General features: G+C 66.2%; 50 protein-coding genes and 1 tRNA gene (1 of these 51 cut by a window edge). 16 read left to right on the forward strand and 35 right to left on the reverse strand.

The window, feature by feature from the left end:
* Positions 1-634, reverse strand: a 634-nt coding sequence (locus tag Q0996_RS04795) for a histone H1-like repetitive region-containing protein (protein ID WP_299616581.1), incomplete at its 3' end; no start/stop codon positions are given.
* Positions 635-1,148: 514 nt separating this feature from the next.
* On the opposite strand from Q0996_RS04795, the gene Q0996_RS04800 reads away from it, so the two are divergent.
* The 3 genes from Q0996_RS04800 (at position 1,149) to Q0996_RS04810 (ending at position 2,159) form a co-directional block, all read left to right on the forward strand.
* Positions 1,149-1,223: transfer RNA gene (locus tag Q0996_RS04800), tRNA-Val, on the forward strand.
* Between the two features lie 229 nt (positions 1,224-1,452).
* Positions 1,453-1,683, forward strand: a complete 231-nt coding sequence (locus Q0996_RS04805; RefSeq protein WP_299616583.1) for a type II toxin-antitoxin system HicA family toxin — start codon at positions 1,453-1,455, stop codon at positions 1,681-1,683.
* A gap of 41 nt (positions 1,684-1,724) precedes the next feature.
* Entirely contained in the window at positions 1,725-2,159 is a 435-nt protein-coding gene (locus Q0996_RS04810; RefSeq protein ID WP_299616585.1) for a type II toxin-antitoxin system HicB family antitoxin, read from the forward strand.
* Between the two features lie 27 nt (positions 2,160-2,186).
* On the opposite strand, the gene Q0996_RS04815 is transcribed toward Q0996_RS04810, so the two are convergent.
* Both Q0996_RS04815 and Q0996_RS04820 read right to left on the reverse strand, forming a co-directional pair.
* Positions 2,187-3,722, reverse strand: a complete 1,536-nt coding sequence (locus Q0996_RS04815; RefSeq protein ID WP_299616587.1) for an alkaline phosphatase family protein — start codon at positions 3,720-3,722, stop codon at positions 2,187-2,189.
* A gap of 222 nt (positions 3,723-3,944) precedes the next feature.
* Positions 3,945-4,346, reverse strand: a complete 402-nt coding sequence (locus Q0996_RS04820) for a RidA family protein (RefSeq protein WP_299616589.1) — start codon at positions 4,344-4,346, stop codon at positions 3,945-3,947.
* A 212-nt stretch (positions 4,347-4,558) separates the two neighbouring features.
* Between Q0996_RS04820 and Q0996_RS04825 the strand changes: the two genes are divergently transcribed.
* Positions 4,559-5,266 carry a hypothetical protein gene (locus tag Q0996_RS04825; protein WP_299616591.1) on the forward strand — a complete coding sequence of 236 codons (708 nt, stop codon included), beginning with the start codon at positions 4,559-4,561 and terminating at the stop codon, positions 5,264-5,266.
* 36 nt (positions 5,267-5,302) lie between these two features.
* On the opposite strand, the gene Q0996_RS04830 is transcribed toward Q0996_RS04825, so the two are convergent.
* Complete coding sequence (locus Q0996_RS04830) at positions 5,303-6,082, reverse strand: hypothetical protein (RefSeq protein WP_299616593.1); 780 nt, start codon at positions 6,080-6,082, stop codon at positions 5,303-5,305.
* Positions 6,083-6,086: 4 nt separating this feature from the next.
* Positions 6,087-6,611 carry an RNA polymerase sigma factor gene (locus Q0996_RS04835; RefSeq protein WP_299616595.1) on the reverse strand — a complete coding sequence of 175 codons (525 nt, stop codon included), beginning with the start codon at positions 6,609-6,611 and terminating at the stop codon, positions 6,087-6,089.
* Positions 6,612-6,888: 277 nt separating this feature from the next.
* Here Q0996_RS04835 and Q0996_RS04840 point away from each other — a divergent pair, with 277 nt between their 5' ends.
* Complete coding sequence (locus Q0996_RS04840) at positions 6,889-8,493, forward strand: S8 family serine peptidase (RefSeq protein ID WP_299616597.1); 1,605 nt, start codon at positions 6,889-6,891, stop codon at positions 8,491-8,493.
* Positions 8,494-8,563: 70 nt separating this feature from the next.
* Here Q0996_RS04840 and Q0996_RS04845 read toward each other — a convergent pair whose 3' ends face one another.
* The 5 genes from Q0996_RS04845 to Q0996_RS04865 form a co-directional block, all read right to left on the reverse strand.
* Positions 8,564-9,583 carry a hypothetical protein gene (locus tag Q0996_RS04845; protein ID WP_299616599.1) on the reverse strand — a complete coding sequence of 340 codons (1,020 nt, stop codon included), beginning with the start codon at positions 9,581-9,583 and terminating at the stop codon, positions 8,564-8,566.
* A gap of 359 nt (positions 9,584-9,942) precedes the next feature.
* Positions 9,943-10,086 (reverse strand): hypothetical protein, encoded by a 144-nt coding sequence (locus Q0996_RS04850; RefSeq protein ID WP_299616601.1) that lies wholly within the window; start codon positions 10,084-10,086, stop codon positions 9,943-9,945.
* Positions 10,087-10,137: 51 nt separating this feature from the next.
* Positions 10,138-10,293: a hypothetical protein gene (locus Q0996_RS04855; RefSeq protein WP_299616603.1), complete on the reverse strand. Its 156-nt coding sequence runs from the start codon at positions 10,291-10,293 to the stop codon at positions 10,138-10,140.
* A gap of 123 nt (positions 10,294-10,416) precedes the next feature.
* On the reverse strand, positions 10,417-11,637 hold the full coding sequence (locus Q0996_RS04860; RefSeq protein WP_299616604.1) for a YeeE/YedE family protein: 1,221 nt from the start codon (positions 11,635-11,637) through the stop codon (positions 10,417-10,419).
* A 138-nt stretch (positions 11,638-11,775) separates the two neighbouring features.
* Positions 11,776-12,738, reverse strand: a complete 963-nt coding sequence (locus Q0996_RS04865) for a sulfurtransferase (protein ID WP_299616605.1) — start codon at positions 12,736-12,738, stop codon at positions 11,776-11,778.
* Positions 12,739-13,105: 367 nt separating this feature from the next.
* Here Q0996_RS04865 and Q0996_RS04870 point away from each other — a divergent pair, with 367 nt between their 5' ends.
* Together Q0996_RS04870 and Q0996_RS04875 are read left to right on the forward strand one after the other, a co-directional pair.
* Positions 13,106-14,059, forward strand: coding sequence for a glycosyltransferase family 9 protein (locus tag Q0996_RS04870; RefSeq protein WP_299616606.1), 954 nt, complete (start codon positions 13,106-13,108; stop codon positions 14,057-14,059).
* A complete protein-coding gene (locus Q0996_RS04875) occupies positions 14,059-15,111 on the forward strand; it encodes a hypothetical protein (protein ID WP_299616608.1) in 1,053 nt (350 codons plus the stop codon). The genes Q0996_RS04870 and Q0996_RS04875 overlap by 1 nt, the downstream gene beginning before the upstream one ends.
* Before the next feature lie 13 nt (positions 15,112-15,124).
* Here Q0996_RS04875 and Q0996_RS04880 read toward each other — a convergent pair whose 3' ends face one another.
* Positions 15,125-15,844 (reverse strand): SOS response-associated peptidase, encoded by a 720-nt coding sequence (locus Q0996_RS04880; RefSeq protein ID WP_299616610.1) that lies wholly within the window; start codon positions 15,842-15,844, stop codon positions 15,125-15,127.
* Between the two features lie 232 nt (positions 15,845-16,076).
* Here Q0996_RS04880 and Q0996_RS04885 point away from each other — a divergent pair, with 232 nt between their 5' ends.
* Both Q0996_RS04885 and Q0996_RS04890 read left to right on the forward strand, forming a co-directional pair.
* On the forward strand, positions 16,077-18,137 hold the full coding sequence (locus Q0996_RS04885; protein ID WP_299616612.1) for a ribonucleoside-diphosphate reductase subunit alpha: 2,061 nt from the start codon (positions 16,077-16,079) through the stop codon (positions 18,135-18,137).
* 212 nt (positions 18,138-18,349) lie between these two features.
* Positions 18,350-19,309 carry a ribonucleotide-diphosphate reductase subunit beta gene (locus Q0996_RS04890; RefSeq protein ID WP_299616614.1) on the forward strand — a complete coding sequence of 320 codons (960 nt, stop codon included), beginning with the start codon at positions 18,350-18,352 and terminating at the stop codon, positions 19,307-19,309.
* Between the two features lie 350 nt (positions 19,310-19,659).
* On the opposite strand, the gene Q0996_RS04895 is transcribed toward Q0996_RS04890, so the two are convergent.
* The 6 genes from Q0996_RS04895 to Q0996_RS04920 form a co-directional block, all read right to left on the reverse strand.
* The gene (locus tag Q0996_RS04895) at positions 19,660-20,784 is read right to left on the reverse strand and encodes a hypothetical protein (protein WP_299616615.1); all 1,125 of its coding nucleotides are present in this window, start codon (positions 20,782-20,784) and stop codon (positions 19,660-19,662) included.
* Positions 20,785-21,564: 780 nt separating this feature from the next.
* Positions 21,565-22,029 carry a PleD family two-component system response regulator gene (locus Q0996_RS04900; RefSeq protein ID WP_299616616.1) on the reverse strand — a complete coding sequence of 155 codons (465 nt, stop codon included), beginning with the start codon at positions 22,027-22,029 and terminating at the stop codon, positions 21,565-21,567.
* A 60-nt stretch (positions 22,030-22,089) separates the two neighbouring features.
* Positions 22,090-23,133, reverse strand: a complete 1,044-nt coding sequence (locus Q0996_RS04905) for a HAMP domain-containing sensor histidine kinase (protein ID WP_299616617.1) — start codon at positions 23,131-23,133, stop codon at positions 22,090-22,092.
* A gap of 404 nt (positions 23,134-23,537) precedes the next feature.
* Positions 23,538-25,883 carry an ATP-dependent Clp protease ATP-binding subunit ClpA gene (clpA, locus tag Q0996_RS04910; protein WP_299616618.1) on the reverse strand — a complete coding sequence of 782 codons (2,346 nt, stop codon included), beginning with the start codon at positions 25,881-25,883 and terminating at the stop codon, positions 23,538-23,540.
* A gap of 7 nt (positions 25,884-25,890) precedes the next feature.
* Positions 25,891-26,214 (reverse strand): ATP-dependent Clp protease adapter ClpS, encoded by a 324-nt coding sequence (gene clpS / locus Q0996_RS04915; protein ID WP_299616619.1) that lies wholly within the window; start codon positions 26,212-26,214, stop codon positions 25,891-25,893.
* A gap of 379 nt (positions 26,215-26,593) precedes the next feature.
* Positions 26,594-27,352, reverse strand: a complete 759-nt coding sequence (locus Q0996_RS04920) for a phasin family protein (protein WP_299616620.1) — start codon at positions 27,350-27,352, stop codon at positions 26,594-26,596.
* A 363-nt stretch (positions 27,353-27,715) separates the two neighbouring features.
* Here Q0996_RS04920 and Q0996_RS04925 point away from each other — a divergent pair, with 363 nt between their 5' ends.
* Entirely contained in the window at positions 27,716-28,483 is a 768-nt protein-coding gene (locus Q0996_RS04925; RefSeq protein ID WP_299616621.1) for a hypothetical protein, read from the forward strand.
* 15 nt (positions 28,484-28,498) lie between these two features.
* Here the strand turns inward: Q0996_RS04925 and Q0996_RS04930 are convergent, their stop codons facing one another.
* On the reverse strand, positions 28,499-29,242 hold the full coding sequence (locus tag Q0996_RS04930; protein ID WP_299616623.1) for a hypothetical protein: 744 nt from the start codon (positions 29,240-29,242) through the stop codon (positions 28,499-28,501).
* Positions 29,243-29,541: 299 nt separating this feature from the next.
* Here Q0996_RS04930 and Q0996_RS04935 point away from each other — a divergent pair, with 299 nt between their 5' ends.
* A complete protein-coding gene (locus tag Q0996_RS04935) occupies positions 29,542-30,915 on the forward strand; it encodes a D-alanyl-D-alanine carboxypeptidase family protein (protein ID WP_299616624.1) in 1,374 nt (457 codons plus the stop codon).
* Positions 30,916-31,226: 311 nt separating this feature from the next.
* Here the strand turns inward: Q0996_RS04935 and pgmG are convergent, their stop codons facing one another.
* From pgmG to Q0996_RS04975, 8 genes are all read right to left on the reverse strand, one after another.
* On the reverse strand, positions 31,227-32,636 hold the full coding sequence (pgmG, locus tag Q0996_RS04940) for a phosphoglucomutase/phosphomannomutase PgmG (RefSeq protein ID WP_299616625.1): 1,410 nt from the start codon (positions 32,634-32,636) through the stop codon (positions 31,227-31,229).
* Positions 32,637-32,640: 4 nt separating this feature from the next.
* On the reverse strand, positions 32,641-33,972 hold the full coding sequence (locus Q0996_RS04945; protein ID WP_299616626.1) for a UDP-glucose/GDP-mannose dehydrogenase family protein: 1,332 nt from the start codon (positions 33,970-33,972) through the stop codon (positions 32,641-32,643).
* 57 nt (positions 33,973-34,029) lie between these two features.
* A complete protein-coding gene (gene galU, locus Q0996_RS04950; RefSeq protein ID WP_299616627.1) occupies positions 34,030-34,911 on the reverse strand; it encodes a UTP--glucose-1-phosphate uridylyltransferase GalU in 882 nt (293 codons plus the stop codon).
* 135 nt (positions 34,912-35,046) lie between these two features.
* Positions 35,047-35,757 (reverse strand): molecular chaperone DnaJ, encoded by a 711-nt coding sequence (locus Q0996_RS04955; protein ID WP_299616628.1) that lies wholly within the window; start codon positions 35,755-35,757, stop codon positions 35,047-35,049.
* A gap of 12 nt (positions 35,758-35,769) precedes the next feature.
* Entirely contained in the window at positions 35,770-36,471 is a 702-nt protein-coding gene (locus Q0996_RS04960) for a VWA domain-containing protein (protein ID WP_299616629.1), read from the reverse strand.
* Between the two features lie 184 nt (positions 36,472-36,655).
* Complete coding sequence (locus tag Q0996_RS04965; RefSeq protein WP_299616630.1) at positions 36,656-38,734, reverse strand: molybdopterin-dependent oxidoreductase; 2,079 nt, start codon at positions 38,732-38,734, stop codon at positions 36,656-36,658.
* A 123-nt stretch (positions 38,735-38,857) separates the two neighbouring features.
* On the reverse strand, positions 38,858-40,555 hold the full coding sequence (locus tag Q0996_RS04970; RefSeq protein ID WP_299616631.1) for a hypothetical protein: 1,698 nt from the start codon (positions 40,553-40,555) through the stop codon (positions 38,858-38,860).
* Positions 40,556-40,615: 60 nt separating this feature from the next.
* Positions 40,616-41,914, reverse strand: coding sequence for a glycosyltransferase (locus Q0996_RS04975; protein ID WP_299616632.1), 1,299 nt, complete (start codon positions 41,912-41,914; stop codon positions 40,616-40,618).
* Between the two features lie 89 nt (positions 41,915-42,003).
* Here Q0996_RS04975 and Q0996_RS04980 point away from each other — a divergent pair, with 89 nt between their 5' ends.
* Positions 42,004-43,362, forward strand: coding sequence for a lipopolysaccharide biosynthesis protein (locus Q0996_RS04980; protein WP_299616633.1), 1,359 nt, complete (start codon positions 42,004-42,006; stop codon positions 43,360-43,362).
* Positions 43,363-43,445: 83 nt separating this feature from the next.
* Here the strand turns inward: Q0996_RS04980 and Q0996_RS04985 are convergent, their stop codons facing one another.
* The 4 genes from Q0996_RS04985 to Q0996_RS05000 form a co-directional block, all read right to left on the reverse strand.
* On the reverse strand, positions 43,446-44,456 hold the full coding sequence (locus Q0996_RS04985) for a lysylphosphatidylglycerol synthase transmembrane domain-containing protein (RefSeq protein WP_299616634.1): 1,011 nt from the start codon (positions 44,454-44,456) through the stop codon (positions 43,446-43,448).
* A complete protein-coding gene (locus Q0996_RS04990; protein ID WP_299616636.1) occupies positions 44,453-45,499 on the reverse strand; it encodes a hypothetical protein in 1,047 nt (348 codons plus the stop codon). The genes Q0996_RS04985 and Q0996_RS04990 overlap by 4 nt, the downstream gene beginning before the upstream one ends.
* 113 nt (positions 45,500-45,612) lie before the next feature.
* Entirely contained in the window at positions 45,613-46,215 is a 603-nt protein-coding gene (locus tag Q0996_RS04995; protein ID WP_299616637.1) for a hypothetical protein, read from the reverse strand.
* Positions 46,216-46,231: 16 nt separating this feature from the next.
* The gene (locus tag Q0996_RS05000) at positions 46,232-47,071 is read right to left on the reverse strand and encodes an SDR family oxidoreductase (RefSeq protein ID WP_299616638.1); all 840 of its coding nucleotides are present in this window, start codon (positions 47,069-47,071) and stop codon (positions 46,232-46,234) included.
* Between the two features lie 150 nt (positions 47,072-47,221).
* Between Q0996_RS05000 and Q0996_RS05005 the strand changes: the two genes are divergently transcribed.
* On the forward strand, positions 47,222-48,850 hold the full coding sequence (locus Q0996_RS05005; RefSeq protein ID WP_299616639.1) for an acyl-CoA synthetase: 1,629 nt from the start codon (positions 47,222-47,224) through the stop codon (positions 48,848-48,850).
* 125 nt (positions 48,851-48,975) lie between these two features.
* Here the strand turns inward: Q0996_RS05005 and Q0996_RS05010 are convergent, their stop codons facing one another.
* Complete coding sequence (locus Q0996_RS05010) at positions 48,976-49,521, reverse strand: hypothetical protein (protein WP_299616640.1); 546 nt, start codon at positions 49,519-49,521, stop codon at positions 48,976-48,978.
* A gap of 129 nt (positions 49,522-49,650) precedes the next feature.
* Here Q0996_RS05010 and Q0996_RS05015 point away from each other — a divergent pair, with 129 nt between their 5' ends.
* Entirely contained in the window at positions 49,651-50,247 is a 597-nt protein-coding gene (locus Q0996_RS05015; RefSeq protein ID WP_299616641.1) for a 2-hydroxychromene-2-carboxylate isomerase, read from the forward strand.
* A 120-nt stretch (positions 50,248-50,367) separates the two neighbouring features.
* On the opposite strand, the gene Q0996_RS05020 is transcribed toward Q0996_RS05015, so the two are convergent.
* Positions 50,368-51,336 (reverse strand): hypothetical protein, encoded by a 969-nt coding sequence (locus Q0996_RS05020; protein WP_299616642.1) that lies wholly within the window; start codon positions 51,334-51,336, stop codon positions 50,368-50,370.
* Between the two features lie 295 nt (positions 51,337-51,631).
* On the opposite strand from Q0996_RS05020, the gene Q0996_RS05025 reads away from it, so the two are divergent.
* Both Q0996_RS05025 and Q0996_RS05030 read left to right on the forward strand, forming a co-directional pair.
* A complete protein-coding gene (locus Q0996_RS05025) occupies positions 51,632-52,825 on the forward strand; it encodes an iron-containing alcohol dehydrogenase (RefSeq protein WP_299616643.1) in 1,194 nt (397 codons plus the stop codon).
* Between the two features lie 244 nt (positions 52,826-53,069).
* Entirely contained in the window at positions 53,070-54,119 is a 1,050-nt protein-coding gene (locus tag Q0996_RS05030) for a Glu/Leu/Phe/Val dehydrogenase dimerization domain-containing protein (RefSeq protein ID WP_299616644.1), read from the forward strand.
* Between the two features lie 6 nt (positions 54,120-54,125).
* Here the strand turns inward: Q0996_RS05030 and Q0996_RS05035 are convergent, their stop codons facing one another.
* The 3 genes from Q0996_RS05035 to Q0996_RS05045 form a co-directional block, all read right to left on the reverse strand.
* Positions 54,126-54,701, reverse strand: a complete 576-nt coding sequence (locus Q0996_RS05035) for a cupin domain-containing protein (RefSeq protein ID WP_299616645.1) — start codon at positions 54,699-54,701, stop codon at positions 54,126-54,128.
* Positions 54,702-54,703: 2 nt separating this feature from the next.
* The gene (locus tag Q0996_RS05040) at positions 54,704-56,608 is read right to left on the reverse strand and encodes a TRAP transporter fused permease subunit (RefSeq protein ID WP_299616646.1); all 1,905 of its coding nucleotides are present in this window, start codon (positions 56,606-56,608) and stop codon (positions 54,704-54,706) included.
* A gap of 84 nt (positions 56,609-56,692) precedes the next feature.
* A protein-coding gene (locus Q0996_RS05045; protein ID WP_299616647.1) for a TAXI family TRAP transporter solute-binding subunit crosses the window boundary here: on the reverse strand, positions 56,693-56,920 show its 3' portion. Its footprint extends 699 nt past the window's final position; only the last 228 of its 927 coding nucleotides appear in the window; its start codon lies off the right edge, out of view; its stop codon occupies positions 56,693-56,695.

Below are 56,920 nucleotides of genomic sequence, written 5' to 3' on the forward strand. Positions count from 1 at the left end.
GAGCCGTGGTCTTGCGAGCGGTGCTCTTACGCACAACCCGCTTCTTGGCCGCCGTCTTACGAGCCGGGCTCTTGCGAGCGGTGGTCTTACGAGCGGTGCTCTTGCGCACAACCCGCTTCTTGGCCGCCGTCTTACGAGCCGGGCTCTTCCGAGCCGTGGTCTTGCGAGCGGTGCTCTTACGCACAACCCGCTTCTTGGCCGCCGTCTTACGAGCCGGGCTCTTGCGAGCGGTGGTCTTCCGCGCAGTGCTCTTACGAACGATACGCTTCTTGGCCGCCGTCTTACGGGCCGGGCTCTTGCGAGCGGTGGTCTTCCGCGCAGTGCTCTTGCGAACGATGCGCTTCTTGGCCGCCGTCTTGCGGGCCGGGCTCTTCCGAGCGGTGGACTTCCGCGCCGTGCTCTTGCGAACGATGCGCTTCTTGGCCGCCGTCTTCCGGGCCGGGCTCTTGCGAGCAGCGGTCTTGCGGGCCGTGGTCTTGCGGGCCGTGGTCTTGCGGGCCGTAGTCCGCCGGGCCGTCGACTTCCGGGCTGCCGTCTTGCGAGCCGTGGAACGGCGCGCGGTGGTCTTCTTGGCGGTCTTGCGAACCGCCCTGGTACCAGACTTCCGGGAAGCCTGTTTGCTAGTGATAGCCATCGCTATTTCCTCGTCAAACTCTGAAAACCCAAGTGGATTTCGGCTAATGGCAAAGGGTTCTAATCCCTATTGCCTTAATAAAGGATTACCGAAACGGCTGGGAAATAGACGGAAGACAGTAGCCAGTATTCCGGACTTAGGACGAATTGAGGATAAACCGCACGACGACTGGACGCTCCATTGGACCGGACAGAAGCCCCGGAAACCGCGCCTTTCGGGGACAACGGTGTCGGCAACTCCAGTCCCTGGGCCGCTCTTTGTAGCCAAGACAAGAGGGTCTTTTCTTTGCAGGAAGACTTGACCGTCCGGCGTCGTCTTCTCATTCGTTTCTTGCTGGTAACGAGAAGCGCCCGGCTTTGCTTGGAGCGGGACCAAGACCGCCGGAAACCGGGCGTCTTGACAGCTTCGGGCGCCTGTCCTACACCACGCTGCCGCGCGGGACGGCAAAGCTCGCTGAACGAGCCGCCGAAGTGCCCAGGACCTCAATCGAAGGTCCGCAAGGTCTCGCCAGTGCGGGCGTATAGCTCAGCGGGAGAGCGCTCCCTTCACACGGGAGAGGTCCCTGGTTCAATCCCAGGTACGCCCACCACCCTTCGCTCTTCGAGCTTCGGGTGGCAGGCCACCCGGAACCGCATCTCGGGCGAAGGTCTGTCCGCCGAAGCCTCGGCGTAGGCGGACCGGCTCCAACATCCTCCCTTCGGCCCCGCGATACCGTTGTTCATGGACCCCAGCATCCGGCGGGGAATAGCCCGCGCGTAAACCACCCCATAACTGAAAAGGGCATATCTGCCCTGATTCTCCTTGAAGATAGGGCATATTTGCCCTATCGTGCGGTCATGAACGGCAACGAGTTCATCAAGCGCGCGAAGCGCTACGGCAGAGCCAGAAGTCTGGCGGTCGAATATGAGGGGCGGAAAGGCAAGGGCTCGCACGGCAGGCTTTATGTCGGCAAGAACTTCACCACCATGAAGGACCCGAGAAAGGAAATCGGCCCAGGCCTCTTCGCTGCAATGCTCCGCCAATTGAAGATCGACCCCGAAGAGTTCTAAACGCCACACAGCACGCGCACCAACACTCATGGAATACACTCATGGCAACCGCATTGACCTATCCCTTTATGGTCACGGAGGATGAGGGCGGCTTCTTCCTCCTGACCTTCCCCGACGTGCCCGAAGCGCTCACCGACGGCCGCAGCCGCCAGGAGGCGGAGTCCGGCGCCCTGGACTGCCTCCTGGCCGCCCTGGGCGGCTATATCGAAGCCCGTCGGGACCTCCCCCTCCCCCGCCGCAGGAAGGGTGACGGCCGGGTCGCCCTGCCACCTCTGGCCGCCGCCAAGCTGGCCCTTTACCAGGCCATGCGCGAAGAGGCCGTGACGCAGGTCGAACTGTCCAAGCGGACCGGCCGCGACCAGAAGGACATTCGCCGCCTGCTGGACCTCGACCACCGCAGTCACATCGGGCTGGTCGAGGATGCCCTGGAGAAGTTGGGCCGGCGCCTAGTGGTCAGCGTCGAGCGCGCGGCCTAAAGGCAGTGCCGCACGCGTTCATTGTCCCTATGCCGCCGTCACCGGCCCCCCTTCCGTGAGCTGGGTGAGGGCGAGAGACTGGTCGAGGTGGCGGGCGCGCCAGTCCAGCATCGCTTCGGCCAGGTGCAGGCGCCGGTCCGCATAGGCCGGGTCCTCGGCCCGGTTCTCCAACTCCATGGGATCGCACTCCAGGTCGAAGAGCAGCGGGGGCAGTCCGGCGAAGTGGACGTACTTCATTGCGTCGTCGCGGATGACCGTCAGGTTGCAGCGGTGCGGCGGCAGCCCGAAGTGGGCTTCGGCATCGCGGGTCTCGATGTTGCGGAAGTCGTACTCCCAGTGCACGGCCGCGCGCCAGTCCGCCGGCGGCGCGCCGCGCAGGAAAGGGGCCAGCGAACGGCCGTCGAGCTGGGCCGGGACCGGTGCCCCGAGCAGATCGAGGAGCGTGGGCATGACATCCACCGCCTCGCTGAAGCGCTCCACCCGGCTGCCGAATGCCGCCGGCAGGTGGGGATCGCGAACGATCAGCGGGATGTGATAGCTGGCGTCGAAGAAGCCGCCCTTCCCCAGCATCCAGTGGTCCCCCATCATCTCCCCGTGGTCGGATGTCAGCGCGATGACGGTGTCGTTCCAGAAGCCGGCGGCCTCCAGCGCCGCCCAGACCCGGCCGAGCTGGTCATCGACCTCCGCCACCATACCGAAGTAGACGGCGCGGATGGTGTCGAAGGCCTCGGCCCCCCAATCGCAGACCCGTCCCTCCAGACCCGGGAGGAAGGTCCCTTTCTGCTGCCGCTCGATGGCAAAACGCAGATAGGGATGAGCGGCCGCTTCCCTCTGCCAGCCGGAATGGCGGGCGAAGGCCGGCCCCGCGCCCGGCGCGTAGAGCGCGTTGAAGGGCGCCGGCACCACGAAGGGCGGATGCGGGCGCAGCAGGGAAAGATGCGCGAACCAGGGCCGCTCCGGCGTCTGCTCGCCGAGCCAGCGGGCGAACGCCTCGACGAGGAAAGCGGTCTGTGTCTGGGTGCGGTCGTAAAGCGGCGGCGCAGTCGTAGGCGGCTCGCTGGCGCCGCCCTGCGGCTGGTTCAGCCAGTCCTTGCCGCCGGAGACATCGACACCCTGTTGCGCCAGCCAGGAGAGCCAGGGCTTGCTGTGATCGGGCAACGCCTGACGCACCGCAAAGCCCGGCAAGACCCCCTCGTAGGTGGTGAGCGCCGGATCGCCGGCGTCATAATCCCGCGGGTCGGCGGCGGCGTCGGTGTAGCCGAAGAGCGTCGGCTCGTAGCCGGCGCGCCGGGCCGCGAGCGCGATGGTGTCGTGGCGCCGGTCCAGCGGCGTGCCGTTGATACAGACCCGATGGTTCATCAGGTAGAGCCCGGTGTAGAGACAGGCCCGGCCCGGTGAACAGGGCGCCGACCCGGCATAGTGCCTGGCGAAGAGCACCCCCTCCCCCACCAAGCGGTCGATGTTGGGCGTGCGCAGCACCGGATGGCCCATGGCGGAGAGGCAGTCGCCGCGCCATTGGTCGGCGGTGATCAGCAGGACGTTGGGCCGACCGCTCTTCGTCATCGCGGGTCCTATAGCGTTTTCGACTTTCGTCGAAGCGGCTCCAGCCGACTCCAGAAGCCGCTCTTCGTCGGTCTCCCACCGGACCATTCGGCTTCGATCTTACCGTCCGGGTTCAGGCTGGGATTCGAACACCCGAAGACTGCAGTCACAGAGGCATCCGCCGCAACACGGAATCTCCTGTCTTTGTGATTACGATCAGCAGCCAGAGTCTGGAATGGTCGTTCAGGCTCGGTAGAGCACCAGATCGATCTCAACCAGGGCGTCCCGCGCGAGGGCGGCCACCCCCACCGTGGTCCGCCCCGGCAGGCGCGCTTCGTCCGGGAAGTACTCGAAGAAGACTTCATTCATGCCGGCGTAGTCCCGCTCGAAGTCGGTCAGGTAGATCCGCGCGAAGACGGTATCGGCGAAGTCAAAACCGGCCTGCGCCAGGATGCGCTCCAGGTTCTTGAACGAGAGCCGCGTCTGCGCCGCGATCCCCTCCGGCAGCGCCGCCGCGGGATCGTCCGGATCCGCCGGCAACTGGCCGGTCACGTAAAGAAACGGCCCGGCTCTCACTGCGTGGCTGTACTTCGCCGAAGCCGGCGCCGGTGCGGCATCCGGGACGATCAAGTGAGTCAGAGTCATTGGAAACCTCCTGCGGATCAGGACTCGGGAGGTCAGGGACGTCGACCCCGATTGCGATTAGCGCACGAATACGGGGGTTCAGACCAGAGCGGCGCGCCCGACAACGCTGGTCGGTGCACCACCGTAGACTGTGCGTTTCCTCACAGACTTTCGTGTTCACCGGGCGCAGGGTAGCGCTGCGCCGGTGGGATGTGCGCGGGGAGACGCGAGCCATGGCAAGTGCGACTGAGAGTGCGAACGACTATGTCCTGGGCCGCTTGGTCCTGGACTATTTCAGGGCCTTTCTCTGGCCGCTGGTGGTGGCGGTGGTGGTGCTGATCTATCAGGAAGACGTGCGCCAGATCCTGTCCGAGCGCCAGGTCGACATCTTCGGCCTGAAGATCGGCGACAAGGTGGAGCAGATCGAATCCCAGGCCCTGGCGGAGATCGCCGACATCCGCGCCCTGGTGGACGCCCAGCAGGCCAGCACCGGCAACGGCGCCAATCCTGAGATCGCCCAAGACATCGAGACCAAGCTGGAGACCCTGGAGCGCAACCTCTCCCGCGAGATCGCCCAGGTGCAGAGCGTGCAGCAGGCGCAGCGCACGCCGCCGCCCAGCAAGACCGCGCCCGCATCCGCCCCGGCCCGCAGCGACCGCGCCAGCCTGGCCGCGGCCGCCGAACGGAGCGGCTTCGAGGCGCTGATCGAACACGATGTGACCGCTGCCATCGCCGCCTTCGACGAGGCGCGCAAGGTCTGGCCGGACTATCACAATGTCGCAGAAATCGGCCGCGCCCTGCGCAAGTGGCAGAAGCGCCTGAGCGATCCCGGCAGCCCGGCCTGGGCCCAGTTCCACCGGGAAATCCTGACGCGCTATTCCTGGGGCCTGCCGGCGGATCTGCGCGATGCCATCCGCCAGGCCGCTGCCAAGGCCTACTAAGCCGGTATCTCGTTACGCCTAGCTAGGTTTGGGTCCTTAGCGCCAGGCCCGGCCGATTGCGTTGGCTTCCTCCGCCGCAGTCATCGGCGCGCCGTCGATCATCGCATCGATGAGGCGGGAGATGTCGGCCCCCTCGGCCGGCACCCACTTCTCGTTGGACCCCGGCACCGCCAGCCAATGCGCCATCAGCGCCTCGTTACGCCAGGTCCCGTCGCTGGCCCGGCAGGCCACGCCGAAGGTGGCATGGGTTTCGCCACGCGCGACCATGACCTCCTCGTACTCGCGGCAGAAGTGGCCGCGGCGGTCCATGAAGCTGCTCAGCGGCAACACGGTGTGCTGGGCGCTACCGTCCAAAGAGGCCAAGTCGATCATCTGCCCGCTAGGCGAGCGTTCCAGAGCCTCCTGAACGACCGCGTCGTCGCCGACGCGGGCCAGAACGGGCCGCGGTTCGTCAGACATCGGGCTGTCGGTCAGGATGACGCCACTGCCAAGGCCGATGGCCAGGGCCAGTCCCGCCGCCAAGGCCGGAGCCGGCCGCATCAGATCGCCGAAGAACCCGGCAAGGCCACCCAGGGACGAAACCCTCTTGGTGCCTGCCTCGTGCTCACGGATCATGGTCAGCAGTTCTTCCGAGGGCGGCACCTTCAGAGCTTCGTCGAAGGCACCGCGCAGCGCATCGGCGCTCTGCACGAAGACCCGCAGGTCCTCGCGGGCCGCCGGGTCGTCGGCCAGCGCCGCTTCCACCGCCTTGCGGTCGGCCTCGTTCAACTCACCGTCGGCATAAGCCATCAGGGTTTCATCGTTTAGTTTCACCATGACATCAATCTCCTGCCGCTCCTGCGGCGCCGGCGGCGGTGCCTGGGAGTTCCAACAGCTCATGCAGGCGTCGCCGGCCCCGGGCCAGACGGCTCATAACGGTACCGATCGGGATGTCCAGGGCGGCCGCCGCCTCCTTGTAGGAGAGGCCCTCGACCGAGACCATGGCGATCAGCACCCGCTGCTCCTCCGGCAGTTCGGCCACCTTTTCCTGCACTCGCCGCAGGGTCAGCCGCGCCTCGGTCTCCTGGCGCGCATCGCTGCCCGCAACGCGCTCCGCGATCTCCATCTCCACCACGGAGCCGCGCACCTTGCGGGCCCTCACCTGATCGATCCAGCAGTTCTGGATGATCCGATACATCCAGCTGTCCATCCTGGTCCCTTTCTCAAAGCGATCTAGGCTCTTCAGCGCCTTCTCGCAGGCCGCCTGCAGGACGTCCTCTGCATCGTCCATGGAGCCGGTCAGCGTAAAGGCAAAGCGCCTTAAACGCGGGAGGAGGGAGATCAACTGGCCGTGTAGGTTGTCCATTACGCTACGTGGTTCCGTTGCCTTGCCAGTGTCCCCTATCCTCGCCAAGTGCCAGGACAACGGGACAGCCCGGCAGCCTATTCCCTGCCGATTGCCAGATTATTTAGATAATTTGCCGAAATTCTGCCATGACAAGGGAATAAGGCCGCATGGCGGCCGTTGTCAGAGGCGAAACCGCCGCCTTCCTTCAGTTAACCAGCCGTTTTTCGGTTGGCCGAAGGCCAGGCGGCGGGCTTACCGTGGGTGCAGGTTTCTGCTTTCGGGACGAGAACTTTTGGTGCGACCGCTCTCTTTCATCATCGCCCTGCTTGCTTGGGCCCTGGCGTATTCCTTCGATCCCGGCCTGCTGCGGAAGTCGCCCGGCGACGTCCCCCTGTCCTATCTCGCCGCCGCCCTGGCCGACGACGACGACGATGGTGGCGACGACGATGGTGGCGACGACAATGGCGGCGGCGATAATGGCGGTGGCGACAACGGCGGCGGCGATGACGGTGGTGGCGGCGATGACGGTGGCGGCGATGATGGCGGCGGCGATGATGGCGGCGGCGATGATGGCGGCGGCGATGATGGCGGCGACGACGGTGGGGATGACGGCGGCGATGATGGTGGCGACGACGGCGGAGACGACGAAGGCAGCGAGGACGGCGAGAGCGAAGAGGGCGAAGAGGGCGAGGAAGAAGAGCTCGAGGAACTGCTGGAAGAGCTGGAGGAACTGAGCGAGGAAGAGGAAGCCGAGTTGCTCGGCGAATGGGAGCTCGCAGAAGAAGCCATCAGCGGCGACCGCGGCGGCGACCGCAACCCCTTCGAGCCGGAAATCGTGCTGGCGGTCGATCCCTCCGATACGGTGCTCGCCGATCTGGCCGGCCTGGGCTATCGCCTCCGCAACAGCGAAGAACTGCCCGACCTCGGCCTCAGGGTCGCGCGCTTGGAAGTGCGGCCCGGACTCAGCGAACAGCAGGCCCTGGAGGAACTGCGCGAACGCCATCCCGAGGTCGCCTTCGACTTCAACAGCTACTATCGAACCGCCGCCGAAAGCTGCGAGGGCATGCGCTGCTACGGTCAGGAGTTGATCGGTTGGGACGCCGCGGGCCCGGCCTGCGGCGACGGCATCACGATCGGCATGGTCGATGCGACGGTCGACCCTCGCCACCCGGCATTGCGCGACCGCCAGATCGAGGGCCGGGATTTCATCGGCGAGGAGCAGGTCAGTGCGTCGACTCACGGCACAGCCGTTGCTTCCCTCCTGGTCGGAAACCCGGCATCCGGCATTCCCGGCCTGATGCCCAAGGCCGGCCTGTTGGCTGCCGGGGTCATGGCGGGCAGCGAAGATGATCCGGTCTTCGGCGGTGCGCTCAACATCGCGCGTGCCTTTAACTGGCTGATCAAAGAAGACGTGGCCGTGATCAACATCAGCCTGACCGGCCCGAGCAATGTGCTGATCGAACGGGCCGTCTTGCAGGCGAGCGACCAGGGCATCGCCGTGGTGGCCGCCGCCGGCAACGGCGGGCCCGGTGCGGCCCCTGCCTATCCCGCCGCCTATACGGAAACCCTCGCCGTGACCGCGGTCGATCAGTACCTGCGCCCCTATCGCTTCGCCAACCGCGGCGACTACCTGAGCTTCTCGGCGCCGGGGGTCGGCATCTGGGCCGCCGCCGACGGCGGGGGGGAGTTTTACAGCGGCACCTCCTTCGCCGCCGCTTTTGTCACCGCCCTGGCCGCGCAGTCCGATGCTGCCAAGCTGCAATCAACGGCAGCGGGGGAAGCTTCCACCGTTGCCGCCCTGGTCGACGACCTGCGTGTGAACAGCGAGGATCTGGGCGCCCCCGGCCGCGATTCGGTGTTCGGCTGGGGCCTCGTGAAGGGCCAGACGTCCTGCCGTTGAGCAAGCCTTGCCAGCCGCGGTCTTCCGTCGGCTGTCCGCTTGGCCGAAACCCAAGCGAACGGCCGTAGGATCAGGATGCGGGAGCCTCGCGCTGATAACCGGGCAGCCACTGGCCGGCCTCGCGGCACGCCAGAGCGGGATAGCCGCGTGTGATCGTCTGGCCGTCCCTGGCCCCCTCTGCCACCAGCGTCACGAGATAGGAGCGGCAGTAGCGGCCGTCCCCGCCGCGAAAGGTCGTCAGGGGCGTTACCGCCCCATTGGCGCCCCGTGGGTCACCCCAGGGAATTGCGGCGCCCTGCGGCTGCTGCTCAAGGCTTTGCTGAACGGCCTCTGCCTGCTGGGCCCGGACGCGCTGGCTCATCGCGTCCGCCGGAGGATCGATCGCCACCAGTTCGCGAATCAGCGGCGCGCGGCGGTGCAGACGCCGCTCATAGCGGATGTAGTGCGCGACCTCGGGCGCATAGTGCCAGATCCGCACCTCAACCGGGTTGTTGTCGGCGTAACGCACACAGCGGACCTCATAGGTCTCAAAGGCGCCGATCCTGACCTTGGTCAGGACTGTGTCGGCGACGCGGCATCGCCAGTCCCGCAAACTGGACTGGCTCTGCCCGTCGGTATCGGTGACCGTGCGGCGCACGCTCAGGCGCGTAGCTTTGCCCACCTGCAGCGGCCAGAGCGACGGTGGCGCGCCCTCCAACACATCGCTGCCCGCCTTGCCACGCCACACCCAGGCGGTCCGCGGCAGGATGAAGTCGCGCTCGCCGGTGAAGTCCGAGCCTCCGACCCTGCGCCAGAACACCCGATCCCCGTCAAGACCGAGCACCTCCTCAATGCGCCCGTCGGTGTAGTGGAAGCGCTCGCCCGCGGCATAGCGCGGCAGAGGCGCCGGTGCCAGATCGATGCCCCGGTTGCCTCCGTCGCCGACGTCGACGTTGGCGATGCCGAGATCGTTGTCGGAGGTGCGGTCCTGAGTGCCGGCGCAGGCGGAGACCGCCAGCAGGGCCAGACCGGTAGCGAGTTGCCGCGCGAAACGGGCCGCGCCGGGGCGTTTTCTGATGGCTGGATCGATGGCTGCTTCAGCGTCCGTCATGGGCACCCTGATGAAGCATTTTCCCCCCGTAGCCATACCCCACCCCGGTAAAGCTGTGTCGCCGCCCCTGGGCGGCAAGTCCGTTGCCGGTCCGCGTGCGGGCCCTGCCTGCCATCTAGAGATGAGCCTGCTGAGATAACGCCGACGCGGAGTTTATATATCCCGGATGCTCATCGAAGTCCGCCGTTTTGTCTAAACGAATTGGATGGCCGGCGGCGGCGCACCGCGTCCAAGCCGGCGCGGGGCTTTGGCGGTCCCAGGCAGGGGTTGAGATGAGGGGTGCGCCCCTTGCGAAGAAAACGCCTCAAATGTCGAGAATGTCTTTGACCGAACCGCGCTCCAGGGTCCGGGCGAGGTTGTCAGGCCGAGCGCTTGGTTGGCAACCCGTTGGCATTCTGCGCCACGGGCAGGGGGCGGCAGCCACTGCAATAACCCCGGTCGCGCAGCACCTCCTGCAGGCTACGCAGCGGGCGCCTGAGATAGGGGCTGACGGGCTTCTGCATCGGTCTCATATCTCTATATACGAACCCGGGCCGGCATCCGGTTCACCGGACTCAGCCCTCGCGCCAGGCGGCGGTGGACTTGCAGCGTTTGCAAATACGTTCGCCCCGCCAGGAACTCTCGAAGTGGTCGCGGCACATCAGGCAGCGCCGCACCACCGACTCCTCGGTGTCGTAGACCTCGGGCTTCTTGAAAACAGACTTTGACATCCCCTCTATATGGGGATCGTTCTAATCATTTCAAGGGGTTAAGCATGAAACCCCTTGGCCGCAACCGCACCGGGAGCGCGTCAGAATTCTCAATTAAAGGAAATAATTCCTGACACTGTGTTCTCAGACCGCCTGAGGCGCGGCCCGCCGGGCGAAACCACCGGTGAGGCCGAACAGGGGCCTGAGGGCGTTGCCGAAGTAGCTGCCCCCCAGGGCGGCGGCAAACCACAGCCAGCCGTGCAGGCTGCCGGAAGCGACGCCACTGAAATAGGCGCCAACGTTGCAGCCGTAGGCCAGGCGGGCCCCATAGCCCATGAGCAGGCCGCCGAGGGCGGCCGCCAGGACCTGGCGCCAGGGCATCCGCCAAGCCGGGTTGAAGCGCCCGGCCAGTCCGGCCGCCAGGAGCGCGCCGACGATGACGCCGAAGTTCATGACCGAGGTGCTGTTCTCGAAGACCGAGCCGGCCAGCGCCCGCTCGGGAAACGGCCAGGTCCAGAAGGCCCAGCCGCTGAGGTCGAGGCCCGCCGCCGTCGCCAGCTTGCCGCCCCAGAGGGTGTAGCCGAAGCTGATGGTCCAGGGATGGCCGGCATAGACCAGGGTGACGGCGTTCAGGACCGCAAGCAGCATGGCCCCCCAGAGCAGCGGCCAGGGCCCCGAGATCAGGCGGCGCCAGAGCCTCGGCGGGCCCGCCGCTGCAGGTATCCCGCCAGGCTGCCGCCGGCGCTCCACCCAGAGGGTGAACAGGGCAATGGCCGCAAGCACGGCGAGCTGCGCGGCAAGCGCCCCGAACAGGCCCCACTCCCGCAGGATGGAAACACTGCCCAGGCTCGGCGTCTCGAGCCACCAGGGCATGTGCGCGGTGCCGATGAGCGAACCGACCATGAAGAAGACCAGGGCGAAAAGCATATGGGTCGAGCCGCCGCCCACGGTGTAGAGCGTGCCGGAAGCACAGCCGCCGGCCAACTGCATGCCGACCCCGAAGAGGGCGGCGCCGACGGCGACCGAAACGCCGAGCGGCGCGACAGCGCCGCCGCCCACCGGCTGGCTGAAGAACGATCCCTGATCGATCAGCGGGAAAAACAGCAGGCTGGCGACCCCCAGCATCACCATCTGCGCGCGCAGGCCCGCGCCACGGCCCTCGGCAATGAAGACCCGCCAGGCGGAGGCAAAGCCGAAGGCGGCATGGTAGAGCACCAGCCCCAGGGCCGCGCCCAGGACATAGAGCCAGCCCATGCGCGCGCTGAAGCCGTCGCCGATGGCCAGCGCGCCGACCGCCAGCAGCAGCACTGCCGGTCCCACAACCCGCCAGTCCGGGCGCCGTTCGATCCAGGCCGAGATGTCCATCGCGGGTCAGCCAATCCCTATGCTTGATGCATTGCCGTCACCGCCGCAGCGAAGCCGACTCAGTAGCGGTCCCGCCGGGCGTTGTCGACTGCCGCCCACGCCATTGTGAGGCGGGATGAGCAGCCGCGCCGCTGCCGCCTATTGCTTGGCCGTGCCCTTCACTTCGACCGGCAGGTCGCTTTGGGCGGTCCAGTCCACCATGGAGCCGTCATAGAGGCGCACGTTCTTGCGCCCGAGGATCTCGCTCTGGGCAAACCATCCGAGCGAGGCCCAGTGCCCGGTGTTGCAGAAGGTGATGGCCCCCTCCTCCGCATCGCCGAGCCCGGCAGTCTTCAGGAGCTGCGCAACCTGGTCGCGGCCCACGAAGCGGCCCCGAGCATCGGTGAACTGGCCTTCGGGAACGGAGAGCGCCCCCGGGATGGTCCCGGGCCGCGCCGCCGCCGGATGGCTGCTCTGGCCGAGATGCTGCGCCGTCGGCCGGTTGTCGACCAGCGCCGTCCCGGAGGTCATGGCCGCAACCACGTCGCTGCGGTCGGCGACCAGCTCGGGACGGAAGTTCGCGACAAAGACCGCCGGCTGCGGGGTCACGGCGCCGCTGGCGATGGGGTTGGCCGGATCGGCCGCATAGGCCCTGAAGCCGCCGTCAAGGATCGAAACGGCATCGTGCCCCAGCACCTTGAAGGTCCAGTAGACGCGGGTCGCGCTGCCCATTTCCAGGGCACTGGCGCCGGCGGCGACGATCACAACATGGTGATCGTTGCCGATGCCGAGGCCGCCGATCAGGGCCTCCAGATCGGCAATCGGCGGCAACTGTCCGGGAATTCCGTCCTGAGTCTTGCGCCAGCCGTCCTGCAGGTAGTCGCTGTAGACCGAGCCGGGGATGTGCCCTTGTGCAAAGACCGCCGCCGATCCGCCGCTGATCTTGTTGCGGATGTCCAGCAGCCGGACCGCATCGCGCTCGGCGTTGGCCTTGACCCAGGCGACATCCACCAGCGGCCCCGGTTCCGCGGCCGCGGCGGGCGCCGGCGCACCGGCCAGGAGCGTGACAAGCAGGCCCGCCAGAACTGTGGGCAGGGCCGCGGGAGCAATCGACTTCAGCATGGTCCGATCCTCCTAAATGATGGTCATGGGCGATGATGGCCCGGAGCATGATGGCAAGGGGCCTGTCGGCCCCACCTGTCTAATTCATCATTGCACGCCGTAGAACATTCTCAAATAACGTTTCTGAGTCGTTATTTAGGCCGCTATTTTGCCCCTTGCGGTTTCGCGCAGCAGTCGATTGAACAGAGAATTACTACATCACGGGCCGCAGCGATCTGGTATTTACATGGGGGTGATGTCTCCAGCTGTCGATGCGCCGGGGTCGGTATTGGTTTATGTCGGCTTGGATCTGGTCGGGGACGGCTTGATCAGGCTGCCGTTCGTGCGCGCGCTGCGAAACGCTTTCCCAAGTGCTGAGATTACATGGTTGGCCGGGCGCGGCCGCTCGGTCTACGCCCACGCGCTGGCGCCACTGGTGGAGGGTCTCATCGACGAGGTGGTGGAGGAGGCCGATGTCGGCCGCAGTTGGACCGAGCTACTGGCACGTCCACTCCGCGGCACGGCGCTGCAGGGCCGCCACTTCGATCTCGTCATCGACAGCCAGCGGCGGGTGGCCACCACCCTGCTGGTGAAGCGCATTCCCCACCGCACCTTCGTTTCCGGCACAGCCAGGTTCCGCTTCTCCGAACTGCAGCCCGGCGCCGCGCGGCCGGCCGGCCCGGCGGCGGTGGGCCGGCTGCTCGAACTGGTGGAACTGGCCAGCGGCCGCCCGGCGGACACCTCGCCGCCCCTGGTCTGCGATCTGCGCTTCGACCGCCTGGCCGAACGGCTGCTGCCGGCGGGGCGGAGCTATGTCGGTTTCTCGCCCGGCGGCCCCAGCACGCTGCTCTGCTGGCCGCTGGAACGCTTTTTGGCCCTCGCCGAGGCGCAGCTTGCCGCCGGGCGCGTGCCGGTGATCTTCCTCGGTCCCCAGGAGTCAGACTGGGCCGAGACCGTGTCCCGGCGCCTGCCGGACGCGCTGCTGCCGTTGCAGGACGAAGCGACCGAGGGCATCGAGCTCTCCCCCATCCTGACCATTGCCCTGGCGCGGCGTTTGTCGGTCGCCGTCGCCAACGATACCGGTGTCGGCCACATGTTCGCAGCCGCGGACTGCCCGCTGGTTTCCCTGTTCGGGCCGACGCGGCCGGAGAAGTTCGCGCCCCTGGTCAGCCGCCGGCGCGTGCTGCGCGCGCAAGACCACGGCGGTACGGAGATGGCATGCATTCCACAGGAGGCGGTGGAAGACGCGGTGAACGCATTGCTTGACGAAGAGGACGACAGAAGGGCCACGCCGCGCCCAGCGGTGTTGGAAAGCCGTCTATCTGCGGGGGTTTCCAGATGATGATGAAGTTCGTTGCGGGCCGCGGCCTTGGCGCCGCGGCTGTCCTGGTTTTGCTGGGCCTCTCTTTTGCGGGCTGCACCGAGGTCACGGACAGCCTCGATTCAGCCAACGAGACGATGTCGGACGCCGAAGGAATGCCGGCCTCCAGCGCAGAACAGGACGCGCTGGCCGATTCCGAGCTGCTCGATGCGCTCTACAATGAAGGCCTGGAACTGCAGCAAAACGGCTCGCAGGAAGACGCAATCCAGCGGTTCCGCGAAGCTGCCGAGCGCGGCCACGGCCCCGCCGCTTTCGAACTCGGCGAGGCCTACAACGAAGGCCGCGGGGTCGATCAGGACCTCAATGCCGGCGCCAAGTGGATCAACGCCGCGGCGGCGCGCGGTGAGCGGCGCGCGCAGTACACCGTGGGCGCGGCTTACTACAACGGCAACAATGTCGAGCAGGACTACGTCCGCGCCGCCACCTATCTGGCTGACGCGGCCAACCAGGACTACGCACCGGCCCAGTACCTGCTGGCGGAGTGCTATGCCAACGGCCGCGGCGTGACCAGGAACCTGGCCTGGGCGGCGCGCTGGTACGGCAAGGCCGCGGATCAGGGCTATGCCGACGGCGCCTTCTCCTATGGCGTGATGCAGGCGGCGGGCCTGGGCATCCCGACTGACATGGCAAGGGGCTATGCCTGGCTCTCGGTGGCCGATCAGGTCGGCCACGCCAGCGCCAAGGACGTCCGCGCCGCCATCGCCAACAAGATGTCGCCGGCCGAATTGGAGCGGGGCAAGACCCAGGCCTCGAAGTTTCAGCCCCGCAAGGAAAGGGTGTTCGCCGACAAGCCGACGGTCATGTATGTCCAGCACAGCCTCAACCAACTCGGCTTCAATGCGGGGGTCGTCGACGGCCTGATGGGGCCACGCACCCGCAATGCCATCGCCGCCTATCTGAAGAGTGTCGGCGCGGCGGTGAGCGACGATGCGGGCGCCGGCGAAACCACCGAAGTGTCGATCACGCCGGACCTGGTCCAGCGCCTCTTCGAAAGCCAGCAGAACACGGCCTAGCCCGCGCCCGCCATTAGAACAGCTTGAGCTGGGAGGGGGCTTCGGGCAGCCGTTCCTCGTCCAGCAGGCCGGCATCGTCGTTCTCGACGGAGTTCACCCGTTTCGACACCGGGGTCAGGGTGACGGCCTCCTCCGGCAGGGGCCGCAGCAACGCCAGCAGTTCTTCCGGCCGGCTCGCCGGATCGAGCCAGCGGCCAAGCGATTCGGCAGACAGGATCACCGGCATGCGGTGATGCACCCTGGCCATCCTGGCATTGGCGTTGGTGGTAATCAGGGCGCAGGTGCCCACCGTTCCGTCCCCTGGCCCCTCCGCCGCACCGGACGGTCCGGGAAAGGCCTCCTCCCAGAGCGCGGCAAAGGCGAAGGGCCCGCCGTCGGCGAGGCGTACGCAATAGGGCTGGCGGTTGCCGTCCTGACGCCATTCGTAAAAGCCATCGGCGAAGACGACGCAGCGCCGGGCGCGAAAGGCAGCCCGGAAGGAGGGCTTTTCCGCAACCGTCTCGGCCCGGGCATTGATGAGCGGCGTCACGGGACGGTCAGGTCTGGACCAGGAGGGCACCAGGCCCCAGCGCAGCCAGACGAAATGGCGTTGGCGGTCCGCCTCCAAACGCATCGCCGCCACCGCCTGGCCGGGAGCGACGTTGTAGCGGGCGGTCAGATTCGGCAACTCCGGGAAACCGAACAGCCGCTGCACCGCCTCCACCGGCGCGGTCAGCAGAAAGCGGCCGCACATGGCTCAGCCATCTTCTCTGTGGGTAACCGCGGCGCCAGCCTTGCGGGATCGGTCCCAGACGCTACTATGATTAATGTTCTTATTTTGTTCACGATGACAGATTTACGACGGCTGGATAGATTTGGTCCATATCTGGTGCCGGGGCAGGTCGTCAGCGCTAGATATGGTGGGTTTACCCCCGCCTTTCATCAGTAAATCTGTCCACAAATGTGGAAACCGAGGGGAAACAAACATGGATGGATCGGGGATTTTCGGGCGCGCCCGGACGGTCGATACCGCGCCGGAATCTGTGGATAACGAAGCCGCGACTGAAAAGCAACCCGATCAGCCCACCCCCCAAGCGCTTAGCGGCCAAGCGCTCAATGGCCAGGCCCTCAACGGCGCAACGGCAATCTCCGCCGATTCGCCCACAGGCGAGTCCGACTCCGAAGAACTGCTGGGCAACGGCCAGATCCGCGACGAGTTCCAGAACGAGCGCGGCATCAAAGTGCGCATCCACCGGGAGCGCGACGCCCTCCTGACCGCCTTCGGCAAGGCGACCCTCTCCGATCGCTACTTGATGCCCGGCGAGAGCTTCCAGGATCTTTTCGCGCGCGTGGCCGCCTACTACGCCGACGACAGCGATCACGCCCAGCGGCTCTACGACTACATCTCGCAGCTCTGGTTCATGCCCGCGACGCCGGTGCTCTCCAACGGCGGCACCAGCCGCGGCCTGCCGATCTCCTGCTTTCTCAACGAGGCCGGCGACAGCCTGGAGGGCATCGTCGGCCTGTGGAACGAGAACGTCTGGCTGGCGGCGCGCGGCGGCGGCATCGGCAGCTACTGGGGCAACCTGCGCTCCATCGGCGAGAAGGTCGGCCACAACGGCAAGACCTCCGGCATCATCCCCTTCATCCGGGTGATGGATTCGCTGACCCTGGCGATCAGCCAGGGCTCGCTGCGGCGCGGCTCGGCGGCCTGCTACATCCCCATCTCGCACCCGGAGATCGAGGAATTCATCGAGATGCGCCGGCCCACCGGCGGCGATCCCAACCGCAAGGCGCTGAACCTGCACCACGGCATCGTCATCAGCGACGCCTTCATGCGCGCGGTGGAGAAGGACGAGGACTGGGGCCTCTTGAGCCCCAAGGACAACGCGGTGATCCGCAAGGTGAAGGCCCGCGAGCTGTGGATCCGCATCCTCACCGCGCGCATCGAAACCGGCGAGCCCTACATCATCTACGGCGACCACGTGAACCGGCAGATGCCAGAACATCACAAGCTGGCCGGCCTGACGGTGAAGATGTCGAACCTCTGCAGCGAGATCACCCTGCCCACCGGCGTCGACCACCACGGCGTCGACCGCACCGCAGTCTGCTGCCTCTCCTCGCTGAACCTGGAGACCTACTTCGAGTGGCAGGACCACGAGGGCTTCATCGAGGACGTCATGCGCTTCCTCGACAACGTGCTGAGCGACTTCATCGCGAAAGCCCCCGACTCCATGGAGCGGGCCGCCTATTCGGCGATGCGCGAGCGCTCCGTCGGCCTCGGCGTCATGGGCTTCCACTCCTTCCTGCAGGCCAACCGCATCCCCATGGAGGGGGTGATGGCCAAGGTCTGGAACAAGCGCATCTTCGCAGGTGTCCGCAAGGCCGCCGACGCCGCCTCCCGCAAGCTGGCGGAGGAGCGCGGCCCCTGCCCCGATGCCGAGGAGTTCGGCATCATGGAGCGCTTTTCCAACAAGATGGCCATAGCACCGACGGCCTCCATCTCCATCATCTGCGGCGGCGCCTCGCCGGGCATCGAGCCCATTGCCGGCAACAGCTACACCCACAAGACCCTTTCCGGCTCCTTCTCGGTGCGCAACAAGCATCTCGAATCCCTGCTGGAGGAGAAGGGCCGCAACGACGAGGAGGTCTGGACCTCCATCACCGTCAACGAGGGCTCGGTCCAGCATCTCGACTTCCTCAGCGACGACGAGAAGGACGTCTTCAAGACCGCCTTCGAGCTGGACCAGCGCTGGCTGATCGAGCACGCCGGCGACCGCGCCGAATTCATCTGCCAGGCCCAGTCGCTGAACGTCTTCCTGGCCGCCGACGTGCACAAGCGCGACCTGCACCAGATCCACTACCAGGCCTGGAAGAAGGGCGTGAAGAGCCTCTACTACTGCCGCTCGAAGTCGATCCAGCGGGCCGAATCGGCAGAGGCGGCCGATGCGGCGGCGACCAAGGCCGTGCCCCTGCTCGGCAAGATCTCCTCGAAGGATACGCCGGCCGCGAAGATCGACTACGAGGAGTGCCTCGCCTGTCAGTAAGCCGATCCAGGCACGGCCTGGGATATTGTGGGTTTAGGCCTCCGAAGACGTCTATGAGTTCGTTGGGAATACTTCGGAGGTAACGGGGCCGGCGGTTTGGGGGAACCGCCGGCCTCATTCGCCAAAACCCCCGACGCCGCCCGCGGTTCGGACGGCGAACGCAAACAGTCAGCGCCTCGACCAAGAAGAGGCGCGCCTTGGGAGAAGACGTGATGTCCCTGCTCGATGCCAGCCCGGTCTACAAACCCTTCCGCTATCCCTGGGCCTACGACGCCTGGCTGATGCAGCAGCGCATCCACTGGCTGCCGGAGGAGGTGCCGCTGGCCGACGACGTGAAGGACTGGAACCGCAACCTCACCGACGCGGAGCGCAACCTGCTGACCCAGATCTTCCGCTTCTTCACCCAGTCCGACGTGGAAGTGAACAACTGCTACATGAAGCACTACAGCCGGGTGTTCCAGCCCACCGAGGTGCAGATGATGCTGGCGGCCTTTTCCAACATGGAAACGGTGCACATCGCCGCCTACTCCCACCTCCTGGACACCATCGGCATGCCGGAGTCCGAGTATTCCGCCTTCCTGCACTACAAGGCGATGAAGGACAAATACGACTACATGCACGAGTTCGGCTGCGACACAAAGGAGGAGATCGCCAAGACGCTGGCCGTCTTCGGCGCCTTCACCGAGGGCCTGCAGCTCTTCGCCAGCTTCGCGATCCTGCTGAACTTCCCGCGCTTCAACAAGATGAAGGGCATGGGCCAGATCGTCACTTGGTCGGTGCGTGACGAGACTCTGCACACCCAGTCGGCGATCCGCCTGTTCAAGACCTTCATCGAGGAAAACCCGGAGATCTGGACCGAGGACTTCGAACGCGACCTCTACCGCGCCTGCGAGACCATCGTCACCCACGAGGACGCCTTCATCGATCTCGCCTTCGAGCAGGGCGGCATCGAGGGGCTGGAGGCGGCCGAGGTGAAGGCCTACATCCGCTACATCGCCGACCGGCGCCTGACCCAGCTCGGCCTGCAGCCGATCTACCGCACGGAGAAGAACCCCCTGCCCTGGCTGGACGCCATCCTCAACGGCGTCGAGCACACCAACTTCTTCGAAAACCGCGCCACCGAATACTCCAAAGCCGCCACCCGCGGCACCTGGGAAGAGGCCTTCGACTAGAGTGTTTCCGACTTGCGCGATCGAACATGCGGTCGACCTTCGAAGAAGCCGATGACTGTCGTCCCGGCACCTGTTGCCGGGACCCATTGCCCTGGCTAGCTGCTCATTCGGTCGTAGAGATCCTCCCAGTCCGGATTGCCACGCGCTGACGCCATTGGGTCCCGGGGACAAGCCCCGGGACGACAATAGTGTCTGTAACCGGCTTGCAAGAGAATGCCGACCGAACCCTACGGCTGTTTCAGGACTTGATCTGAGGGTCAAATGATCGGCGCGCACCATCTGATCCTGCCCAGCCATGGATACCCGGGGCACGCCGGGCATGGCGGAATTGCCTGCGGATGTGTCCGGGTTTATCGCTTTTGCGCAGTGAGCATGTGTTCGCGGCAGCGCGCGTAGCGCTTGGACGAAGCGTAGTAGACTTTGAGCCGTCGGTGAAAGTAGTCGATCATCGATAGCTTTGAGCAGGCGAAGTAGTGATGACGTACGGCATAGACCAGACAGTCGCCGAATGTAGAGGCTTCCGGTGCCTGGTAGCAGGTCTCCAGATGCCAAGTGTTCTCATTACCGAATTCGCGCGCAAGCTTGTCGAGTGCCAAGACAAGATACTGCCTGACGGCAGCCGCCTGCTCGGAGTCAAAGCAATGCTCAAATTCAGCCCATCCATCAGGCACCGTCACAGCGTCTGCTTCCAAAGCCAGTAGCCAGCTCGCCGCGTCGATGGACCTGGGATCCGGGCAATGGCCGGCGCTCTCTAGGCCGAGCCATGCTGCCTCAGAGAACGTCGTGGCAACAAAGGGGTCAGCGGCCGCGAGCCCAAGTGCAATGATCGACAAAACGGTTTCTTGATCGACAGGCGCCTCCGGCTTGGCGGAATGCTGCAGGTCAAGAATGCGAAAAGCGCCTGTAATCATGCGCAAGTTGCCGAGAACAAGATTCTTTGTGATCCCTGCGAGAACCTCTTTCGTGGTCTCCTCGTCGCAGTCATAGCCACCGAAGATGCAGAGATGCGCAAGACGCCACCGGGTCGCATAATGCCTCTTCTCCTCCACCTGCCGCAGTAGCACGAGGACTTCTTCCAGCGTGGGCCTTATGGCCTCTTCGTCCGCCGTCAGCGTCCAGTCGCTGTAGGCCGGCCAGAAGCGCGACTCGGCCAACTGGAACAACGCCTCGTGACTTCCGCCCGCCGCGGCCTCCTCGAAAGCAACCACCGCCTCCTCGTAGTCGCGCCCTTCGAAGAGAGGGTCGGCATAGAGGTAGCCAAGCAACACCTTCGCATCGGTCACACCACTTGATACGAGCTCTTCCAGGATTGCCTTGGCCTTCTCGTCTTCCAGATCGGCAAAGTGCTGTGCCGCCTGTCTCAGGTGGTGCTCGGCCTCCTCAGCGGTCAGTTCCGGTGGAAGGCAAGCGCAGGCGAGCACCACAGCCCCTGCGATCGCAGGCCTCGCCAACCCAAGTGTGGCAATGAGTCCCAAGAAACCACTCCCGTCCTCGCAACAGAGAACCCAACCATAGCGGTTACTCTCCCCTATGTCTTGAGGCCATGAGTGGTGAAGCGTTCCTGCCCCAGCCCTCCCAATCCAAGAGAGAGGGAGTGACACTCACCCCGCTGCAAGCCGTCCGACCTGTCCTGTTCAGCCACGGACGTCACAGACCGACTCAGGCCGGACGGTCACCCGCGGACCTGCGTGATCGAACATGCGACCGACCTCAAACGAAACCAATGGCTGTCGTCCCGGCACGTGTTGCCGGGACCCATTGCCCTGGCTAGCCATTCATTCGGTCGTAGAGATCATCCCAGTCCGGATTGCCACGCGCTGACTCCATTGGGTCCCGGGGACAAGCCCCGGGACGACAGTCTTGTCTATAACTTGAGTGTTGCATGTTTTGACGGCAGTCGAGAACACGATGGGCCCTTCGCCGGCCGTCACCCGCGGACTTGCACGACCGAATCTGTGCGGCCCACCGTATACGAAACCGATGGCTGTCGTCCCGGCACCTGTTGCCGGGACCCATTGCCCTCGCTAGCCGCTCATTCGGCCGTAGAGATCCTCCCAGTCCGGGTTGCCACGTGCCGACGCCAATGGGTCCCGGGGACAAGCCCCGGGACGACAATAGTGTCTGTAACCGGCTTGCAAGAAACTGCCGACCGAACCCTGCGGGAAGGTGAGCCATACACCTTCGATACCGGGCCGCTTGCTACGCTGGCGCGTTTACCCGGACCGCCATGGGCCGCGTCCCCGCCCCCCTGCGCCTTACCAGCGCTCCCCGGCCTCGGCCTCGGCGGTGATGGCCTCCAGCTCCTTGATCGCTTTCTCGCGGCGCGCGGCGATGTCGTCGAAGGAGCGCCTGCGTATCCAGGCCTGCAGCCGCTCCAGGACCATGGGCAGAGGCATGGATTTCATCAGGTAGTCGTCGCCGCCGGCGCGTAGGCAGCGCAGCAGAGTCTCGGGCTTGTCCATGGCGGTGAGGAAAACGATCGGGAAGGGATCGGCGGTCTGCAGCTTGCGAATGCGCTCGCAGGTTTCGATGCCGTCCATTTCCGGCATCATGATGTCCAGAATGACGAGCTGCGGACTGGACACCTTATGCAACAGCTCAATCCCCTTTTCGCCGCTGTTGGCGCTCATGACCACATAGCCGGCGCCCTCGAGCATCTCCACGTAAAGGCGGCGAAGCTTGTCGTTGTCTTCAACAAGAATGATGGGCTTCACTGGCATCGGAACAGCCTCACGGTCGCTTGCGTCTCGGCTTCGTCATGGCATCACCGGCCGGCCCGCTCAGGCGGCCGCCCTGGCCGCGCCCGCGAAGGCGGATGGCGGCAGGATTATGATCGCCGTCAGGCCCTTGCCCGGCGCGGTATCGAGGGCGACGCTTCCACCATGCAGATCGACGAAGTGCTTGACGATTGCCAGGCCGAGGCCGGTGCCCTCGTGGCTCCGGGAGAGCTCGTTGTCGAGCTGGGTAAAGGGTTCCATCGCGCGCTCGGCGTCGCCCGGGTCCATGCCGACACCCTGATCGCGCACCTCGATAACGGCAGCCCCGGCCTCCGCCCGGGCAGAGACGCTGACCTCGCCGCCGGAGGGCGAGAACTTGACGGCATTGGCAACGAGATTGATGAGGACCTGCTTGAACCGCTGGCCATCGACACTCAGCGTCGGAAAACCCGCCGGAACCGCGTTGTTCAGCCGGATCTCGCCATCCTGCGCCGGGCCCTGCACGAACTTGAAGCACTCCTCGGTGAGTGCGTGCAGGTCGGTGTCCTGGGGATAGAGCTCGACCTTGCCCGCCAGGATACGGGTCACGTCCAGGATGTCGTTCACGATGGCCAGCAGATGCTCTCCGCTTTCGCGGATGCTCCTGGCATGGTTCGAATAGCGGGGATCGACCGGCCCCATCGCGCCCGATTCGATGAAGTGGGCATAACCGTTGATGGCGACGATCGGCGTCCGCAGTTCGTGGCTGAGGCCGGCCAGAAAGGCCGACTTCGCCTTGTCCGCCGCCTTGGCCTGCTCCAGGGCCTCCATCAGATCTTCGGACAGCAAGGCGATCTCCCTCTTGTCACGGCGCTCCACAAACCAGCGGCGCGCGACAAAGGCGAAGCCGGTGATGCCGATCGCACAGAAGGCCAAGATGATCTCGTCGAGTTCCCAGTCTTCGTAGTCTCGCGACATCTCGTAGGCCAACTCGAATGCTTCCACCGACACCATTGCGGCAAACAGGATCGCGAAGAGGATGCTGAAGAAGACCAGTTCCAAGACAATGTTCGCGACCAGACTTCGATCGCCAGCCGTCGAACGCGTGCTCACTGGGTCAGCGGACATCGGCTCCACTCCATTGTGCTGTCGACCGTGTACGACGACGGCCTCTTCGAATGCGCGATCGCGGATCGGCCCTGCGGGCCGCCGGATTCGGAATTTAGTCAAAACAAGTAATCAGAGACCGATTAACGACTGATAAAGATCTCCGGCCCAATTGACCGGAGCAGCCCTGAATCCCGGGCAACCACGGCCTCAAGCCCCCTCCGCCACGCGGCTGGGCCGCAGCAGTCACATGAACTTGCCGTCAGGATTGAATGCCGCCTGGACTATTTCCACGATGCTCGATCTGACGGCGATCTGGAGGGGGCGCTGCCGGCTGAGGGCTGTCTCAGACGATGCGGCACAAAAAACGAAAGGGCCCGGCGCCGTCAGGCGGCCGGGCCCTCCGGGTGTCGCTACGCCGGCGGTCAGTCCGCCAGGGCGGCCTCGGTCTTGCGGCGGCCCTTGCCGGGGCCCTTCTTGCCGCCGCGGCCCTTGCCGCCCTTGCCCTTGGGGTCGTTGCCCTCGGGATAGGTGAAGGCGGGCATCCCGTCTTCGATGGTGACCCGGGCGATGCCGCCCTTGGCCAGCTTGCCGAACAGCAGCTCCTCGGCCAGGGGTTTCTTGATCCGGTCCTGGATCACCCGGGCCAGCGGGCGGGCCCCGAACTTCTTGTCGTAGCCCTTCTTGGCCAGCCAGTCCCGCGCCTCGTCGCTGAGCTCGATGGTGACCTGACGGTCGGCGAGCTGCGCTTCGAGCTGCATGACGAACTTGTCGACCACCCGGGCGACCACCTCCGGCGGCAGGTTGCCGAAGGGAATGATCGCGTCCAGCCGGTTGCGGAATTCCGGCGTGAAGAGCTTCTTGATCGCCTCGTCGCCGTCCTCGGTGCGCAGGTCGCGCCCGAAGCCGATGGCCTGCTTGGCCATGTCGGCGGCGCCGGCATTGGTGGTCATGATCAGGATCACGTTGCGGAAGTCGACCGTCTTGCCGTTGTGGTCGGTCATCTTCCCGTAGTCCATGACCTGCAAGAGGATGGAGAAGAGGTCGGGATGGGCCTTCTCGATTTCGTCCAGCAGCAGCACGCAGTGGGGATGCTGATCGATGGCATCGGTCAGGAGGCCGCCCTGGTCGAAGCCGACATAGCCCGGCGGCGCACCGATGAGGCGCGAGACCGAGTGCCGCTCCATGTATTCCGACATGTCGAAGCGGGTGAGTTCGATGCCCAGGGAATGGGCGAGCTGGCGCGCCACCTCGGTCTTGCCGACGCCGGTGGGCCCGGAGAAGAGATAGCTGCCGATGGGCTTCTCCGGCTCGCGCAGGCCGGCACGGGCAAGCTTGATCGAAGACGACAGCGCGGCGATCGCCTGGTCCTGGCCGAAGACCATGGTCTTCAGGTCGCGCTCCAGGTTCTTCAGGGCCGTGCGGTCGTCCTTGGAGACGGACTTCGGCGGGATGCGGGCGATCTTGGCGACCACCGCCTCCACGTCCTTCACCCCGACCGACTTCTTGCGCTTGGACTCCGGCAGCAGCATCTGCGAAGCGCCCACCTCGTCGATCACGTCGATGGCCTTGTCCGGCAACTTGCGGTCGCCGATGTAGCGCGCCGAAAGCTCCACCGCCGTGCGGATCGCCTCGTGGGTGAAGCGCACGTTGTGGTGGTCTTCGTAGTAGGGCTTCAGGCCGCGCAGGATCTTCACCGCGTCCTCGACCGAGGGCTCGATGATGTCGATCTTCTGGAAGCGCCGCACCAGGGCGCGGTCCTTTTCGAAGTAGCTGCGGTATTCCTTGTAGGTGGTGGAGCCGATGCAGCGCAGCAGGCCGCTCTGCAGGGCCGGCTTCAGCAGGTTGGAGGCGTCCATGGCGCCGCCGGAGGTGGCCCCGGCGCCGATCACCGTGTGGATCTCGTCGATGAAGAGGATCGCCTTGTCCTGGGCCTCGATCTCAGAGATCACGGCCTTCAGGCGCTCCTCGAAGTCGCCGCGGTAGCGGGTGCCCGCCAGCAGCGCCCCCATGTCGAGGGCGAAGATGGTGGCGTCGTTCAGCACCTCCGGCACCTCGCCCGCGACGATGCGCCGCGCCAGGCCCTCGGCGATGGCGGTCTTGCCGACGCCGGGGTCGCCGACGTAGAGGGGGTTGTTCTTGGTGCGGCGGCAGAGCACCTGGATGGTGCGGTCGATCTCGTCGCTGCGCCCGATCAGCGGATCGATGCGCCCGTCGCGGGCCTTGCGGTTGAGGTCGACGCAGTAGGCATCCAGCGCCTCGCGCCCCTTGCGCACCACCTTCTCCGCCTCGGCGTCCTCGTCGGCGCCCTCGACGGTGCGGCTCTCCTCGTGGCCCTTGGCCTTGGCGATGCCATGGCTGATGTAGTTCACCGCATCCAGGCGGGTCATCTCCTGTTCCTGGAGGTAGTAGACCGCGTGGCTCTCCCGCTCCGAGAACATGGCGACCAGCACGTTGGCGCCAGTCACTTCTTCGCGACCGGAGGACTGAACGTGGATCGCGGCACGCTGCAGCACCCGCTGGAAGCCGGCGGTGGGCTTGGCATCGCCCAGTTGCGCGGTGATCAGGCTGGAGAGTTCGTTGTCGATATAGTCCAGGATGTCGGCGCGCAGGCGCTCCAGATCGACGCTGCAGGCCCGCAGCACGGAAACCGCGTCGGAATCGTCGATCAGGGCAAGCAGCAGGTGTTCCAGCGTCGCATACTCGTGCCGCCTTTCGTTGGCGCCGGCCAGGGCTCGGTGGAGTGTCTGCTCGAGGTTTGCCGATAGCATCCGGGCTCTATTCCTTCTCTAGAGTGCACTGGAGAGGGTGCTGGTGTTGCCGGGCGTAGTCTATCACCTGTGTAACTTTTGTCTCGGCAACCTCGTATGTAAAGACGCCGCAGACCCCGACGCCCCGCTGGTGGACGTGCAGCATGATCCGCGTCGCTTCCTCCCGGTTCTTGCTGAAGAACTGCTCGAGGACGTGGACGACGAATTCCATGGGGGTGTAGTCGTCATTCAGCATCAGCACCTTGTACATCGACGGCTTCTTCGTCTTCGGCTTGGTCTTGACGATGATGCCGGTGGAGGTGCCGTTGCCGTTACGTTTGTCTTCGCTCATACCCTTGCACTACGGATCAACACGCGCTTTTCGTTCCCACCATCATATTGGGTGAATCTTCCCTCGGAAAAGACCCAACTGGAGTCCCGAAAGCCCAGTCTAACAATTCCTTCGGGGTGTTAATCGGACGTTAACGACGAGGGACAGCAGCATCGCATTAACCTTATCCACAGGCCGCACACCTCGCGTTCCCGGCGGGCCGGGTCCAATAGGTTTGCGAAAGCACTCCTAAATTGCAAATTCAATCGATCCATCGCTTCGCACTGCAGGCCGGCAACAGAGAACAAAAAAGGCCCGGCGCCAGGCGCCGGGCCTTTCGATGTCCACAGGCTTGCGGCCGGCATGTCGCCGGGCGCCGATGCGGCTTGCGCCGGCTTTCTTAGGCCGCGAGCGGCTTCATCAGCTTCTCAACCGTCACGGTCACCCGGGTCTGCAGCGGCTCCATGGCCTCGTTCGTCACAGCGATGGAGAGTTCCGTCAGCTTGGCGCTCTCGGCAACCAGCGAATCGAAGCTGCTGCGCGAGTACGCGCCCTGCAGGTCCACCAGTTCGCGCAGCGACTTGGCCGCGGCCAGCGCCTGCGCGGTGGTGAAACCGGTCTGCATGGCAGCCTGGGTGAACGCCAGCATCTCCGTGCCGAGGGCCTCGAAGCCCTTGGCCGCGAGGGAAGAGCACTGGACACAGGCATCCATGTTGTCCTTGCCCAGGCTGGCCACCTCGTCATAGCCGTAGAACACTGTCGAGGACGCCTTCTCCACCTGTTCCTGGGTCATGGCGACGGCCTGCTCATAGCCCTTGCTGGCCACCTGGGTGCTAGCCTTGACGACGGCCTCCAGGGTGTCCTGGCCGGCGGCAACCGCTGCGGCCACCGGCTTCATGGCCTCTTCGGCGAAGGGCGCGATGCGCTCCACCGCCTCGGCCGCCGGAACGGCAGCAAACAGCGGCGCGGTCGCTTCCGGCGCCGCCGGCTTCGGGGCGGCCGCAACAGTCTTCCGCTTGGCCGGCTTCCGCGCCACGGTCTTGGCGACGGCAGGCTTTGCAACGGCGGCTTTTGCGGTGGTGGTCTTGACGGGTGTGGTCTTGGCGGGCGCCGGCTTCTTCGCCGCGGCCCGCTTGGTCGTGGTCCTTCTGGTGGCCATCGGAATGTCTCCTGGCTTTCGCCGCTACCTGGCGAGGGGTCTGGGTCGGTTCGGGGGGCGTGCGGGCGTCATGATGTCGGGGTTGGCAACCCGGCGGGGCACGACAGGCGTCGTGGCGCGCCAAGCGCCGAAAACACGTCCGATGCTGCACTGCACCATGCGGTCCTATGCAATACTGCCGTGGTAAAGTCAAGAGCGATTGTTGCGGTGCAATATCTTCCTATGGCGGCAAGGCGGTGTCTTTCCGTGACGGCCCTGTATGGCCGGTTGATGGGGGCCCGGGGCTTTGGCAATATCCGCGCAGCCGGAGTCGCGCCGACGGCAGGGCTCGGGCGGCAATTGGGGGTGAGACGCCGCAATACCATGACATATTGTTTGGGAATCAAGGTCAGCGAAGGCCTCGTGTGCCTGGCCGACGGCCGCATTACCAGCGGCAATCAGGTCACCAGCGCCCAGAAGCTCTCCCTGCATGGGCCAACCGGGGCCCAGTTCGCGGTCATGACCTCCGGTCTGCGCTCCCTCAGGGACAAGACCCTTGCCTATCTCGAACGCGATATGCGCCAGGAGCATGCCACCGGCTTCGCCACGCTGCTGGACGCGGTCACCGCCTATTGCGGCAAGCTGCGGCAGGTGGCCGAGGAAGACCGCGAACAGATCGAGGGTTCCGACCTCTCCTTCAACCTGCACACCCTCATCGCCGGCGCCCTGCCGGAAGATCCGGGCCCGAGCATCTTTCTGGTCTATCCGGAAGGCAACTGGATCGAGGTCGACCGCCGCACCCCCTATCTCTCCATCGGCGCGACCGCCTACGGCAAGCCGATCCTGGACCGCGCGCTGAACTTCGACAGCGCCATGACCACGGCGCTGAAGCTGGCCTACCTCTCCTTCGATTCCTCGCGCTTTTCCTCAGCCGACGTCGGCTTTCCCATCGATCTCGCGACCTACAGCCTGGCCGAGCGCCGCTGGCGCCAGGCGCACTACGACTATGACGATCTGCGCGAGCAGCGAATCTGGTGGAACGAGCACATCACCCAGTTGGCGGTCCGCATGCCCGACGGTCCCTGGGTGAGCGAGCTGCGCCCCGGGGCCCATCCCTCCCATCTCACCATCGTCACCGAAGACGACAACTAGATTGCATCGCGCACCCTAAAGCGCCAGGTGCCCGGCCAGCCCGTTTTCGCCCACCAACAGGTTGAAGGTGCTGCCGCTGCGGTCGTTGCCCTGCCGCTCCTGCGGCGATTCGGGCCGGCGGTCGCCGGGCAGCACCGCGCGCGGTGCCCGAACCGCAACCTCGGTCGCGTCATGGCCGAACAGGATCTCGTCGAAGGCGACCGCATCGAAGCGCGCCGAGGGATAGCGCCAGGCGTTGAAGGAAAACACCCCGTCCCGACAGAGGCTCGCGACCCAGAAGGTCTCCCGGGAATGCAGGCGCAGCCCCGCGGGGGCCGGCTGGAAGGCACCGCTTTCCTCCAGAGCCCGATCCAATTGCCCGAGCGTCTGCGCGTCCAGGCTCGCCTGGCTCGTTTTCCAGCGCGACCAGGCCAGCGGATCGCCAAGGCGAAACTCTTCGAGGACCAGTCCGCTGCGCCCCTGCACGCGCACCGTCAGGCGCGCGCCGTCCGCTTCGTCGCCGATGACCTCATAGCTGCGAATCTGCTCGTTGTAGTCGGCGTTGTAGATCAGGCGATAAGTGTCGCCGGCGCTCTCGGCGCAGGCCGTACGGATGTCGTCACCGTTCAGATAGCTGAACCAGGTGGCTTTGATGGTCGCCGGATTGTCGATCTCGCCGCGGTAGGTACAGGCCGCCAGCACGAGACCGCTCAGCACTGCAAGGCAACGGGCACCGCGCACGCCGAACCGCAAAGCAGCGCCGGATCGAGCGTTGATCATCTCTGTGTACCTCCAATGCGTCGGCCCGGCGGCCGGTGCCGGCGGAGGCCGCCCGGCCGCTGTCGTTGCGGCGGGGATGGTAAATGCGCCGCGCGTCGCCTCGCTCCGCGGCGCGCGAAAGCCCGGCAAGCCGCTGTTTTGAGGTTCTTTTAACCCTATTGTAATTGGCACGCCATTACACTGGACAGAGATTCCGTTGTTGCCTTAGAATCTATCGGGATTTCAAAGGTTTTTGCGGATCTCTTGAAAAGTAACCTCGGCAATGTTCCGCAGCCTGCCGAGACCGACAACGGGGCCCGATGAATCGCTCGCTTGCTCTTGCCGTAATCGCGCTTCTGGCGATGGCCGTTCTGGCAACAGTGCCGAGCGGTAGTGCGCAGGCGCGCTACGCATCCATCGTCATCGACGCCGAAAGCGGGCAGGTGCTGCACGCGGTCAACGCGGACACGCGCAACTACCCGGCCTCCCTCACCAAGATGATGACCCTCTACATGCTCTTCGACGCATTGGAGAATGGCAAGCTGACGCTGAAGCAGAAGCTGCCGGTCTCCAAACGTGCGGCCGGCATGCCGCCGTCGAAGCTTGGTTTGAAGGTTGGCCAGTCGATCCGCGTGGAGGACGCGATCCTGGCCCTGGTGACCAAGTCGGCGAACGACGTTGCGGTGGTGGTTGCCGAAGCGCTGGCCGGCAAGGAAACCACCTTCGCCAAGGTCATGACCAAGCGGGCCCGGACCCTGGGGATGAGCCGGACCAGCTTCCGCAACGCCTCAGGGCTGCCCAACCGGGGCCAGAAGAGCACGGCGCGGGACATGGCGCGGCTCGCCAAGGCGCTGATGCGCGACTTCCCGCAGTACTATCGCTACTTCTCGACCTCCACCTTCAGCTACAGGGGCCGCACCTACCGCAGCCACAACAAGCTGCTGAGATCCTACAAGGGCACCGACGGGATCAAGACCGGCTACATCCGGGCCTCTGGCTTCAACCTCGTGACCTCGGTCGAGCGCGGCGGGCGCCGCGTCATCGCCGTGGTCTTCGGCGGCAAGACCTCCAAGTCGCGGGACCGCCACATGGTGAAGCTGCTGAACCGGGGCTTCAAGAAGCTGGCCTCCCAGGGCGTGCGCAAGGTCCCGGCGGTGCCGGGGCGCAACCCCTTCCACCCGCTGCCGCTCGCCACCATCGAGATCGCCGAGGCCGCGCCGCAGCCGCAGGCCGTGCCGCAACCGCAGGCCCTGCCGGAACCGCAGCCGGTCGAGACCGCGGCCGCTTCGCCGCCCGCTCCGCCGAAGAGGGATCTTTCGAAGTCGGGCCTCCCGCGCCTTGAGCGCGCCGTCAAGCCGATTGCCTCTTCCTCGCAAGTGGCCACCGTCGACGGGCTGGAGACTCCGGTGGAGGTGGAAAGCCTGACCAACGACTGGGTCGTCCAGGTCGGCGCCTTCAGCCGCTTCCGCGCCGCTCATGACAATGCCAAGTCGGCCCTGGCCAAGGCGCCCAAGGCTCTGCGGGGCGCGAAGGTCGCCGTGCGGCGTATCGACTCCGCCAGTCTCGGCACGCTGTACCGCTCGCAGTTGACCGGGCTCTACGAAAAGCAGGCGCGCGCAGCCTGCGAGAGCCTCAAGGTGGCAGAGATGAACTGCGTGGTGCTGCAGCACCCCAAGGCCCAGGGCTCCAACTGACCGGGGCTGCAACTGGGCCCGAACCTCCCCCGGACTTTCGCCCCAATGGTCTGAACCGAGTTCAGACCTTATGCGTCAAAGGGTTCCCGTGTTTGCCCCCCCCAAAGAATGTCATTGCCGGACTTGTTCCGGCAATCCATCGGGGTCCGAGTCTCGCTCTTTCCATGGATCCCCCAAAGAAATTGAAGGGGGACAAGCCCGAGGGTGACGATGGGGGGAAGAGAGACCTCGGCAAGCCGTTGAGATCAAGCCACGCATTTCAAGCCAGACTCTGATTCAAAGAGACGGGATCCATCGGAAGACGGTGACGATCAGAAGGCCGGCGGCTCCAGACCGCTGGCGCGGAGCTGTGCGCAGACGCGCCCGATCAGCTTGTCGAGGCTGGCCTGGTCGCGCGCCTCGCAGCGGGCGACCAGCACGTCCTGGGTGTTGGAAGCGCGCAGCAGCCACCAGCCGCCCTCCTCCTGCACGCGCACGCCGTCGATATCGATGATCTCCACGCCCTCGGCGACGAGCCGCGCCCTGACCTCTTCGACGACCGCCTTCTTGCGCTCCTCCGAACAGGGAAAGCGGATCTCCGGCGTGTTGAACAGCGGCGGCAGGGAATCGCGGAAGGCCGCCAGGCTCTCGCCGGTCCTGTTGATCACCGAGAGCACGCGGATGGCGGCATAGAGCGCGTCGTCGTAACCATAGAAGTGATCGGCGAAAAAGATGTGGGCGCTCATCTCTCCGGCAAAAGGCGCGTTCACCTCCTTCATCTTCGCCTTGATGATCGAGTGGCCGGTCATCCACATCAGCGGCTTGCCGCCGGCCGCCTCGATGCCCTCGAAGAAGGCATCGCTGGTCTTCACGTCGGAGATGATGGTGGCGCCGGGGTAGCGCTTCAGGATGTCCCGCGCCAGATAGAGCATGATCTGGTCGCCCCAGAGGATCCGGGCTTGGGAATCGATCATGCCGATGCGGTCGCCGTCGCCGTCGAAGGCCACCCCCAGATCGCAGCCCTCGGCAAGCACCACGTCCTGCAACTGCTTGAGGTTCTCGGGAACCGTGGGATCGGGATGGTGGGCGGGAAAGCTGCCGTCGATCGTCTCGTTCAGCAGGATGTGCTCGCCCGGCAGGCGTGCCGTCGCCGCCACCATGGCCTCGGCCATGGCGCCATTGCCGGCGTCCCAGGCGACCTTGAGCGGCCCCTCGCCTTCCATGTCCTGCACCAGCCGGTCGATGTAGGCATCGAAGACCGAGCGTTCCTCGACGCTACCTTTGCCGCTTTCGTAATCGCCCGCCGCGGCGATGCGCCCCAGGTCCTGAAGGTCGGGCCCGAAGAAGGACGCCTTTTCCAGGACCAGCTTGAAGCCGTTGTAGTCCGGCGGATTGTGAGAGCCGGTGATCATCACCCCGCCCTGCACCGGCAATGTGTGGGTGGCGTAGTAGAGCATCGGCGTCGGTCCGCGGCCGATGTTGACGACATGCAGCCCGCAATCGCTGAACCCCTGGCTCAGCGCTGCCGCGAGATCGGGAGAGGACAGGCGGCCGTCATAGCCGACGGCCATGGCCGTGCCGCCGCGCCGCCGGACCACCGACCCGAAGGCCCGGCCCAGGGCATAGGCGTCCGCTTCGAAAACCGTCTCCCCCACGATGCCGCGCACGTCGTACTCGCGCAGGACCGTCGGATGGAAGCGGTGGCTCCCGGCCCGGGATGGCGGCGCTTTGGGATCGCTCATGGGATCAGGCCTTGGTCAGGCCCAGGGCGCTGTGCGGACGCCCCACCGAAGAGTAGTCGAAGCCGGCGGCCAGCATGTCCCCCGGCTTGTAGATGTTGCGCAGGTCGATCATCACCGGCGCCTTCATGACGGCCTTCACGCGGTCCAGGTTCAGGGCGCGGAACTCGTTCCATTCGGTCAGGATAACCACCGCATCGGCGTCGGTCATCGCCTCGTAGGCATTCTGGCACCACTGAACGTTCGCCAACAAAGGCGAGGCCTGCTCCATCCCCTCCGGATCGAAGGCCCTCACCACCGCACCGGCAGCCTGCAGGGCGGGCACCACCTCCAGGCTCGGTGCCTCGCGCATGTCGTCGGTGTTGGGCTTGAAGGTGAGGCCCAGGACGGCGACGGTCTTGCCCTCGACACAACCGCCACAGGCTTCGATCACCCGGCCGGCCATGGCCTTTTTGCGCTTGTCGTTGATGTCGGCAACGGTTTCGACGATGCGCATCGGCGAGCCCGCCTTCTGCGCCGTGTCCACCAGGGCCAGGGTGTCCTTGGGGAAGCAGGAGCCGCCGTAGCCCGGGCCTGGGTGCAGGAACTTGCGACCGATGCGCCCGTCCAGGCCGATCCCCCGGGCCACGTCATGAACGTTGGCGCCGACCTTCTCGCAGAGATCGGCGATCTCGTTGATGAAGGTGATCTTGGTCGCCAGAAAGGCGTTGCCGGCATACTTGGTGAGCTCCGCCGTCTCCAGGGTGGTGAAGAGGATCGGCGTCTCGATCAGAAAAAGCGGCCGGTAGAGAGCACGCATCACCGTGCGGGATCGCTCGCTCTCGGCGCCGATGATCACCCGGTCCGGGCGCATGAAGTCGTTGATCGCCGCCCCTTCGCGCAGGAACTCGGGGTTGGAGACCACCTCGAACTCCGCCGCGGGATTGGCCTCGGCGATGATCCGCTGCACTTCGCGCCCGGTGCCCACGGGCACCGTCGACTTGTTGACCACCACGGTGAAGCCCTGCAACGCGCCTGCCACTTCCCGCGCGGCATCGTAGACGTAGGTCAGGTCCGCTTCGCCGCCGGTGCGCCCCGTCGGCGTGCCCACCGCGATGAAGACCGCATCGGCCTCCCCGACCGCGCGGGCCAGATCGGTGGTGAAGGTGAGGCGGCCGGCGGCGCGGTTGTTGGCCACCAGAACGTCCAGCCCAGGCTCGAAGATCGGGATCTCGCCATCTTCCAGGCGCTTGATCTTCGCCGCATCCTTGTCGATGCAGACCACTTCGGTGCCGAATTCGGAGAAACAGGCACCGGAAACCAGGCCGACATAGCCGGTGCCCACCATTGCTATACGCATCTCGCGTCCTCCGTAGGGACCAGCAAAGCGGCGGGGCCGCCGCCTGCCGGATGACGATCAGGTGACCCTGGCGCCGTAACGCCGGACCATATCGCGCGCTGCCGCGCCCAGGTCGTCGCGTTCCAGGGCATAGGCCAGATTCGCCTCGAGAAATCCCGCCTTGCTGCCACAGTCGAAACGCCGGCCCTCGAAGCGAAGACCGTGAAAAGCCTGCCTGCCAATAGTACGGGCCATGGCATCGGTCAACTGGATCTCGTTGCCGGCGCCCCGCTCCTGCCGGTCGAGCTCGTCGAAGACCTCCGGCTGCAGGATGTAGCGGCCGATGATCGAGAGCGTCGAAGGCGCCTCCTCGGGCTGCGGTTTTTCGACCAGACCCTTGGCCTCCGCCAGGCGGCCGTCGTCGGAGACCACGTCCAGGATCCCGTAGCGGTTGGTCTGTTCGCGCGGCACGTCCTCCACCGCCACCAGGTTGCCGCCGACCTTTTCATAGGCGGCGACCAACTGGGCCAGGCAGCCGGGCTGCCCGAGGACGAGATCATCGGGCAGGATCACGGCAAAGGGCTCCCGCCCCACAAGCTGGCGCGCGCACCAGACCGCGTGGCCCAGGCCAAGGGCTTCGGGCTGGCGGGTATAGCTGATCTTGCCGGCCTCTCCCATCATGGCGCGCGCCTGCTCCAACTCGGCGGTCTTGCCGCGCGCCTGCAGAGCGGCTTCCAGCTCCCAATGGCGGTCGAAGTGGTCCTCGATGGCAGCCTTGCCGCGGCTGGTGACGAAAACGATCTCTTCGATTCCCGCCGCCCAGGCCTCCTCGACGCCATACTGGATCAGCGGCTTGTCGACGACGGGAAGCATTTCTTTGGGGATCGCCTTGGTGGCGGGCAGAAAGCGCGTGCCCAGTCCGCCGACAGGCAGGACCGCTTTGCGAATGGTGCCATGCATGGAGTCGAGGACCTCGCGGGAAGGTTTCGGGCGGGCGCGGCTGTATTGCCACAGGCCAGCGCGGGCGACAAGTGACACCTATGGTCGGTGGCATGGCGGGGGGAGCGGGCCGGTGCCGTCAAAACACGAAACACGCTAGGTCCCGAGCAGCAGGTCCTTGGCTTCGTTCAGCTTGGCGGCCAGGTAGTTCGAGCCGCCGTGGTCGGGGTGAATCTTCTGCATGAGCCGGCGATGCGCCTCGCGGATCTGAACGGCTGTTGCGCCCTCTTCGAGGCCTAGGATCTCCAGCGCCTCTTCCCGGCTCATCGGGCCGTCGCCCGACCCCTCCCGGCGGCCCTGACCGTCCTGGTCCGCCCCGGCTTGCTCACGCCAGTCGCTCTGGGTTCGGTCGAGAAAGGCCTCGAGGATCGAGGCCGACTGCTGATCCTCGCCCTCATAGTCGTCCAGGAGTTGGAGCAGTTGCCCGAGGTTCAGTTGCGACAGGCGGCTACCGGCGAAACGCCCGTCCAACACCTCGCCATCCATCTCGCCGCTGTCATGGTCCAGGATCATGCGCAGGAACCGGGTCTGAACCTCCGAGGACTGCCCGGCGCTCGGCCCGTGCATCGCATGGACGCGCTGCTGACCCGCCCGGAACATCCGCCGGGCGAAGAACAGCATCACGTAGAGCAGCATGAGCAGCGAAATGTTGCCGCTGACCACGAGGACCAGGGTGATCAGCGCCAGCGCGCCAATGGCAATATAGCGCAGGGAGACGGCGACTCGCTTCGGGTCCGCCTCAACGAACCAGCGCGCCAACAGTATGGCGGCGACGAGAAGGGCGATCCCGAGGAAGAAGTACGGCATGGGCGCTGCCCGCTACTTGACCTGGTGGGCGATCTGCGGAACCAGGCCGCCCTTCTTGCGGCTGTAGTCTGCCAGCGCCTTGCGCCCTCCCGCCGCGAAGACGGCGACCGCCGAGAGCAGGTCGCGAAGCTGCCTGGCGCTGCTCATATCGAAGGTGCAGAAGGCGCCACCACTCAGCCGGGCGATCTGCTGAAACGCGTTGCGGGACACGGGGTCGTGGCCTTCATGGAACATGAAGCAGGGAACCCCCAGGAGACCGAGCTCGCCGGCGAGATGCCCCAGGTGGTCGATATCCTCTTCCATGGCATCGCCGACGAAGACCAGGGCGGAGACCTTCTGTTCCTTGGTCTCCTTGATGGCGCGCTGCAGGACCTTGCCGATCTGCGTGCGTCCGGCCAGGCAGAAGACCCCGGTCATGAAGCGCAGAAGCTGGTTGGAGCGCTGAACCCAGGGGCTCGCCTTGCACTCGCCAAACCCACGGTAGAAAATCAGCTGCACTTCGAGCCCGCCGAGGCTCTCGGTCTCCTTGAACATCTCGGCCTGCAGGTGAGAGGCCTGGTCCCAGGTCGGCTCCCGGCTGGCGGTGGCGTCCAGGGCGAAAATCAGCCGGCCGCGCGCCTCCCCCACCGGCGGCGGTGTCGAAGCAACCTTGCGCAAAAAGGCATCGACGTCGGATCCAGACGATACCTTCGGCAGCTTGGGGTCCTTTGCCATGCGTCCTCTGCACTTGCTCCTGGGGCGCTTGCTGCTGGGGCGCTTCCTGCGCGCGGGCGCGGGGGACCCGTGAAGGCCCCGGCACCCCCTTCAAGGTAGTGTCGCGCAAGGATTTTTCCAACGCCAGTAACATCCTGGCGTCCGGCCATCACGAATTCTGCAGCCCGCGCGGCACAGCCGCCGGCTAGGCCGGTTTCAGCCAGACCGCGGTGTCGTGGAAGACGGCGCCACCGGTCGGCGGGCCCGGGTCCGCGGAGATCAGCAGATTGATGCCCTGGCCTTCCTCGAAGGCGCTGTTCGGCCAGATGCTCTCGACCACCACGACGTCTTTCTGCAGTCCGTCGAAGAGCTCCACGGCGATCACCAGGGAGCCCAGTTCGTTGCCGATCCTGATGCGGTCGCCGCCGCCCACGCCCAGGGCCTCGGCGGTCTCAGGATGAATCAGCACGCTGGGCCGTTCCTCGCGCTGCAGCGATCCCGGCGTCTCGGTGAAACTGGTGTTCAGGAACGAGCGGGCCGGCGCCGCCACCAGACGATAGGGGCGTTCCGCCGTCGAGCGGTCGAAGGCCTCGCTGTGGCCCGGCAGCGCCGGCATGGCCGCGAAGTCGGGCCCGAGGGCGGCCCAGTCCGCCCTGAAGTGGAAGCGCTTGTCAGCATGCCCGAAGCCGTTCAGGAAATGCATCTCCTCGAAGGACTGCGCACAGTCGTGCCAGTGGGCGGCGTGGACCGTCTCGGCATCCGGCAGGCCTGAGGCGCGCAGCGTCTCGTCGACCATCTCCCAGGCGGTCATCTCGAAACCCCGGTGTTCGGCGCCGAGGCGCGCCGCCAGGGCGCAGAGGACCTCGTGATTGCTGCGGCACTCGGCGAGCGGATCGATCACCGCCTTGGCCACCTGCAGATAGGTGTGGCCGCTGGCGACGTAGAGATCGTCGTGCTCCAGAAAGGTGGTCGCCGGCAGCACGATGTCGGCCATCGCCGCGGTCTCGGTCATGAACTGCTCATGCACGCAGACGAAGAGATCGTCGCGCGCAAAGCCTTCGGCGACCTTGGCGCTTTCCGGGCAAACCACTACTGGATTGGTGTTCTGAATGAACAGCGCCGTCACCGGCGGTCCATCGCCCAGGTCGCGGCGGTCGCCGGTGAGGATCGGACCGATGCGGGACTGGTCGAGCAGGCGCATGCCGGGGTCCAGTGCGTCCAGCCCCTGGATCAGCGTTTCGTCCAACCCGTAGATGCCGGACTGGCCCTGCATGGCCCCGCCGCCGCGGTACTGCCAGGCTCCGGTCACCGTCGGCAGGCAGGTAACCGCGTGAACGTTGCTCGCCCCGTTGCGTGCCCGCGAGAAGCCGTAGCCGAGACGCAGATAGCTGCGCTGGGTCGATCCGTAGAGGCGGGCGAAGTCGCGGATCTCCTCAGCCGCGAGTCCGGTGATCGCGGCGGCCCAGTCCGGCGTGCAGGCGGCGAAGTGGGCTTCCAGCTCCGCATCCCAGTCGCTGTATCGGGCGAGGTAGTCCCGGTCGGCATAGCCCTCCGCCAGCAGGACCGAAATCACGGCGGCGGCAAGGGCGCCGTCGCTGCCCGGCTTCAGCGCCAGATGGATGTCGGCCTGCTCGGCCGTTCCGGTGCGGTAGGGATCGACCACGACCAGCTTGGCGCCGCGTGCCTTGCGCGCCTTGGCAATGTGGGTCATCACGTTGACCTGGGTGCTGACAGGATTGCAGCCCCAGACCACGATCAGATCGGACTCCACCATCTCGCGCGCGTCGACGCCGCGCCGGACGCCACAGGCTGCCTTCCAGCCCGTGGCCACCAGGGTCGTGCAGATGGTCGAGTGCTGGCGCGCGTAGCGCTTGGCATGACGCAAGCGCTCGATGCCGTCGCGCTGCACCAGGCCCATGGTCCCGGCATAGAAGTAGGGCCAGACCGCCTCGCTGCCGTGGCGCTGCTCGGCCAGCAGCAGGCCCTCGGCCACGGCATCCAGCGCGGTCTCCCAGGACACCGGCTCGAAGGCGGACAGCCCCTCGCCCTTGGCACCGACCCGGCGCAGTGGCCTGGTCAGGCGCCCGGGATGATGCACCCGCTCAGCATAGCGCGCCACCTTGGCGCAGACCACGCCGGCGGTGTAGTCGTTGCCGCGGGCGCCGCGCACCTTGCCGATCTTCGTCCGGGAGAGGCGCTCCACCTCCAAGGCGCAGGTGCTCGGGCAGTCATGGGGGCAAGCGGAGTGGAAGATCTCCGGCGCGGCTGAGGCGTCCAGTGGCATCGGAACCCGAGTCCGTTGTGGGGCGGCTTGGGCCCGAGTCTACAGCCCGCCCCCCAGGGCTTCAATCCGAGCTTCAATCCGAGCTTCAATCCGAGCTTCAATCGGGGCTTCTTACCACCTGGACTAAGGTGTCCCGGCGGGTCCGCAGCTTTCGCGGGAGTCCGCCTGCCGGTCGCCGACCGCCCGTGCCAGATCCAGCACCCGATAGCGCTGCGTCGTCACCGCGACCCAGCCGGGGTCCGGTCTGCCGAGCAGGAAATCCTGCCGCCGGCTGCCGCCCCAGATCTCGGCGATGCGCCGGTCGAAGGGGGCGAAGTAGCGGGGACGGGCATAGCCCTCGGCAAAGTGCTCCCGGTCGACGACCAGGTAGTCGACGCCCCAGTCGCAGTGGAGCGTGCGCAGACCGCCGGCATCGGTTGCCAGATAGGCATCGATCAGCGCCTGCATGCGGGCGCGCATGGCCAGGAGGTGGTCCTGGTAGCTGGGATAGTGGGCCTTGTACATCACGAACAGCGGCCGGCGCGCCACATAGGGGATCATCTCCAGCTCACTTCCGGAGCCGGGCCAGACGGCGAAGAGGCTGTCCTGCGGCTGGGCCTCAGCGAAGGCCATGACGGCCTGCTGGTCGGCGCCCAGATGCCACCAGTATCCGAGCTTCTTGTGGTCGAAGCTGTCGAAAGAGAGCGCGATGAGCGCCAGCAGGCCGAGGGTTGCCGCATTCGGAAAGCGGAGGCTCCGCCTGAAGGTCCAGCAGAAGCGCTGCAGCCCGACCGCGAAAAGCAGGGGCAGCAGGGTGAAGGCCGGATAGAGGAGGAAGCGATAGCTGTGAAAGGGCTTCAGCACAAAGACCGCCGTGCCCAGCAACAGCGCGCAAAGACCGAAGACCACCAGCGCCCGGCGCCCCGCACTGCCCCGCTCCAGCGCTGCCAGACCGTAGAGCGCGACGCAGGCGAAAACCATGAGCAGGAGGAAGGACAGCAGATCCGGCGCCCACCTGAACTGGGTCGCCGCCTTGCCGGCGACATAGGTGAGCGGACTGAAGACGCCGGAGAAGTGGCGTCCCTGCGGCCCGTTCTCCGGAAAGGCCTCGGTCTGCTGCATCGGCGCCAGCGCCGCGCCGAAGGCGTCGGTCCCCTGGAGCGCGGCGTGCACCATCCAAAGGGAGAGCGCGCCAGTGATCGCAAGCAGCAGCAAGGATCGATTGCGCTCCAGACTCTTCTTGGCGAAGAGGCGCTCTGTGCCGATCAGGTGCCAGGCCAGGATCAAGCCCAGGAGGGGCGTCATGGCGGGATAGAGCAGGCCCGACAGCAGCGTGAGCACAACGAGGCCCGCGACAGAGCCGTGGACCAGCGCGGCGGCCGCCCAGATCAGCAGCGGAAAGGCAAAGGCATGGGGCAGCGCCGAGGTGATCTGATGCAGGTAGATGGGCTGCGCGACGGCAAGACCCACCGCCCCCAGCAGCGTGACCCGGTCGCCGATGCGCCGCGCCATCTCGGCGATGCCCGCAAGAAAGGCCAGCCAGCAGGCAAGCGGCAGCAGACGATGCCAGACCAGCAGGTCGCCGCCGGCCTGTAGCCACAGGCGGGTGGCCCAGTCGTAAAGATAGGGTTGGGGAAAGGCGGCGAAGAAGGCGGCGATGTAGTCGCCGGCGAAAAGCCCCGGGTCGCCGGCCTGGTGATAGCGGAAGAGCGACCGTTCCTCTTCGTGAAGGTAGCTCGGATCGACGATGAAGGATGTCTGCACGAAGAGGGCCGCGCCGACGTAGAGCAGGAAGAGCGTACCGAAAACCTTGCCGTAGCGGGCGTCGGTTCTTGTCAGCATCGCCGATCGTGCTCCTGCGGGAACGCCGGTTCCTGGACCCCAGCCCGCACGCCGCCGCCGTCAGGACGCCGCGGCTGGATAGGGCGCATCGCCCGGGACGCCCTGCCGGTAGGGCTTTGCCTCGGCGGACCGCGAAGCCCCAAGGGTCCTACGCACGGCCGTGTTCAGTTGCCGGAACATCGCCGCCTCGTCGCGCTGGTAGCCGGCGTCGAAGTAGCGCATGCGGGCCGCCCAGCGCGGATCGCCATAGAAGCGGCCGAGGGACTGCAGCGCCGGCCGGTCCAGCGCGGCCGGCAGAGGCAGGATCAGGTCGCGCTCCAGATAACCGTTGTAGTCGTGGGCCAGGCCGTCCAGATCGGCGTCGTAGAAAACCGGCAGGCCGCCGCGCAGCAACTCTATGGCCACGGTGCTGTTGCCGCAGATGGCGAGGTCGCAGAAGTCGATGTTCTCGGCCAGCGCCATGCCGCTGGTCTCCATGACCTTCTCGCCCTCAGCCGATAGCGCCGAGAGATCCTCGTTGACCACCTTGACGGGGTGGGAGCGGATGAGAATCCGGCTGACTTTCGGATCTGCCTGAAGACGGCCGACCAGCGCTTGCAAGCGCGTCATGCTGGTCAGCGCGGTGAGGAAGATGCCGACGGTCATCTGCCCACCGGCTTCGAACCGACAGCGCATGGGCGCCTGCGGTGAAGCCTGGGGGACGAACACGCAATCGAAACGCCGCTCCCCCCGGTTCGCGTAGGTGTCGACGATGGCCTCACTCGTTGCGGCCACCAGATCGCAATGCAGGGACGGCACAAAGCCGGCCTTCCAGGTCGCATTGGCGTGGTTGGTGAAGAGCACCTTCAGCCCCGCGCGATGGGCCACCGCGGCCAGGGCCAGACATTCCGGCGAATAGTGATTGGCGATGAACACCGCCTTGGCGCCGCGCTGCGCCAGCAGGCGGCGAAAGCGGGCGTAGTAGGCGACGGTGCTGAAAACCCGGCAGGCCGGCATGAAAGGAAGGCGCCGGACGAGCCGCCGCGCGAAGCGCAGCCAGCGAGCCGCGGCACAGAAGAACCGCGGCAGGGCCAGCAGAGCCTCCGGCCGGAAGCAGTTGGCCTTGGAGAGCCTTATGTCGCCGGCAGTCAGGCCCCGGAGATGGCGGCGGAGATGGCCGATCGCGACCCGCTCGTTGGGGTAGGAGGCGAAGAAGAGGATATCGGGGTTCTGCGATCCACGGCAATTAGCCGAAAGATAACATTTAAGTCCGTAAAGTATTAAAAGGTAGGATTTTATAAAGGCTGGCGCCCTACTGTAGAAAAGATAGGCGGAGCGGATCACCAGGTTCTTTCGGACCACATCGGCAAACACGGCCATGCGACCGTCAGAACTATCGAATTTCCTGACAATCCAACATGCCCTGCCAAGAGAATACCTGCCCATTGGCGAACTTTAAGTAGATCACCATGTACAAACTCTTAAAGCGGCTGGCAGGCATCTCGGTCTTCTACGCTTTCGCCAACAGTATCGAAGCCCTCACACCGTTCTTCCTGGCCATCCTGCTGACCCGCTTTCTGCAGCCCGGGGAATACGGGATCTGGGTGCTCTTCGTCTCCCTCGTCGCCTTCCTGCGGCCGGTGGTCAACCTGACCATCCAGGACGCGCTGAAGATGCACTTCTACGAGATGGACAAAGACCGCCAGTCGACCTTCGTCGTCTCGGCCTTCTACATTTCCAGCGGCTCGGCGCTGATCCTGGCCCTGGCCGCGGTTCTGTTCGACGACACGCTCTCCGCGCTGGTGAAGTTCCCGGCACCCTGGATCGTCTCGGTGGTGGTGGCCACCTATCTCTATGTCAACTTCTACTTCCTGCTGGCCTTCAACCAGTTCGCCGAGAAGCGAGGCCAGTTCATCGCCCTGCAGTTCGCCCAGTCGCTCCTGGGACTGGCGATCATCGCCGCCCTGGTCTATCAGGGCTGGGGCTGGCAGGGCGTGATCCTCGGCAAGATCGCCGGTCTCGCCATGGCCTGCCTCTTGGGCTTCGTCTGGCTGAACGGCCAGCTCAAGCTGGACCTGCGCCTGCCCTGCAGGGAGCAGCTCCGCGACCTGGTTAGGTTCGGCTTGGTCTATCTGCCGACGGGCTTCGGCCTGGTGGCGGTGCCGCTCACCGACCGCCTGATCATTTCCCATATCCTGGGGCTCGACCAGAACGGCCTCTATGGCGTGGCCGCCCTTTTCGGCGCGGCCCTCTTCGTCGCCATCAACGGCTTCCTGCACGCCTGGATGCCCTGGCTGTTCCAGCAGCTCGGCAAGCCGCGCGGCGCCCTCGGCATGGAGGTGCCGGTCATCTCCGCCGGCTTCCTGCTGCTGCTGCCGGTCGCCGGTGCCGTCTTCTACCTAATCTCGATGATTGCCGCGCCCTTCCTGATCGGCGCTGCCTTCTCGAGCGCCTTCGCGCTCATCCCCTGGGCGATCGCGGGCACCGTGGCCATGGGCTACTTCTACCACATCCAGGCCTATCTCCATTTCAAGAAGGCCATTCTGCCGATGTCCGTCAGCAGCCTGAGCTGCATCCTCTGCAACATCGTGCTCAGCTACTACGGCGCCCTCTCCTACGGTGTCGCCGGTGTGCTCGCCGCGACCATCGCCGCCTTCCTGATCTCCGCGGTGACCAGCGCCATCTTCATCGCTTTTCACTACAACATCTTCGGCAGCCGCTTCGCCCTGGCCACCCACCCCCATCGTCACCCTCGGGCTTGTCCCGAGGGTCCATGGAACGACCGAGACCCGGACTGCGATGGATTGCCGGAACAAGTCCGGCAATGACGATACAGAAAGCTGGAAGACAGGAACCCTCCGACGGACAGGGCCTCATATGGGGCAGGTTCTGAGCCCGCCGCAGCGGCGCTTCAGGGGGCCGCGACCGCCGGCTTCGGCCCGCGCCTGAGCCACAGCAGGCAGCCCGGCAGGCCGGCCAGGATCGAGGCCAGACCGAAGAGGACGGAGAGTGCCACGGCCTGATCGGCACCAAGGCCGACGGCCCCCAGCATGACCATGCTGGCCCCCTCGCGCACGCCCCAGCCGGCGAAGGAGACCGGCAGGAAGGTGATGAGGATGATCGCGGGGACCACCGCCAGGGCCGCGGTCACATCAAGATCCAGCCCCAAGCCCTGGGCCAGGAAGTAGAAGGCCAGGACGGAGCCGAGTTGGGCCGCCGCCGAGAGCAGCAGCAGGATGGCCGAAAGGCCCGGCGTCAGCAGCAGGCGGCGGGTGTCGGCCGCCATGTCGGCCAGCAGACGCAGGCCCTGGCCGAGCAGCGGCAGGTCCTGGAGGCGCGGCGGCAGGCGGTCGAAGCAGGAGAGCAGCAACAAGACCGCCAGCAGGCCCGGCAGCGATGCCAGAAGCAGGCTGCGCAGAATGGGCGGGTCCATCGCCTCCCCGAGCCACAGCACGCCGCCGACCACCATGAGGACCAGCGCCAGGAGGCCGCTGATGCGCTCCAGCATCACCCCGATGAAGGCGCGGTCCATGGCCACGCCGTGGCGCGAAAGCTGCCAGATGCGCACCGCATCGCCGCCCACCGAGGTCGGCAGCATCTGGGTGAAGAAGCTGCCGATGAACATCAGCGCCAGCACCCGGCGCAGCGGCTGCGGCGTGCCGATGGTCTCCATCACCAGCCACCAGCGCAGCGCCGAGACCAGCGCGATGCCGGCGAGGCTCGCCACCGCGGCCAGGCCCGCCAGGGGCGCGAGCGTGACCAGCAGGCCGGCGACCCGCCCGAGGTCGACGGAACTGGCGATGGCCGCCAGCAGCCCGAACGACACCAGCAGCTTGACCAGCACCTCCAGGGGCATGCTCCGGAACCGCGAGGGCGCCGCACCCTCCGGCGCCTCGGAGAGGCTGAGCGGCGGTGTCGTCAAGACGCGATCCCGAGGGTCTGCTGCATGGGCTTTCGCCTGACCTTCCAGATCAGGCTGTCGACGATGTAGTGGTGGAAGTTGATGGACTGATAGACGATCAGGGTCAGCGGCAGGGCCCAGTGGCTGAACTGGCCGATCGCCTGATCGATGCCCAGATAGACCAGAGTGGTCAGCCCCAGGCAGACCCCGAAGTAGAGCCAGGCCTTGTTCTTCTGGCTGATGGTGGAGAGGAAGCGCGCCTTGGGGTCGATGCCGTCCTTGAAGCGGTTGCTGTTGAACAGCCAGACGAAGAGCACGTACTGGGCATTGTGCCAGACATTGATCACCAGCCAGCCGTGGGTGATATCGTCGATGGCGATGTAGCCGACGTAGAAGACGACGAAGTGGCTCAGCATGTAGAGGCTGTGGGCAATCGCCAGGCGGCCGCGCAGCCAGGAGCCGATGCGCAGTACGAGCCAGAGCGCCAGCACCGAGAGCGCCAGGAAGGCCGAGGCGTCCACCAGCCACCCCGGCACCGGCAGCACCCGCAGTTCCATGCCGAGGAACAGTCCGGGGTCCTGGTAGGAGCGATGCAGGATGCCCCAGAGCGGCAGCAGGTAGAGCGCCGCCTTGGTCAGCCAGGGTTTCTCGTCCACCAGGCCGCCGGCTTTGCGGCGGTAGACCTGGGACACGCCGAAACTCTGGCGGGTGTAGTGGAACCACTGCCAATAGAGATAGATGGTGGCGATGGCCCAGGGGCCGACCCCGAGGTAGATCAGCACCACCCCGGCGACCACCAGCGGCGGCAGGCCGAACAGCAGGAAGCGGTGCCGGCGCAGGCTCTCCCCGTCGAAGCAGAGCCGCGTGTAGGTGGCGACCACATGGTGGTAGCCGAGCAGCCAGAGGTCCAGCAGCAGGATCGGGGCGAAGAGCCGAGGTTCGGCGACGACGACGGCGCCGGACAGCAGGGCGATCGCCGCCACCCCGGCGATGAAGGTCAAATCGAAGGACGGGCCGCGCAGCCAGCCCGCCGGCACCGTGGTCATCTCGGCCGTCGCAACCATCTCCAACTCCCGCACCCGGCATCGCCAATGCACCGCTGGAGCCATGATGCTGCGGCAGTGGTAAAAAAACCCTCAGTGCCAAGAAATTGCTAAGAAATTCAGTAAAGCTCGCGTTATCTGGCAGAGCGCCTCAGGATCTTGAGACTGCGTCTCAGATTGGCCCGGGCCGGCACCTCAAAATGTGCCCCGAAGTAGCTGGAAAAATAGAGCTTTTCGCGGTTCATGAGATTTTCGAGGAAGGCGCCCCGTCCGCTGCGGAAGGCGGCCTCCTCGACGTGGGCGTATTCCCGCCGGATGGCCGCCTCGTAGGCAAGAAAGTCCGGCCACGGCGCGGCCAGGATGGAGAGGTCCATGTCCAGGAACAGGGCGGCATCGGCCTGCGCCGGCGCAGAGAGATCCGGCGGCAGGCGGTGGCCCGCCGTCGCCTCGATCAGCCGCGCCGCCGCGGCGAGGGAGTCCGCCGACAGAACCTCGGCGCAGTCGGCGCGCAGCAGGGCGGCGCTGCGCGCTTCGTTGTCGGAAGCCCGCGGGTCGTAGACGGCATCGTGATAGTAGAGCGCGGCCTCCACCGCCGCCGGGTCGGAGAGCCGGTCTCGGACGTCATCGAAGAGCCGGAGCAGGGCTTCGACATGGGCCCAGGTGTGGTAATGGCGCTGCGGCTCGCCATAGCGCCGCCGCAGATCGGTCATCAGCTCTGCCGGCAGAAGGCCGCTCACGGGCGCTGCTTCCCGCTCAGCCCTTGCGGGCCCGCATCGCCTCCCAGTCCTCGTCGCTGAGGGCTTCCATGAGGCTGAACTGGCCGGCGCCCTTCAGCCACTCGCCGCCGTCGATGGTCACCACCTCGCCGGTGATGTAGCCGGACTGCTCGGCCAGCAGATAGGCCGCCAGGTTCGCCAGTTCGATGTGCTCGCCGACCCGGCCCAGCGGGATCTTGTTCTTCCAGGCGGCATCCAGCTCAGCATTGGGCACCAGGCGGTCCCAGGCCCCCTTGGTGGGAAAGGGGCCCGGCGCAATGGCGTTGAGGCGGATGCCCTGGCGGCCCCACTCCACCGCCAGCGAGCGGGTCATCGCCAGCACGCCTGCCTTTGCCATGGCCGAGGGCACGACGAAGGGCGAGCCGGTCCAGGCGTAGGTGGTGACGATGGAGAGCACGTTGCCGGGATGCCTAGCGGCCAGCCAGCGCTTGCCGCAGGCCAGGGTCGCATAGGCGGTGCCGTGCAGCACGATGGCCAGCACCGCATCGACGGCCCGCGGCGAAAGGCTTTCGGTCTTGGCGAGGAAGTTGCCGGCGGCGTTGTTCACCAGGGCATCGAGCGGCCCCTCGGCGAAGGCGGCCTCGGCCATCGCCTCCACCGCCTCGGCGTCGCGCAGGTCGCAGGGCAGCACCGTGGTGCGGCCGGGATGCTCGGCGTCGAATTCCGCCCGGGTCTCCTCCAGGACCGCTTCGCGCCGCCCGCAGATCAGCAGCCTGGCCCCCAGCTCGAGGCAGCGCTTGCCCATGGCCTTGCCCAGGCCCGTCCCGCCCCCGGTGATGAGGATGCGCTTGTCTTGCAGGAGGTCGCTCTGAAACATGGCAGGGGCCTTTTCTTGCCGTGACGGCGGGGCGGAAGCGAATGCGGGCGGCGCTGTACCCAGTGCGGCGCTCTTTGGCTATGCTAGCGGGTGAAGGGCCAGAAACAAGACAGGGTCCGCGAACAAAGACATCAGGGAGGGGCCGAAGCCATGCTGGCGAAGGCCGACAGTTACCAGGCACTGCGGGACGGTTTTCGCTGGCAGATCCCGGAGCGCTACAACATCGCGGCGGACGCCTGCGACAAGTGGGCGGATGGAGACCGCCTGGCGCTGATCGACCTGAAGGCCGACGGGCGGGAAGAACGCTATAGCTTTCGCGATCTGAGCCGCCTCTCCAACCGCCTGGCCAACGCGCTGGAAGCTTACGATGTCGGCGAGGGCGACCGGGTGGCCATCCTGCTGGCCCAGGGCGCGGAAACGGCCATCGCCCACCTGGCGGTCTACAAGCTGGGTGCCATCGCGGTGCCCCTCTTCAACCTCTTCGGGGAGGAGGCGCTGGAGTACCGCCTCGCCGACTCCGGCGCCCGCGCCCTGGTGACCAACCAGGCCGGTCTGGAGAGAGTCGCGCCGCTGCGCGAACGGCTGCCGGCGCTGGAAACCCTGATCTCCATCGACGGCGGCGATGCGCTCTCCTGGCAGTCCCTGCTGGAGCGCGCATCGGACAGCTATCTGCCGGTCTCGACCTTCGCCGACGACCCGGCCCTGATCATCTACACCTCCGGCACCACCGGGCCGCCCAAGGGCGCGCTGCACGCCCAGCGGGTTCTGCTCGGCCACCTGCCCGGCGTGGAACTGCCCCACAGCTTCTTTCCCCAGCCCGGCGACCTCTTCTGGACCCCGGCGGACTGGGCCTGGATCGGCGGCCTGTTGGATGTGCTGCTGCCGGCCTGGCACCACGGCGTGCCGGTGCTCGCGCACCGCTTTGCCAAGTTCGATCCGGAAGAGACCTTTCGCCTGATGGCCGACCATCAGGTGCGCAACGCCTTCCTGCCGCCGACGGCCCTGAAGATGCTGCGCGGCGTCGAACGCCCGGCGGAGCGCTGGACCTACGCGCTCCGGTCCATCGGCAGCGGCGGCGAAACCCTGGGCGCCGGCCTGCTCGATTGGGCGCAGGAGACCTTCGGCATCGCCGTCAACGAGTTCTACGGCCAGACCGAATGCAACCTCGTGGTCGCCAACTGTGCCGAGTTGATGCCCTTGCGTCCCGGCAGCATGGGGCGCCCGGTCCCCGGCCACGATGTCGCGGTCGTCGACGATGACGGGTCGCCGCTGCCCCCGGGTGAGAGCGGCACCATCGCGGTGCGGCGGCCCGATCCGGTGATGTTCCTGGAGTACTGGGGCAACGCCGAAGCCACGGCGGCGAAGTTCCGCGGCGACTGGCTGGTGACCGGCGACACCGGCGCCATGGACGACGACGGCTATCTGCACTTCGTCGGACGCGACGACGACGTCATCACCTCCGGCGGCTACCGCATCGGCCCCGGCGAGATCGAGGACTGTCTGCTCAAGCACCCCGCCGTCGCCCTGGCGGCGGCGGTCGGCGTGCCCGACCCTCTGCGCACCGAGCGGGTGAAGGCCTTCATCGTGCTGAAGCGCGGGCAGAACGTCGCCGCGCCGGAGGCACGCTCGGCCCTGGTCAGGGAGATCCAGGACTTCGTGAAGTCCCGGCTTGCCGCCCACGAGTATCCGCGCGAAGTGGCCTTCGTCGACAGCCTGCCGATGACCGCCACCGGCAAGATCATCCGCCGGGCCCTCCGGGAGCGGGCCGAGGGGAAGTAGGTCTTCAGTGTTTTCGACTTGCGTCGACTCGGTTCCAGCCCGCTCCCCCTCCCGGCCACCCATAGGATACTGTCGCTGGGTGGCCGGGAGGGGGAGCGGGCCGGCGCCGTCAAAGCACGAGAACCCTAACGGTTCGGCCGGGTGGTGAGCACGGCCTGCACTTCGGCGCGGGGCGACTTGGAGGTCATGACCACCACCTCGTAGAGGATGCTGCCGGACGAGGAGCGATAGGTCTCCTCGCGCTTGTCGATGCCGCGCACGAAGTCCTTGCGGTCACCGACCTTGTCCAGGGGCAGGTTCTTGCGCCGGACGTACTCGGAGAACACCAGGGAGACCTGATCGGCGCTGGCGATCTGCGCCATGGCGGTGCAGCTGTCGTCGCCGAAGACGATCAGCGCGAACAGACCGGCGTCATTTTCGGCGGACCAGACATCGCCTTTCTTGCCTTCCAGGAACTGCTCGGCCTTCGCTCTGGGAATTTGCCGGAGCTGCGGCGTCGCCGCGATCCAGGCACGCAGATCGGCCGGATCTTCGACGTAGCGCAGACAGGACTGAACGAAGAGGCCCACCACTTCACGGGCCTGGTCCGCGGCGCGCGCCGGCGTGGCAGCCAGACACACCACGAGCAGAAAGGCGGCTGAAACGCCCAGGTGGCGAAAAACGATCCGCATGATCCAAACCTTCGGCGGGGGCCCGGTGGAGGGCCGGGCCGGTTTTGCAAGCGAATGAGCCTATCAGGTCCGCGAGCCTGGACCAAGGCGCCGCGACACGCTAAGCAAGCTCAACGCAAGGGAGGCGGCATGAGCAAAGTCATCGACTACTACCTTTCCCTGGTTTCCCCCTGGTCCTACCTGGGCAGCGGGCGGCTCGCCGAGATCGCCCAGCGCCACCGCGCCGAGGTCCGGGTCATGCCGATGAACCTCGGGGAGGTCTTTCCGCGCACCGGCGGTCTGCCGCTGCCCAAGCGCGCGCCGGAGCGCCAGGCCTATCGCCTGGCCGAACTGAAACGCTGGAGTGCACACCTGGGCGTGCCCATCAATCTTCAGCCGGCCTACTTTCCGGCGCCGGAGATCACCGCCGCCTGCATGGTGATCGCCGCCGGCGAGGGCGGCGGGCAGCCGCTGGCGCTCGCTCAGGCCTTCGGCCGCGCGGTCTGGGAGCAGGAGCGCAACATCGCCGAGGTCGGCACCTGCGAGGCGATTGCCGAGGAAACCGGCCACCATGCCGTCGACCTGCTGGCCAAGGCCCTGGACCCGGCGGTGCGCCGGCGCTATGCCGAGCAGACCGAGGCCGCCGTCGCCCGCGGCGTCTTCGGCGCGCCGAGCTACATCTACAACGATGAACTGTTCTGGGGCCAGGACCGGCTGGACTTCCTCGACCGTGCGCTTGGCGCTTAGAGCGCTTTATGGTTTGACGGCACCGATTCAACGCACGTCGAAAACGCCACATTCACCGGAACGGTGAATGAAAAAGGGGCCCCGCAGGACCCCTTCCCCACCTATCGGTTCCCCCGGCCTTTAGGCTTCGAGATCGAGGCTTTGCGCCTCCTCCTGAACCGATGCATCGACTCTTGGGTCCGCCACGCGCGCGAGGTTGAGCTCGGCGTCGAGCAGCAGCTTGGTGATCGTCTCGCCGTTGTCGTTGCGGTAGCTGGTGAAGGCAAAGATGGTCAGGCGCGTCTGGAATTCGATCGCCTCCTCGCTGAGCCGCTCGCGCACCTGGGCAAGACTTTCCTTGAGCGCGTCCGGGGTCTCCGCCTCTTCGGCTTCCTCCGCGATCTCCGCGGCGTCCGCGGCATCGTCCACCGGAGCGGCGGCATGTGCCGGCGCCGCCGGCGGCTGGACCTCGCTGTCCAGGAGTTTTTCGACGAGCGCGCGCGGATCGCCCAGGGTCTCCGGCTCGATGACCATCAGCGGCTCGGTAGCCGCGGCGGCGCCGCCGGACTGAATGTGCTGCTCGAAGGAGAGGCTCGCCATGGCGACCGAGACCTCTCCGGTGTCGTGGTTCACCTCGATCTCCAGTGAGCGGGCGACCAGCGAGGTGGACTGGCTGAACGAACTGCCGGAGATGGCGGTGACCTGGCTGACGGCGGCGAAGGTGAGTTCGGCGGTGAAATTGACGCCGTCCTTCAGCGCCGCGATGACCGGTTCCACGAAGGCCTGGGCGAAACCTTTGGCGGCCTCGGTGTCGAAGCCGAAGGCCTTCAGCACCTGGCCCAGGTCGCGGCGCATGGTCTCCAGCGCCTTGCGCACGAAGCCGCCCGCCTCGCCCAACAGGGCGCGGCTTTCGGTTTCCGCGGCAACGCCCTCGCCGACGCTTTCGACGTCCTGGGCCGCTTCGGCCTCGGGCGAGAGCGCCACCAGATCGCGCGCCGGGACGGCAGCGTCGTCGACAGGGACCTGCGGCCGCCGGCCGGCGAAACCGTCGGCACCGCGGTGAAAGAACTCCGGCAGCAGGCCGGAGGGATCATAGGCTGTGGGAATCATCGATTCCTCCTCCTGAGGCGGCGCGCCAGGCTCCTGAACGGCCCGGACGGGATGGACTGACCTGCCCACCGCTGCGCCGAAAGCAATCGCGTTATCTTGGATTTTACAGACCAGGGGTGAAGGAATCCTTAGTTCGCGGGTTTCGGCGAAGGTCGCATTCCCGCGTCCCGGCGCACAACGAATGGCTGCTATTTGCGTGCCTTGCGAACAAGCGGTTGGACCGCAGGACGCGTTACGGTTATCAGAAGGTAAAGGCGAACCGCCCACCCACTCACCCAACCAAGGCCGACCGTCGATGACCTCCGCAGCGCCCGACACCGATCCGCAAGACCTGAAGGGAAGCTGGGGCTTCCCCACCCAGATGATTTTCGGACCCGGCCGCATCCGCAATCTGGGGCGCGCCTGCAAGGGACTGGGTATGACGCGGCCCCTGCTGGTGACCGACCCGGGCCTAGCCGCCCTGCCCATGGTGCGCGAGGCCATCGCGGCCAACGAGGCCGAAGGGCTGCCCACCGGGCTGTTCTCCGCGGTGAAGCCCAACCCCGTCGGCCAGAACGTCGACGAAGGCGTGGCGGCCTACCGCGACGGGAGCCATGACGGGGTGATCGCCTTTGGCGGCGGCTCGGCGCTGGACTGCGGCAAGGCGGTCGCCCTGATGGCCGGCCAGAGCCGCCCGCTCTGGGACTTCGAGGACAAGGGCGACAACTGGAAGCGGGTCGACCCGGAGGGCGTCGCCCCCATCGTCGCCGTGCCCACCACCGCCGGCACCGGCTCCGAGACCGGGCGCGCCTCGGTGATCCTCGACGAGGCGACCCACATCAAGAAGATCATCTTCCATCCGAAGATGATGCCCGGCACCGTGGTCTCCGATCCCGAACTGACGGTCGGCCTGCCGCCCCACGTCACCGCGGCCACCGGCATGGACGCCCTCGCCCACTGCCTGGAGGCCTACTGCGCGCCGGGCTATCACCCCATGGCCGAGGGCATCGCCGTCGAAGGCATCCGCCTGGTGAAGGACTGGCTGCCGACGGCAGTGAAGGACGGCGGCAACCTGGCGGCGCGCGCCCACATGCTGGCGGCGGCCTCCATGGGTTCGACGGCGTTCCAGAAGGGCCTGGGGGCGATCCACTCCCTCAGCCATCCCATCGGCGCGCTCTACGACACCCACCATGGCCTGACCAACGCCGTGGTCATGCCCTATGTGCTGGCCTTCAACCGGCCGGCCATCGAGGATAAGATGGCGCGTCTGGCCGCCTGGCTCGGCCTGCCCTCCCCCTCCTTCGCCGCGGTTCAGGACTGGGTCCTGGCACTCCGCGCCGAGGTGGGCATCCCCGAGCGGTTGGAGGGCATCGGCGTCGGCGGGGAGCGCGTCGAGGAGATCGCCGCCATGGCCGCCGAGGACCCTACGGCGCCCACCAATCCGATCCCGGCAGGCCCTGCGGAGATGCGCGCCATGTTCGAAGCGGCCCTGGAGGGACGGCTCGGCTGATTTGCGCGCGTGACACGGGAATCGACCGAGCAATAAAGTTACCCGGAGATGCCGGCCGGACGGCCCTTGCGAATGGCAGCGGCGCCGCGCATTTAACGATCCGTCTATTTTGCGAGGGCCAAACTCTTCTTATTGAATACTTAACGACAACCCCTGACATTTGTGGAAACACAAACATTCGCCGGTGCGGCGGATCCGCCCCTGTGGCGCTGCCCCGGCCGGCGTAGACCGAATAGGGGTTCTCATGTCTGTTTTCGAACATCGCGAGTTCGACGGCCACGAGCAGGTGGTCTTCTGCCACGACGCAGACAGCGGCCTGAAAGCCATCATCGCCGTCCACAACACCAATCGCGGCCCGGCCCTCGGCGGCTGCCGCATGTGGCCCTATGCCGACGAGGCCGAAGCGCTCACCGACGCGCTGCGCCTGTCGCGGGGCATGACCTACAAGTCGGCCCTGGCGGGCCTCGATTTCGGCGGCGGCAAGTCGGTGATCATCGGCGATCCCCGTAAGGACAAGTCGGACGCGCTGTTCGGTGCCATGGGCCGCTTCGTCGACAGCCTGGGCGGGCGCTATACCGTGGCCGAGGACGTCGGCATCTCGGTGCCGGACGTCGAAATCATGGAGCGGGAAACCCGCCATGTGGCCGGCACCCGCAAGGGCGGCGCCGGCGATCCCTCCCCCGCCACCGCCTACGGCGTCTTCATGGGGCTGAAGGCTGCGGTGCGCCACAAGACGGGACGCGACAACCTGCGCGGCCTGCGCGTCGCCGTCCAGGGCGTCGGCCATGTCGGCTACTACCTCTGCAAGCACCTGTCGGACGCGGGGGTCGAGCTGATCGTCAGCGACATCGCCCAGGACTCCCTGGACCGGGTGGTCGCCGAGTTCGACGCCAAGGTGGTCGCGCCGGAGGCCATCTATGCGGTGGAGGCCGACATCTTCGCGCCCTGTGCGCTGGGCGCCGTGATCAACGACGAGACCCTGCCGCTCCTCAAGGCGCAGATCGTCGCCGGTTCCGCCAACAACCAGCTCGCCGAGGCACGCCACGGCGAGGCCCTGCGCCAGCGCGGCATTCTCTACGCGCCGGACTACGTGCTGAACGCCGGCGGCATCGTGCTGATAAGCCAAGAGGGCCCGCGTTACGACGAGGCGAAGGCCTACGCCCACGTGGCGCGCATCCACGACACCCTGCTGGAGATCTTCCGCCGCGCCGACACCCGCAGGATCGCAACCTCCGAAGCGGCCGACTACCTCGCCGAAGAACGCTTCCGCAAGACCCGCCCCCAGGCGGCCTAACTTGCGTCAGCGGCGCGGAATGCCCCTGGCCTGCTCGGCCGGGAGGTCGCGCCGGGTCACCCCATCGACCAGCACGAAAGCGATGATGCAGGTCTCGCTGCCGCGGTTGGACCAGGCGTGGTTGGTGCCGCGCTGAACGACGATGTCCCCCGCCCGCAGATGCACCTCGGTCTCGTCCAGCAGCATGTAGATCTCGCCCTTCAGGACGATCGCATAGTCGAGAGAGTCGGTCCGATGCATGAAGGGATGGCGGGCGCCCTCCACGATGTTGGCGGCGGCGCCCATCTCGGCGAAGGCCGCCTTCCCGTCGAGGGTCGCCAGCACGTTGGGGTCTTCCGGCTCGAACTCTACGCAGCGGAAAACCGACCCATTCCCCGGCGGGTGGAGCACGAAGTCGCCTTCGCAGGTTTCCTGCGCACCGTCATACTCCGCCGGCGTGCCGTCCGAGAGCCAGAAGTTGGTCAAGGTCACGCCCGGCCGGCTGGGCCTCTGCAGCGCCTGCGTCGCCTCCTGGTCCGACACGACCACGGCAACACCGTTGTCGTCGTGGCCGGTGACGACACGCCGAAATCTCCGCGCCATATTCACCCTCGATTTGCCTGTTGATGCGATGCCTGAAGCCGGAGCCGGCCGATAGCGAGGAGACCGATGAGCAGGGCCGCGCCGATCAGGCTGCTCCAGATTTCCTGGAACAGCAGCAGCGCCCCGCCTGAGAAAACCAGTCCCCGCAGCCACAAGTCGAGCGGCCGGTTCAGACAGCCGATCACGGCGACGGCCACGGCGAAGGTGCCCGCCGTGCCGGTGATCACGGCTACAACGTTCTCCACGAGGCTGCCTTGCAGCAAAAGCCCCGGCCCGAAGCAGAAGGCGAAAGGCAGCAGATAGGATGTGAGCCCATAGCTCGCCGCCGTCCAGCCGACCTTGTTGATCCCGGCCCCCGCGATGCCCGCGGCCACATAGGACGCGAGGGCGACCGGCGGAGTGATAGTCGAGATACAGCCGTAAAAGAAGACGAAGAAATGCGCGGTCAGCAGCGGCATCCCGAGCTTCACCAGCGCCGGGGCCACGACGGTCGCGAGGATCAGATAGGCGGCGGTCGTCGGCAGGCCCATGCCCAGAATGATCGCGGCCACCATGGTCAGGACCAGCGCCAGCACCAGCGAGCCGCCGGAGGCGAGGTCGATCAGGATCGCGATCTTCGGACCGAGACCGCTGACGGCCAGGGTTCCGGAGATGATCCCCGCCGCCGCGCAGGCCGCCGAAATCGGCGCAACGTTCCGCGCCCCGTTGGCGATGCCGGCGCCAAGCCGGCGGATGAAGGAAAGCCTGAACTCCCTGGTCCAAAGCAGCTCGCCGACCACCAGCAGAATGATCGCCCAGAAAGACGCTTTGAACGGCGAATAGCCCCAGAGCATCAGGCCGAGGAGCAGACCGAGGGTCGCGATAAAGCGCGAGCCCTCGAACAGGACCTGCCAGAGCGAGCGCCCGTCTTCCACCTCCTGCACCGGCGGCCGGAGGTCGCTCTTGACGGCCTGCAGATGGACGATGAAGAAGATCGACGCGAAAAACAGCAGCGCCGGCAGCAGACCCACGCCCATGATCTCCACATAGGGAATGCCGACGATCTCGGCCATCAGAAAGGCGGCCGCCCCCATGATCGGTGGCATAATCTGGCCACCGGTGGAGACCACCGCCTCGATGGAGGCCGCCTGATGAGCGGCATAGCCTTCGCGCTTCATCATCGGGATCGTCAGCGTGCCGGTCACCGCCACGTTGCCGGCGGCTGACCCCGAGATCATGCCGATGAGCGTGGAGAACAGCACGGCGGTCTTGGCACCGGCGGCCCTGAGGCCGCGGGTCAGTCTGCGCGACAGCTCGAAAAAGAAATCGCCGGCGCCGAAGGCCGAGAGCAGCGCCCCGAAGACCGTGAACAGCACGATATAGGTGGCGGCGACGCCGATGGGAATGCCGAAGACGCCCTGGGTATCGGTGGTCAGAAAGATGACGATCCGCTCGAAGCTGTAGCCGCGCGCGCCCAGCAGGCCCGGAAGGTATGGACTTACGAAGGGGTAGAGAAAGAACAGCAGCGTGATCGCCGCCAGCACCAAGCCGACGCCGCGCCGCGCCGCCTCGAAGACCAGGACCACGATCACCGCGCCGGCATAGAAGTCGCCCGGCTCGGTCAGTCCGCCGCTGAAGGCAATCGCCTTCCAGCGTGACAGCAGCCAGGCGCCGGCGCCGAGCACGGCGATCACCAGCACGACGCTCAACAGCCTGTCGAAGCGGCTGCCCTCCGCCGCCTTGCTGAACGGCCGGCTCAGAAAAAGCAGGCTGAAGGCGAGCATGAGGTGCGTCAGGCGCATCTCCATCGTGGAAACCGCGAAGACGCCGGACACCAGAACGAGGTGATAGAGGCCGAGCCCCAGCGCCAGGAGCCCTATGAGGTCCCGCAGCGTGAAGTGCTTCGTTATCTGTGCCGTGTTGAGCAAGGACCACTCTGCTCCACTCGCGACCGGAAGGACCGGCGGACCCCTGGCCGAGGGGTTCCGCCGCCTTCGGTTCCCGGGCGATAGCTACTTCTTGAAGTAGCGCGCCGCACCCTCGTGCAGGGTGATGGCCAGGTTCAGGGAATCCGCCGGATCGATCTGCCGGGCGTTGGCATTCTCGGCCTTGAACTCCTCGAGATGATCGAACACCGCCGCGGTGATGTCGTAAACCCTGTCGGCATCCATCGAGGAGGGAACGATCAGCATGTTGTTGACGCCGATCACCTTGCCGGGCCCATCGGTGCCGTAGACATC

The organism is Pelagibius sp. (assembly GCF_028289705.1).
Classification (GTDB): domain Bacteria; phylum Pseudomonadota; class Alphaproteobacteria; order Kiloniellales; family Kiloniellaceae; genus Pelagibius.

Coding starts and splice junctions, on each gene's coding strand:
- Q0996_RS04810 (WP_299616585.1), top strand. CDS start 1,725: ATGGCAACCGCATTGACCTATCCCTTTATGGTCACGGAGGATGAGGGC.
- Q0996_RS04815 (WP_299616587.1), bottom strand. CDS start 3,722: ATGACGAAGAGCGGTCGGCCCAACGTCCTGCTGATCACCGCCGACCAA.
- Q0996_RS04820 (WP_299616589.1), bottom strand. CDS start 4,346: ATGACTCTGACTCACTTGATCGTCCCGGATGCCGCACCGGCGCCGGCT.
- Q0996_RS04825 (WP_299616591.1), top strand. CDS start 4,559: ATGGCAAGTGCGACTGAGAGTGCGAACGACTATGTCCTGGGCCGCTTG.
- Q0996_RS04830 (WP_299616593.1), bottom strand. CDS start 6,082: ATGGTGAAACTAAACGATGAAACCCTGATGGCTTATGCCGACGGTGAG.
- Q0996_RS04835 (WP_299616595.1), bottom strand. CDS start 6,611: ATGGACAACCTACACGGCCAGTTGATCTCCCTCCTCCCGCGTTTAAGG.
- Q0996_RS04845 (WP_299616599.1), bottom strand. CDS start 9,583: ATGACGGACGCTGAAGCAGCCATCGATCCAGCCATCAGAAAACGCCCC.
- Q0996_RS04850 (WP_299616601.1), bottom strand. CDS start 10,086: ATGCAGAAGCCCGTCAGCCCCTATCTCAGGCGCCCGCTGCGTAGCCTG.
- Q0996_RS04855 (WP_299616603.1), bottom strand. CDS start 10,293: ATGTCAAAGTCTGTTTTCAAGAAGCCCGAGGTCTACGACACCGAGGAG.
- Q0996_RS04860 (WP_299616604.1), bottom strand. CDS start 11,637: ATGGACATCTCGGCCTGGATCGAACGGCGCCCGGACTGGCGGGTTGTG.
- Q0996_RS04865 (WP_299616605.1), bottom strand. CDS start 12,738: ATGCTGAAGTCGATTGCTCCCGCGGCCCTGCCCACAGTTCTGGCGGGC.
- Q0996_RS04875 (WP_299616608.1), top strand. CDS start 14,059: ATGATGAAGTTCGTTGCGGGCCGCGGCCTTGGCGCCGCGGCTGTCCTG.
- Q0996_RS04880 (WP_299616610.1), bottom strand. CDS start 15,844: ATGTGCGGCCGCTTTCTGCTGACCGCGCCGGTGGAGGCGGTGCAGCGG.
- Q0996_RS04885 (WP_299616612.1), top strand. CDS start 16,077: ATGGATGGATCGGGGATTTTCGGGCGCGCCCGGACGGTCGATACCGCG.
- Q0996_RS04890 (WP_299616614.1), top strand. CDS start 18,350: ATGTCCCTGCTCGATGCCAGCCCGGTCTACAAACCCTTCCGCTATCCC.
- Q0996_RS04900 (WP_299616616.1), bottom strand. CDS start 22,029: ATGCCAGTGAAGCCCATCATTCTTGTTGAAGACAACGACAAGCTTCGC.
- Q0996_RS04905 (WP_299616617.1), bottom strand. CDS start 23,133: ATGTCCGCTGACCCAGTGAGCACGCGTTCGACGGCTGGCGATCGAAGT.
- clpA (WP_299616618.1), bottom strand. CDS start 25,883: ATGCTATCGGCAAACCTCGAGCAGACACTCCACCGAGCCCTGGCCGGC.
- clpS (WP_299616619.1), bottom strand. CDS start 26,214: ATGAGCGAAGACAAACGTAACGGCAACGGCACCTCCACCGGCATCATC.
- Q0996_RS04920 (WP_299616620.1), bottom strand. CDS start 27,352: ATGGCCACCAGAAGGACCACGACCAAGCGGGCCGCGGCGAAGAAGCCG.
- Q0996_RS04925 (WP_299616621.1), top strand. CDS start 27,716: ATGACATATTGTTTGGGAATCAAGGTCAGCGAAGGCCTCGTGTGCCTG.
- Q0996_RS04930 (WP_299616623.1), bottom strand. CDS start 29,242: ATGATCAACGCTCGATCCGGCGCTGCTTTGCGGTTCGGCGTGCGCGGT.
- Q0996_RS04935 (WP_299616624.1), top strand. CDS start 29,542: ATGAATCGCTCGCTTGCTCTTGCCGTAATCGCGCTTCTGGCGATGGCC.
- pgmG (WP_299616625.1), bottom strand. CDS start 32,636: ATGAGCGATCCCAAAGCGCCGCCATCCCGGGCCGGGAGCCACCGCTTC.
- Q0996_RS04945 (WP_299616626.1), bottom strand. CDS start 33,972: ATGCGTATAGCAATGGTGGGCACCGGCTATGTCGGCCTGGTTTCCGGT.
- galU (WP_299616627.1), bottom strand. CDS start 34,911: ATGCATGGCACCATTCGCAAAGCGGTCCTGCCTGTCGGCGGACTGGGC.
- Q0996_RS04955 (WP_299616628.1), bottom strand. CDS start 35,757: ATGCCGTACTTCTTCCTCGGGATCGCCCTTCTCGTCGCCGCCATACTG.
- Q0996_RS04960 (WP_299616629.1), bottom strand. CDS start 36,471: ATGGCAAAGGACCCCAAGCTGCCGAAGGTATCGTCTGGATCCGACGTC.
- Q0996_RS04965 (WP_299616630.1), bottom strand. CDS start 38,734: ATGCCACTGGACGCCTCAGCCGCGCCGGAGATCTTCCACTCCGCTTGC.
- Q0996_RS04970 (WP_299616631.1), bottom strand. CDS start 40,555: ATGCTGACAAGAACCGACGCCCGCTACGGCAAGGTTTTCGGTACGCTC.
- Q0996_RS04975 (WP_299616632.1), bottom strand. CDS start 41,914: ATGGCCGTGTTTGCCGATGTGGTCCGAAAGAACCTGGTGATCCGCTCC.
- Q0996_RS04980 (WP_299616633.1), top strand. CDS start 42,004: ATGTACAAACTCTTAAAGCGGCTGGCAGGCATCTCGGTCTTCTACGCT.
- Q0996_RS04990 (WP_299616636.1), bottom strand. CDS start 45,499: ATGGTTGCGACGGCCGAGATGACCACGGTGCCGGCGGGCTGGCTGCGC.
- Q0996_RS05000 (WP_299616638.1), bottom strand. CDS start 47,071: ATGTTTCAGAGCGACCTCCTGCAAGACAAGCGCATCCTCATCACCGGG.
- Q0996_RS05005 (WP_299616639.1), top strand. CDS start 47,222: ATGCTGGCGAAGGCCGACAGTTACCAGGCACTGCGGGACGGTTTTCGC.
- Q0996_RS05010 (WP_299616640.1), bottom strand. CDS start 49,521: ATGCGGATCGTTTTTCGCCACCTGGGCGTTTCAGCCGCCTTTCTGCTC.
- Q0996_RS05015 (WP_299616641.1), top strand. CDS start 49,651: ATGAGCAAAGTCATCGACTACTACCTTTCCCTGGTTTCCCCCTGGTCC.
- Q0996_RS05020 (WP_299616642.1), bottom strand. CDS start 51,336: ATGATTCCCACAGCCTATGATCCCTCCGGCCTGCTGCCGGAGTTCTTT.
- Q0996_RS05025 (WP_299616643.1), top strand. CDS start 51,632: ATGACCTCCGCAGCGCCCGACACCGATCCGCAAGACCTGAAGGGAAGC.
- Q0996_RS05030 (WP_299616644.1), top strand. CDS start 53,070: ATGTCTGTTTTCGAACATCGCGAGTTCGACGGCCACGAGCAGGTGGTC.
- Q0996_RS05035 (WP_299616645.1), bottom strand. CDS start 54,701: ATGGCGCGGAGATTTCGGCGTGTCGTCACCGGCCACGACGACAACGGT.